Origin of the sequence: Acinetobacter sp. YH12235, assembly GCF_013417705.1 — a bacterium.
GTDB lineage: Bacteria > Pseudomonadota > Gammaproteobacteria > Pseudomonadales > Moraxellaceae > Acinetobacter.
Genome location: NZ_VPDL01000024.1, coordinates 1 through 55193, shown reverse-complemented (window position 1 = coordinate 55193; position 55193 = coordinate 1). Strand labels below are relative to the sequence as shown.

Below are 55193 nucleotides of genomic sequence, written 5' to 3'. Positions count from 1 at the left end.
GCTGAGTTTGGCTTGATAGCGGTAGCAGGTTTCACTAATGCCAAATGCTTTACAAGCCAAACGAATACTAATGGCATGCTGGGCAACTGCCTGTTGTGCCATCTTACGCCGGCAAGATGGCTTTACCCTTGCGCAGCAGTGCTGCTCATTGCCATCGCTTCCTGGATGATTTCGGCCTTTAATCGCTCTTCCGCATACATCTTTTTAAGTCTGGTATTTTCGGCTTCTAGCTCTTTCAGTCGAGCCATTAATGATGTATCCATACCACCATATTTGGCACGCCATTTATAAAAGGTAGCATTACTCATGCCGTGTTCACGGCAAAGGGTCGCTACAGGTGTGCCAGATTCTGCCTGTTTCAAGATGGACATGATCTGACTGTCAGTAAATTTAGATGTTTTCATGCAGAATCTCCTGCTCGTATCTTAAGAGAAAATTCTACTTTTAGATCCTATTATTTTTAGGGGGGATTACCAGCCTTCATCGTCAGTTACTTGTCTTTTTACATTGTAATCTGTTTTTCTAATTCAGCTATCCGTGCATTTGCATTAGTGAGTTGTGATTCCACATATTTGATCGAGCCTGATTTTTCGAGTAGCTGTTCATATTTGGCTTGCAAGGCGTTGTAGTCTTCTTTTGCCTTATCTGTACTAGCAAGAGCGACTTTCAGCTTGTCGGTGGTGTCATCAGTTTGTTTGACCTGTTCATCAAGTTTGATTTGCACCTGTTCCAGTTTTTCTGTGGTATCTGCAAGCTGCTTTTCCAGTTGTTGCACTGTTTCCGCATATCCGCCTTGTACTGCATCAATCCGTTCTTGCAATAGGGTTGCAATGACTTGTGACACGGTAACAAGTTCCGCATCTTTCAGAGTTTTTGCCGTAGTAACGGCTGCCGCCAGTTGCTCTTCAAGGATCTCTTTGCGGTATTTGTTGATAGTGGTCTTTGAGCCGCTACCAAGAACCGCAAGGATATTATCGTTAGTTGGGTTTGAGCCTTGTGCTGCAAGGGATTCGATGGCTTTTGCCACATCTGATTTAGTGATTGCCATGGGTTTACTTCCTATTGTGTACTGTACTTTATCGTATTTTAGTACATTACAGTACAGTACACAATCGATATTTTTTATGAATTATGACTAGCTAAAACTCACCCGTATATTCAAACCAATTCAGGTTGGGTCTATACCGCCTTTATTATTGATGTGTTCTCACGAGCAATTGTTGGATGGAAAGTATCAACACGTATGAATACAGACATGGTGCTCGATGCATTGGAGCAAGCATTGCATGACCGATGCATGCCAAAGAATGTGATTCATCATTCCGACAGAGGTGTGCAATATCTTTCCATTCGTTATACCAATCGTTTAGAAGCAGCAAATTTACGAGCATCAGTCGGTACGACTGGTGATTCATACGATAATGCTTTGGCTGAAACGGTGAATGGCTTATACAAAACAGAGGTGATTGAATATTTAAAAGCAGATTGGCAAGGTTTAGCAGATGTACAACTTGCGACACTAAACTGGGTAGATTGGTTCAATAAAGAACGTGTACATAGTGCACTGGGTTATGTATCACCTTTTGAGTTTGAAGCAATCTACTATGATAAGATTAATCCGTTAGGTCAGGTGGCCTAACTTAAATAAAAAGTCTCCGACAAACCCGGTACGGTTCAGAGTGCTAAATTTTTAAATACAGAGCTTCTGACATTGGGATAGATTTCCCAAAAGTAGTCATGGTGAGTACTCTGTATTGATTGCCTGTACTGATGTTTCAGTTTTTTCATTGTTCCTCCTAGGTAACATTACCTAGAAGGGATCCTCTGCAAAATAGTACATCGTCTTTAATCCTGTGAACTAAGAATTATCATTTAAAAATACCACAAAGTAGTATAAAATAAACTACTACAAGGTAGTATGAATGCAATCAATGTATACAATATGTGAGACTCCATTATTTACTAAATACTGTCTTGTTTATTGGACTCAGGAAGAATATGAGGAATTCAAAACATTCTTAGCATTAAATCCTGAAGCAGGAGATGTAGAGCCTAATGCAGGTGGTATTCGTAAGATTAGATGGACTAGCGGTGGTAGAGGTAAAAGTGGTGGTGTCAGAGTCATCTACTTTAATCGTTTAGCAAATGGAGAGATTTGGTTATTAACCTTGTACAGTAAAAAGCAAACTGTACAGCTTAGTAAGAAGACTCTTCAAGCATTAGTGGAGAAACTAAATGACTCGTTTAATGACTGAAAAAGAACTTGAGGCTTTTGAAGCAACTAGGGATATTGAAGCTGAAATATTACAAGGCATCGACGATATGCTTACTAGTAATGCAGCGAAAAGAACCGTAATCACTGAGACAGATGTAGCGTTAGCTCGTAGAAAGGCTCAACTAACACAAGATCAGTTTGCTAAGATTCTTGGCGTATCAAGACGTACTCTTGAATCATGGGAACAAGGTGCGAGAAGACCATCAGGAGCAGCAACATCCCTTATTCGATTATTTATTGTTGATCCAAAATTTGTAAAAGAGAGTCTGGCTTAATTTAGACAGCTCTCTACTATATTTATTTAAGGTTTTTTATGAAGCACTTAGGATTTGTGGGAAAAAGTACTGAATATTTAGGGTATACCCATATTGAAATTATCAATAGCTCATTACGCTTATCTTTCAATATTCCATCAACAAAAGATCTAGAAGAAACCTTTAAAAAGATAGTCGAAAATAGCTATGATTTACTCATGGAAACATCAGCAGAAATCGAGTTCGAATTAGAAAGTGAAACGCTAGCAAAGATAGAAACCATCATAAAAGAAAAAGGGATTGAACTTGATGAGTTTGTTCAAAATGCGCTGATTAAACTTATCAACCAAAATGAATTGGCTAAGACTGATTAGACCTTAAATGCAGACAATAAAAAACCCCGGCATCCTGCCGAGGTTTTTTATTGGAACTTTAGGTCTGTGCTGGCTTAGTGCTTGTCGTATCTGGCCCCATCCTGGTGCTCATTCTTTGTAATTCTAAGGAACTTCCTGTTCCTGACCAATTAATCATATGAAAATTCTACTATTCCGAATAGCCGCAAAGGACCGGAATTTACGTAAGCTAAAGCGTACAAAACAGCCTAAGTTTTATCCACAAGAAATGGGGATAATTTTGAACATTCACGCATTGATAAAATTTAAAAAATCTCAAAATCGACTACTTTTTAAACAAATTTATTGGCAAGAACTATCAAAACTGCTCATAAAAAAGCCGATTTGTTTCAAAATCGGTTTTTTGGGCATTTTTGGATTTTTCTTGTTTTATTAAGTATCTGATATTTATATTAATATACAAGTGTATTGCGTATAACCACCATTATGTTAAATAGAGGGAAAATCTATTTTTAAAGTGATAAAATTATTGTAGTTATTTTAAGAATAGCTGCTTTTGATACTTGATCATCTATCCTAATTAAAAACTGTTTTTTAATAATTTGGAATATAAATAAGATTTAGTTAAAATTAACATTATTCATATAAATTAACATTATGTATTACATTTACTAATAATTTAAAATAATTAGTAGAAAAAAATTATGTTTTAATTATTTCTTTGATTATATAAATTGAGAGTAAAAAATGATTAATACGAAATTTTCAGAGTGTATTTCTGCATGTACAAACTGTTCACTTATTTGTACTGAATGTGCAACTTCTTGTTTAAAAGAAAAAGATTTAGAGATGATGCGTGAATGTATTCAACGTTGTCTAGAATGTGCAGATATTTGTCAGTTATGTGTGCGTATGCAACAACATAACTCACCTTTCCTCAAAGAGATTTGTGAGCTTTGTGCTAAGATCTGTGAATATTGTGCGGAAGAGTGTGAAAAACATTCACATGATCATTGTAAAAAATGTGCTGAGGCTTGCCGTCAGTGTGCAGAAGAATGTCGAAAAATTGCCATGTAAAATACTTCAATAATGTTAATTATATGGCTCTAGACTAACATAATCATTCTGCTAGTCTTAGAGCCTTTCCTAAAATTAACATAATACACCTTATACGAAGCCAAAAATGGGAGCTTTAAGCTCCCATTTTTAGTCTTTAATTCGCTTTTTCGCTTCGTCATAAACTATGCTATCAGCTCGTTTTCCGACGGTAATGAGCAGGATAACTACCTGATCATCTTTAACTTGATAGACAAGTCGGACACCAGCTTTTAATAATTTGATTTTATAGCAACCTGCAAGATCGCCTCTAAGCATATTCTTTGGAATATGTGGCTGCTCTATGACTTTGGCTAGTTTCTTTTTAAATTGATCTCGTATAGCAACAGGGAGTTTTTCCCATTCTGCTGTAAAGTCCTTGTGACGTAAAAGCTTATAAGTCATCTAATGTGACTTCCTCAAACATCTCTTTAGGATCATTAATGCGCTTACGAACAAGAGCTAATAATTCTTCATCTTCTTCTGAAAGCAAAGCTTTTTTGACAGGCAGTTTCCCAGTCGTAGCAACATACTCAAGAATACTAGTGAAGAAATCCGTAGGTGCAATACCTTGCTCTTTAAGGATTGAATAAGATTTTTCTTTAAGGGCTTCATCGATCCTGAAGTTAACAGTAGCCATCATATTTCCCAAGTATTTAATGTACTAGGAATATTGTAATGCAAATTGCATTACAAGTCGACTTCGCATAACAGCCATTATGTTAAATGGAAGGAAGCAAAATAAGTTAACATTTTGCTTCCGGCCACATTAAGCTAGAGTTTTATTTAAATAAAGCTATTTAGTAATCATTAAATTAATTAAAATCTAAATCTAACACCAGCTCCATATAACCAACCTTTCTCAGAGTTTGATTCTATTTGCCACGACGTTTCATCATTACCTTTTGAATACTCATAGGCAATGTCGATATACGGCATGATCTTTTTACTGATTTCATAGCGAGTTTCAAACCCTGCGGTTGCACTGCTTAAACCAGTTTTTTTCGCATATTTAGAGTCATCACTAAAGATAGCATCCAACTCTAAATAAGGTTGAATAATCAACTTTTGCGTAATCAGAAAATCACGTTCCGTTTCTAGGCTAAAGCCCGCATAATTGTCTTCTCCCGCATAGAGATAAGCATCAGTTTCAAAGAAATATGGCGCCATACCATGTAAGCCAATCACCGCATCAACATTTTCTTCGGTGTCTTTGCGATGATCATTGAGTTCAACTTTTTCACTACGATAACGTGCACCAATCTGTGCATCCCAAAAGTCTGAAATCATACGGCTATATAAAAGTTTGGCATCATAATGTGCATCATGCGATTCTTCTTTATCGGCATGAATTTTAATAAAAACCTTATTTTCATCTGTGCCAATACGGGTTTCAAACTCTGACTTTAAATCACCTGTGCCATCTTCATTGACAAGCCACTTATTGTCCACTGTCGTAATCGCATAAATTTGCGCACCGTGTTCTGAGCGATGATCATAATGCGAACTCTGCTGAGCATTCGCATCTGGTACATGATGTAAATGATTAACCGTAGATGTTGCCTGATGTTGTGCCTGATTCATTTGAGAGCGATCCATTTGCATCGGCTGATTTTGACTAGAAGATGTAGCAACTGTCATTTTTTCAGGCGCACTATGATCTTCACCATTATGTGCCAAACTCACTGCACTGACCATCAACAAAGAGCTTGCTAAAACAGTTTTAGAAAAAAGATTAATGGTGCGCATGTTGATCTCCTTTCTGTACTTTTTGATCTTGCTGTTTCTCTGTTGATTTGTGATGCATTGGCTGATGACCTGCATGTTGATGGTTCATCGGTGCTGAATGTGCAGCATGATTCATTTTCCCCATCATCTGCATGTGTTGTGCATGCTCTTGTGGAGAATGCTGTGAATGATCCATCTCAGACATCGCTTGATGATTCATTGATGGTACATTTTTTCCATCAGTCTGAGCAGTTGAATGATGCCCTTCGTGCGCCAAACTTAAGCTTGTTAAACTCAATACCGCAACAGAAAAAAACGCTTTAAATACAAAATTAGTGATGTGCATGTCCAGCTCCTTTTTGCTCAGTTACTTGGTGAGTTTGAGTCGAATTTGTACCTTGAATTGGCGTTGTAGACACTTGTTCATCGCTAACATTTGCCACGATCAACTTGTTCATCATTCCTGCACTCATGTGATACAACAAATGACAATGGATTGCCCATTCGCCCAACTCATCCGCAGTTAATAAAGCAGTCACTGTTTTACCCGGTGGTACAATCAATGTGTGTTTATTCGGCATATCTACCGACTCTTGACCATTCTCCAACTGCATAAACATGCCATGTAAATGCATGGGGTGCGCCATCATACTGTCATTAATAAATTTGATACGGATACGCTCGCCATACTTCACTTTTAATGGCTCAGCATCGCTGAATTTTTTACCGTTAATCGTCCAAATATAACGCTCCATAGTACCGCCCAAACGCACTACTAATTCACTGCTAGCTTCACGAGTATCTTTTTGCGGTTCTAAAGATTTTAAATCACTATATTGCAAGGCTTTATTGCCCGCAGGTGTAGATGCATTTGCCCAACCATAAACCACTTGATCATTTTCTTGTGGTTTTGCTGTGCCATGCTGTGAATGATCCATTTTCGAGTGATCCATGCCTTGCATATCGCCATGGTTCATTTTTGAATGATCCATTTTCGAGTGATCCATGCCTTGCATATTGCCGTGGTTCATTTTCGAATGATCCATTCCTGCATGATCACCGTCACCATGTCCCATATCTTCCATGGTCAAAAGTGAGCGTGGACGTGGTGCAGGCATATGAATGCCATGTGTCATAGGATTTAGTTCATTGTGCAGTGTACCAATCGCATAACCTGAACGGTCAATTGACTCAGCTTCAATTTGATAATGTCCACCTTTTGGCTCCACAATCACATCATAAGTTTCAGCTGTGCCAATACGAAACTCATCCACAGCAACAGGTTTTACAGGCTGACCATCAGCACTGACCACAGTCATTTTCAAGTTAGGAATACGGACATCGTAGAAAGACATCGCAGATGCATTCACAAAACGTAGGCGAATTTTTTCATTCGGTTTAAACATTCCTGTCCAATTTTGTTCAGGTGTTTTGCCATTAATGAGGAAGGTATAACCTGTAACATCCGACATGTCGGTTTTTAGCATACGCATCTGATTCCACATTTTGCGGTCAGACCATGTCGCTTTTATGCCATCACGTTTAACCTGCTTCCAAACATCACCCAAGGTTTCACGCTGATCTTGATAATATTCAGCTGAAATTTTAAGATCTTTCTGAATTTGATCACTGGTTTTTTCATGAAAATCTGACAACATCACCACATAGTCACGTTCAGCTTTTTCATGTGCTGCCAATGGTGTTTTACCTTTTGGATAAATCACAAAAGAACCATATAAGCCGTCCTGTTCCTGTCCTTTAGAATGAGCGTGATACCAATAAGTCCCGCTTTGGCGAATCTTGAATTTATAAACATACTCGCTTTGAGGCTTAATACCGTTAAAACCATTAAATCCCGGTACACCATCCATAATGCCCGGCAACAACAGTCCGTGCCAATGAATAGAAGAATCTTGGTTTTTTAAATTATTTTTCACGCGAATGATGGCTTCATCACCCTCTTCAAACTCAAGCAAAGGCGCAGGAAATTGACCATTTACGGTAATGCGCTTTACAGGCTTTCCAGTTGGGCTGACCACTGCTTCATCAATAACAAGCTGATATTCACGCACTTCGGCAAAAACCAAAGGCGACGATGCAAAACAAATACCTGCTAATAGGTACGAACTAATTTTATGAGACATAACTTAACCTTAATTTTTGAAAAATAAATAAATTTTAAAAAAATTGGTTAAGTTTTAGGAGGACGTGAAATTTCTTGCCAATACCCATTTAGATATTGGTTGGGATAATAAAAATTAGGCTGATCTATAGAATAGAAGGTATCTAGGGGATCTAGCGAGCTTTGCAAAGAATGAAGACATGAGATCTGTGTCTGGCAGGATAAGCTAGAACATTCCTGACACTTTTTGTGATCTATATTCTGATTAAGAGCTAAATGATTATGGCAATCGGTATTCGTCTGTACTTCGTGATTAATACCATGTTGAGTGACTTGCTGTGCTTGATCTAAACAATGATCTTGGCTCATTTCAGTTTGCATATTGATATGCATTATCTTTACTGATGCAACAGACACACTACTCCATCCTATGGCAAAAACCATAAGAAAACAAAACCAAAGTTTTTTGGAGAGATGAGTCAACACGAATGCTATCTAGGAATAGAATTTAATCCAAAATATCTTAACGGAATTTCAAATATTTACAACTCAATATAATTGGCACTGTTGCAAATAGGCTGACATGATAAGCTAAATATCTTATTTATTTCGAGATACAGCAGATGAATCCCTTCCACGGTCGGCACTTTCAAGGTGAAATCATTCTTTGGGCTGTTCGTTGGTATTGTAAATATGGCATCAGCTATCGTGAACTTCAAGAAATGCTCGCTGAACGAGGCATAAATGTGGATCACAGTACAATTTATCGTTGGGTTCAGCGTTATGCTCCAGAAATGGAAAAACGGTTACGCTGGTATTGGCGTAATCCTACAGATTTACATTCATGGCATATGGATGAGACTTATATCAAAGTGAAGGGGCGATGGACTTACCTGTATCGTGCAGTTGATCAACGGGGTCATACGATTGACTTTTACCTTTCCGCTAGACGGAACAGTAAATCAGCCTATAGTTTTCTAGGAAAGATCTTCAATACGGTGAAAAAATGGCAAATTCCACGGGTCATCAATACAGATGAAGCAGCGACCTATGGCCATGCTTTATCACGGTTAAAGCGAGAAGGAAAATGTCCAGTAGATATTGAGCACAGGCAGATTAAGTATAAAAATAATGTCATTGAATGTGATCATGGTAAGTTAAAGCGGATCATCAGGGCCACATTAGGATTCAAATCTATGAAGACGGCTTATGCCACAATTAAAGGTATTGAAGTCATGCGTGCACTACGTAAAGGACAAGCATCGTCATTTTATTATGGTCAGCCTCAAGGTGAAGTGTGTCTAATCAACAGGGTTTTCGGTCTCTAAGCACTTTTAAAAAGGAACTTCATCGACTCAAATCTCTATTTGCAACAGTGCCTTTTTTTGACCTTTGCTTCAACTTTCATACAGTCGGTATGCATCATATCCTGGTTTTGAGATGCTTCCATTTGCATGGATTTCATCTGTTCAGATGGCATTAAACACCGCTTATGTACAGACGAAGCAGCAGCAGCCGATCCTACTAAAAGGATAGCAAACGATAAAAACAGCGATAGGCATGTTTTTAACCACTGCATAGAGATAAGACCAAAATTTAAGCTTTTTTAGTTTTACAGATTCGAAAGGAAATGACAACAATTTCATGAATAGTAGCCGAAGCTACCATTCATGATTCCAAGTCATATTATTTTAAAAAACTAATTCGATACCTGCACCATATTTCCATCCCTTTTCAGACTCTGTTGCCTCTTGCATAGAAGTGGCTTTCTGTCCTTTTTCATATTGGTAAGCAACATCAATGAAAGGTTTAATTCGCTTAGTAATCTCATATCGGGTTTTGATACCAGTTTTAAGTTCTGATAAACCTGATTTTGCAGCATAGTTAGAATCATCGCTAAATATTACATCTGCTTCGATATAAGGTTGAGTAATAAGTTTCTGAGTTAAAAGCAAATCACGTTCTAATTCAAAACTTGCTCCCCAAAAATTATTCTCACCGCCATAAAGATATGCTTGTGTTTCAAAGAAATAAGGAGCTAATCCTAATACACCAATAACACCATCAACTCGATCACTGTTGCTGCTATTTTTATCTTCGCTATATCTTACACCAGCTTGTATATCCCAAAATGGGGCTACGTTACGGCTATAAAGTGCTGATACAGCATATTTTGGATCATTACTTTCTGACTTTTCCGAATTGGCTTCAATAAATAGACGATTTTCATCTGTTCCAATCAAAGTTTCAAGCTTTGTTCCTAGGTTGCCCTTACCGTCTTCATCAACCATCCATGCATTTTCAAGTCTTGTTACTTGATAAATTTGTCCGCCATGTTCTTTAAGATGATCATCGTGAGATCCGTCTGATGTCTTTCTTGCAGTCAAAATAATATTATCTCCCCCATTTGCATTTTCCATTGAATAATATTCTGGATACAATTCTTGGGGGCTATATCTTAAGCCGCCAGACTCCTGTAATAAGACTCTCATACCATTTGTAATATTACTTTCTTGTTCCGAAGTGCTGCTATTAGCAAAAGTTAAGTTTGATATACTTATTAATGCAATTGATAAGACTGTTTTTGAGAAGAAATTCTTAGTGATTTGCATGTGGATTTACTCCCTTCTCATTTACTTGGGACTGAGGAACAGTCTTTGTAGAATTACCATCTTCCACTTGAGCTACAATGAGTTTATTCATCATTCCTGCACTCATATGGTAAAGCAGGTGACAATGAATAGCCCACTCACCTAACTCATCAGCTGTGAGTAGAGTGGTTATCGTTTTCCCAGGTGGAACAATTACCGTATGTTTGTTTGGCATATTGCTTGGATCCTGACCATTCTCAAGCTGCATAAACATGCCATGTAAGTGCATTGGGTGAGCCATCATACTGTCATTGACAAATTTTAAGCGAATACGTTCACCATACTTCACCACTAGTGGGTCGGCTTCATTAAATTTTTTACCATTTATTGTCCAAATATAACGCTCCATGTTTCCACCAAGACGGATCTCTATTTCACGTTCAGCTGCACGAGTGTCTTTTTGAGGATCTAACGATTGCAAATCACTATATTGCAATGCTTTATTACCTTCAGGTGTTGAAGCATTTGCCCATCCAAATACGGTATTATCATTCTTGTCTGAAGCCGCCTTAACAGTAGCGCTATTCATCGGCATATCATGATCCATACCTTTCATAGAAGACATATCATGATCCATACCTTTCATAGAAGACATATCGTGATTCATGCCTTTCATAGAAGACATATCGTGATTCATGCCTTTCATAGAAGACATATCATGATTCATATCTTTCATAGAAGACATATCATGATCCATACCTTTCATAGAAGACATATCGTGATTCATGCCTTTCATAGAAGACATATCATGATCCATACCTTTCATAGAAGACATATCGTGATCCATATCTTTCATAGATGACATATCATGATTCATTCCCATATCTTCCATAGTCAATAAAGAACGAGGACGAGGCTTAGGCATCTCAATTTGTTTGACTGCTGGGCTGCTTTCTTCATGTAATGTTCCCACTGAAAAACCGGTACGATCAATAGATTCAGCTTCAATTTGGTAATGTGCTTGTTTTGGTTCCACAATGACATCATAGGTTTCAGCAGTACCAATACGGAACTCATCTACAGGAACCGGCTTTACAGGTTGACCATCAGCACTGACTACAGTCATTTTTAGGTTTGGAATGCGTACATCAAAGAATGACATAGCGGAAGCATTAATAAAACGAAGGCGAACTTTTTCACCAGCTTTGAAGTTACCGGTCCAGTTTTGCTGAGGTGTTTTGCCATTCATTAAAAATGTATAACCAGTCACATCGGACATATCTGTTTTCAGCATTCGCATCTGATTCCACATAGAACGGTCTTGCCAAGTCGCTTTTAGCCCATCACGTTTAACTTGTTTTAATACATCGAATACTGTTTCGCGGCGGTTCTGATAGTAATCTGCTTCTTTTTTAATATTTTTCATAATTTGATCACTTGTCGAATTATGAAAATCAGAAAGCAAAACAACGTAATCTTTATCGGTTTTTTCAGCAGCTGTTAGTGGAGTTTTATCTTTAGGATAAATAACAAAAGCACCATATAAACCGTCTTGTTCTTGTCCTTTACTATGTGAATGATACCAATAAGTACCATTTTGGCGGACTTTAAACTTATATTCATAAGTTTTATTAGGGGCAATGCCATTAAATTTGTTAAATCCAGGTACACCATCCATAATTCCAGGTAATAATAAGCCATGCCAATGGATTGAAGAGTCCTGATTTTTTAACTTATTGTGAACACGGATAACGGCCTCATCACCTTCTTCAAATTCAAGAAGTGGTGCAACGAATTTACCATTTACAGTAATTCTCTCAACTGGTTTTCCTGTGATATTTACAGTTTGTTCAGCGATTGTTAAATCATATTCTTTAACTGCCGCCATTACCCAAGTTGATGAAAATAAACCAACTCCAATTAAGAGTATATGACTTAACTTTTTTGACATTCTATCTCACCTTTAGATTTTTTGACATTCTATCTCACCTTTAGAAAGGTCAAGGTTGAAGTAATAAAGCAAATATTTAGTATAAACTTTAATACTTCTTTCTCGCTATTTATAAAATTATTTATTGCTACTAGGCATATTCATCTTTGAATGATCCATTTTAGAATGGTCCATATTCATCATAGAATGATCCATTTTTGACATGTCAGATGAGTTAGGAGACTGATGTTGACTATGATCTTGCTGAGTCTTGTCATCTTTTTCCATTTTACAAGGTTTTGTACAAGGTTCCTGTGCTTTTACCGTTTTAGTGGCACTTGAGGTTGATACATCTTTTGCCCAAGATTGAGTACCAGCAATTAAAGTTCCAGCACACATTAAAATTGTTAGACTACGACGCACTACAGTTTTCATAAGTTTCTCTAAAAGTTAATTTCTTGCTACTACACTAAAGTGAAGCACTGAACATCTAAGTGACTTGAAAATGACATTTTTGTAATCTATCTCGATCAGATGTTTTATAACGTTATTATAGTTTTAATGAATAACTTAGGATTCTGAGATGAGAATACTATTAGTTGAAGATGAACAAAAAACTGGTGATTATCTCAAGCAAGGTTTATCCGAAGCTGGCTATATTACGGACTGGGTTACAGATGGGTTAACGGGTAAACATCAAGCTCTTTCTGAAGAGTATGACTTAATTATTTTAGACGTGATGTTACCTGGACTAAATGGTTGGAATATTATCAATGATATTCGTAGCAGCGGTAAAACAATGCCCATTCTTTTTCTTACCGCCCGAGATCAAATCGAAGATCGAGTAAAAGGATTAGAGCTAGGCGCTGATGATTATTTAGTTAAGCCTTTTGCTTTTGCAGAGCTTCTAGCTCGAATAAAAACGCTCCTTAGACGAGGGCAACAAAGAGAAGATAATAATATTATTAAGATTGCTGATTTAGAACTTGATTTGAGAAAACGTCGGGTAACACGAGCAGGTCAACGCATTGATCTGACGGCTAAAGAATTTGCGCTTATGGAGCTTTTTATGCGTAGAAGAGGTGAAATTCTACCAAGAGCACTTATTGCATCTCAAATTTGGGATATGAACTTTGATAGTGATACAAATGTAGTTGAAGTCGCTATTAAACGATTAAGAAATAAAGTAGATAGTAATTTTACCCCTAAGTTAATTCAGAATATTCGAGGAATGGGGTATGTATTAGAGGTAGAAGATGAATAATAAATTATTCAAATCTATCAGTTTTCGTATTGGTATTATTTTCTCATTATCGACTATATGCATTCTCATTATGATGGGGTTTTTCATCCATAAATTAGTGATGCATCATTTTGAAACGCAAGATCGTACCCAATTAGAAGGTAAAATCCAGCTTATTCAGAATCTTCTCCAACAGCATCCTAAAAATTCTCCAGAACTTGATCTATATTTGAAAGATGCTTTAGTTGGACACCATGATCTTATGGTCCAAATAGAACGACCGGCAGGTCAGATTTTATTTAGTTCAGCATCTTCAATCATTAATACTCAACAGTTAATCAAGTCAGCAAATAACCCTTGGATTAAATGGAAAATTAAGAATAAGACCTATCGTGGCATGATCTACAACACGGATATAAACAAAAATACTGAAATACAATCTGTACGCATTATTGTGGGGATAGATACATCTGAACATCTACATTTTTTAAATGATTTTAAGCGTCAACTTTTTTACATTGGTTTAGCCGGTACGATTTGTTTAATGTTTTTAGGTTGGTTTGCAACCTGGAGAGGTTTAAGACCCGTGCAAAAAATGGCTAAGGTCGCAGAAGGCATTTCTGCCCAACATCTTTCAGAACGTTTAGAAGTTGAGCACACACCAACAGAACTAAAATCATTAGCAATTGCCTTCAATGATATGCTCGACAGACTAGAATCAGCTTTAGAAAGGCTTTCCGATTTTTCATCTGATTTAGCGCATGAAATTAGAACACCGATTAATAACTTAATGACTCAAACTCAAGTATGTCTTGCCCGTAAACGAGATACCAGTACCTATCAAGAAGTACTATTTTCTAATTTAGAAGAATTAGAACGTTTGGCTCGAATGGTATCCGATATGCTTTTCTTGGCAAAAGCAGAACATGGCCTAAAATTACAGAACTTACAGAATATTGACCTGGTTAAAGAAGTTACAGCCTTATTTGATTTCTATGATGCGCTAGCTGCCGAAAAAAATATGACGCTTCAACAAACAGGATCTGGAAATGTCAAAGGTGATCCTGCTATGTTACGTCGAGCACTCAGCAATCTATTATCTAATGCAGTTAAATATGGAAATAAGAATTCTACAATACGCATAAAACTTCAACAGAATTTAGATAACACAATATTTTCAATTGAAAATGAAGGCCCTGAAATCTCTCCTGAACAACTATCCAGGTTATTTGATCGATTTTATCGAACAGATGCATCTAGACAAAGAACAGAAGAAGGAACCGGCTTAGGGCTCGCGATAACAAAATCTATTCTTGATATGCTTGGGGCGACCATCCAGGCTGAATCCCTCAATGGTCGAATCATTTTTACCATTGTTTTTCAAAGTGAATCCATGCAAGGGGAATCATTTTAACTCATTTTTTGAACATCTTCCATTTACCCGAGTTGACCTTACATAAAGCTCAAACTGAGAGCCAGAGCTACGCCAGCACCTATCATGGCAATTGTGTAGCCAAATATGATAGCTCGGCCAAACTGTGCCCCCCCTGTCATCCATGCAATTGTCGCTTTGCTTAACATGTTGCTCAGTGTGGCCAGCCCTAGCGCGACAGCAGCCACATTTGTTGTTAAGCCTTCAGTACTATGCAGGCGGGCAAGTGAGACTAAAATAGCATCTACGTCTGCTAGCCCAGAAATAGTCGATAATACGAAGATGCCGCTGGTGCCCAACCATTGTTTTGCTGCCGGGACCAAGACTGCCATGACAGCCAGGAAAGCAGCGAAGCTGAATGCTGTCCCAAGATCAAAAGGAGCCATTGCTTCTATTGTTCGATCGTTGTTTTCAGCGCTGGTAATTTGGCGTTGTCTCCACAATGCCATACCCAGCAGAAGGATTCCCGCAATCATCATTGCACCACCAAAAGTGCTTAGCAATGCTGGCTCAATGACGCCTATCAGCACAACCATACGAAAAAACATGATGCCACAGGCAGCCAATGTTCCAGAAATAGCAGCACTGACCATGACGGGGTGCTGGCGTGTATAGCGTGCCAGTGCGACAGTTGCAGCTGTAGAAGATGCCAAACCACCCAATAGACCTGTCCAGAATATGCCTCTTTCTGAACCGGTAAGCCGCATGGCAAAATGACCTGCCAGAGAGAGTCCGGCAATCAGGATCACTGCCCACCATAACTGGTAAGGATTTAATGCAGCAAAAGGTCCCAGACCCGTATTGGGTAAGTAGGGTAATATAACGACAGAAAGTACCAGCAACTGCAGGGATGCGGTTAATTCACGATGCTCTATCAAGCGTAGCCAACCGTGTAAGGTTGGCTTGAGATCCAAAAATACAGCGACGATTACAGCCGCGGTTAATGCTAAAGTAACATTACCATGGGATGCATATGCACCTAAAACTAATGTCAACAGCATCGCGATCGTCGTGGTAGCGCTTAGATTACCGGAAAGTTTTGCGGTACGCGCGTAGGACACTGTTAATAATAAGGAAAGCCCTAATACGGCCGCGACCAGCGGCCAAGGCCCGAAGTTTGGTTGTAAATGACCGAGCACTCCTCCGAGCAATCCTGTCAATGTGAAGGTACGTAGGCCTGCTACTCGGCTGCCCTCGGGCAATTCACGATCGTGCCATCCTCGTTCTAAACCAATGAGCAGGCCGATGGCAAGTGCTGCAATAAGACCTGGTACATCTGGTGGAAGAAAAGAACTCTCTATCATAACTTTTTATTTCGCAGGCGAAGGGCATTCGTGATGACTGAAGCTGAACTAAAACTCATCGCCAAGGCCGCAATCATGGGTGACAATAACCAACCGGTAAATGGATAGAGTACGCCAGCTGCGATTGGGATACCCAAGGCATTGTAAAGGAAAGCAAACATGAGGTTCTGTTTCATGTTGCCAACAGTAGCTTCCGAAAGGGAACGGGCAACCGCGATACCGCGTAAATCCCCCTTGACCAGCGTAACTTGAGCACTATTCATTGCGACATCAGTTCCGGTCCCCATAGCGATACCGACATCAGCCTTGGCTAGTGCTGGTGCATCATTGATTCCATCGCCGGCCATTGCCACGATGCGACCTTCCTTCTGCAATTTGCTGACCAGTTCTAGTTTATCTGCGGGTTTAACTTCACCATGTACCTCATCAATACCCAGACGTGCTGCGACTGAACGGGCAGTGGTGAGACCATCTCCTGTTGCCATCACGATACGTAGTCCAGCTTCCTTCAGGGTGGCAAGTGCTTCAGGGGTACTTTTTTTGATGGGATCGGATACTGCAAGCAGGCCGGCCAATTCACCATTGATGGCTAGATGCATCACACTTGCACCTTCTGAACGCAGCTCTTCGGCTTGCGGAATCAGAGATTGTACCGAGATACCTAATTGCTCCATCAGTGCTGTGTTGCCCAAAGCTAACTGACGATCGCCCACTTGACCTCGAACACCAATCCCTGAGCCTGATTCAAAATTATCTGGTGTTTCAAGAGACAGGCCACGTTCGTGTGCTGCATTTACAATCGCTTCGGCTAGCGGGTGTTCACTGCCTTGATCAAGACTGGCGGCTAAACGTAATACTTCAGATTCATCGAAACCTGATGCGGCAACCACACGATCGAATACAGGGCGTCCTTCGGTCAACGTACCTGTTTTATCGATGATTAGTGTGTCAATCTTGCGCAGATTCTCAATGGCTGCTGCATCGCGGAACAACACACCATGAGTAGCACCTTGACCCGTTGCAACCATGATAGACATTGGAGTTGCCAAGCCTAGTGCACAAGGACAGGCAATAATGAGTACTGCCACAGCATTGATTAATGCATAAACCCAGCTCGACTCTTCTGGGCCGAACAATCCCCATCCAAAGAAGGTAAGCAAGGCAATGGTCACTACAGCCATGACGAACCAACCTGCTACCTGATCAGCCATACGTTGCATTGGTGCTCTCGAGCGTTGAGCTTGTGCCACCATCTGTACGATCTGGGACAACATGGTACTTGAACCAATTTTCTCTGAACGCATGATCAATGAACCATTGGTATTCAGGGTAGCGCCAATGACTTTATCGCCGACACGTTTAGTGATTGGTAAAGGTTCGCCTGTCAGCATTGATTCATCTACTGAACTACTTCCTTCAGTGACTACACCATCCACAGGAACTTTTTCACCTGGGCGGATGCGAAGTAAATCTCCTACATGGACATGAGTCAGAGGAACGTCTTCCTCAGTTCCATCGGACAGAATTCGGCGAGCTGTTTTAGGAGCAAGTCCGAGTAGTGACTTAATTGCAGCAGAAGTTTGCGAACGTGCTTTTAATTCTAGTATTTGTCCCAGTAGGGTCAACGAAATAATGACCGCTGAAGCTTCAAAGTAAACAGCGACACGGCCCATGGAAATAAATGAGTCTGGAAAGATTTGTGGCGCTACAGTTGCAACCACACTGTAAATAAAAGCAGCCCCTGTACCTAGACCGATCAGGGTCCACATGTTCGGGCTGCGATTCACGACCGATTGCCAACCACGGGAAAAAAATGGCCAACCTGCCCACAGTACAATCGGGAGTGACAACACTAATTCAATCCAGCTCTGAACTGCCATGTCGAACAGGTTCAGTTGATGGCCAAACATTGCCAAAAAAGTCACGACTATGGTGAGTGGCAGTGTCCACCAGAAGCGTCGACGGAAATCACGTAACTCAGGATTCTCATCTTCCTCTAACTCGGGAATGAGTGGCTCCAGTGTCATTCCGCATTTAGGACAGTTTCCAGGATGATCCTGTCTAATTTCTGGATGCATTGGGCAAGTATAGATGGTCGTGCCTGTTGTGCTTGCATCATTAACGGATTGAGTAGTCTGATGATGCTGTGTATGTGCATCGGCAGTCGTCGTTGCGGGTTTAGCGATATATTGCACCGGGCTGCTATGAAACTTTGATTGACATTTATCACTGCAAAAAAAGTAAGTTTTCCCCTTAAATTCCTCATGGTATTTCGATTCTTCAGTGACGGTCATACCACAGACTGGGTCTTTCAGTACGTCTGTTGTAGCCTGTGCCATATGGTCCTGGTTATGATTTTTTTGATCTGACATAAATAATTCTCTTATGGAAAAGTGGTTTTATGGCCGAATTTTGGAATAAATCTCGGAGTCTGTTGAGCATAGCTGTCATAGACAGCGCCAAACTGTTTACTCATTTCAGCCTCTTCCTTAATTGCCAAGCGGCTGTACATTAAGAGTAAGATTGGAAACATAATCAGTGTCAGTAAAGTTGGCCATTGCAATAAAAACCCCAGCAAGATCAAGATAAAAGCCACGTATTGGGGGTGACGTATGCGCGCATAGGGTCCGGTTACTGCCAATTGGTGATGACGTTGTGCGTGGTACAACACGTTCCATGCTGATGACAGTAAATAGAAACCATAGCCCAAAAAAATATAACTCGCGATGTGCAGAATGCCAAAATGTGGATCACCCTTTTCACCCAGTAGCGTTGACCATAAGTGACCTGAGTTATGCGACAGCAAATCAAGTTCAGGAAAGCGAGTTTGTAGCCAGCCTGACAACAGGTAAATGGTTAAAGGGAAACCATACATCTCGACAAACAATGCAATGATGAAAGCAGAGAAAGCGCTAAAAGTACGCCAGTCTCGTGCTGTGGCGGGTTTAAAAAAACTGAAGGCAAACATAATGAAAATTGCCGAATTTATGATGACGAGCCACCACAGACCATAGGCCGATTCCGCATGATTCATGAGGGGTCTCCTGGTTCGCGTGATTTTTTATTATCTGATGTGTCTGGATTTTTCTGTTGATGATGGTGATGTCCATGACCACCATGCATAAAAATATGCATGAGTGGGCATGCTAAAAGGAGTAAAAAGGGTAAAACACCAACGACATGGGCCAAATGCTCGGTTAAGAGAAAATAGGCTGCCACACCACCAATCACGAATAGGCCGATGGCATAACGTGTAGACCAAAAGTTAGGTACTGAATTATGTTCTTGAGGTTGATGGTTCATGGTGCTTCCCTCTCTAATTCATGGGTAATTATTTAGTTGTGGAGGGAGGCATACAGTCCATCATCATCTGCATCATGGATTGCATCATGTCCATACGTTTTTCCATCATCTGCTGACGGTCAGCCATATTTGCATTCATGCTTTGGCCGCTCATCTGTTTCATCATGCTCATACCTCCTTGCATGAGTTTCATGTGCTCAGCCATAAGTTTTTGACGTTCTTGAGGGTTTTTTGCAGCCATCATCTTTGCATGCATGGCTTGCATTGCTTTCATGTGCTGGTCCATTGCAGCCATTTTATCTGTAGCAGTGGTGCTGGTAACTGTTTGCTTAATTGTTACTGCAGATGGTGCTGTTTTTTCAGGATGGTGATCTTTGTGTTCATCGGATTGCTGTGCAAATGTATTCAATGACGCGGCTGCGATACATAAGCCCAAAAAAATGTTTTTGAATTTCATCATAATTTTTTCCTTTAAATAATTTGGAAGTAAAAGCTATGTTTTAGTACTGAACAGAGTCTAGGAATTTGACTACTAAACTGATGAAATTTTTGGTTATTCTCTGTCTCTCTTAAAAATTTTAGCACTATTAATTAATTATTTTTAAAAATGACAAAAATGTAATTTTGAGATCTTCTCGAAATATATAGTCTATGCTGAGATGACAAAAATTTTATTTAATATTAATCTTTTAAAACTATTAAAGTTGTTATGATTTTATGTGCTTAAAAAAAATAAAAATGAAATGATTAGATGACTCCAAGGCTAGTTAGAGACACATTCTTAATGTAATTTACACTGTTATTCCTTTAAAGAAAAAATACAGTTGATCAAAATAGTTTTTTATAGAAAAAAGGGTGGATAATTTAATTATTAAACTTATTGGTATATTTATTAGATAGAAGGTAAAGAAGATTATTTTTAATATTAGGGTTTATAATCCAAATTTCAGAGTAAGGAATCTACTACTTATATAATAGAGACTCTATCTCCAAAACAGTACTACTGTATGAATGAGTTGTATTCAATGCAGGGAAGAATGTAGATCCTTAATACTAACGGAAAATTATTTTACTGAATTTTCATGTAAAGACTCATTTAATTGATCAATCACTGTCGTCCATTCACCATCAGAGTGTAGTTTTTCTTCTAAAAAATGACGTTGAGCATCAGTCCAAAAAATTGCTTGTGTTAAAAAAACATCTCCAGCTAGCTGATGGCTCTCTATGAATTTTGCAATTGCTTCTTCAGTAGAAGCTAAACCAAGCTGTTCAAATAATTTGGTCATTCTTGGACGTGTTTGAGTCATGTGCTTAGCCCACAAATTTATATTAGATCAAATTAAACATAACATGTTTATATTTAAACTAAAATATAAAAAATTAAATAGCTACTATTTTCTTAGACAAAATGATTACTACATTTCATAAATCAACCACCTACATAATTTGTTTGTTAAATGATCATTATTTTTCAATAAGATTATTTTAATAGTTAAAGATTTTAAATTTTAAAAATGACAAAAATGTAATTTTGAAGTCATCGCTATGTTTCTGTCTCTCACTAATAATTGAAATATAAGAGGAGATGATGTGGTCTCATTAAATATAGATTTTATAAAGTCATCTCTAATGAACTAACGAATCAAGAGGAAACGTAAATGAAATTATTTCAAAATAAAATGACTGCTATACGTAATGTTGTAGTAGCTGCAACGATGATTGTGGCTACTACAACTACGTTCGCTCATGTGAGTTTAGTGAGTGCGATTCCTGCGGAAAATGCATCTATCCTTAGTCAACCAAAGAACTTGACCCTTAACTTTGGTGCAGAGGTTATGTTGATGAATATTAAGTTACTGGATGCTCAGCGAAGAGATGTTCCTTTAAAATATAAAGTTACTCATGACTTAAAGAAATCCTTTGATGTCGCTCTTCCGAAACTGAAAAAAGGTAAATATACCGTTGTCTGGACAACAATGGGGAAAGATGGTCACAACATGAATGGTGAATATAGTTTCACTATCAAATCAACTAAATAAGAATTGATTACCTTTCAACATGTCAGTGAGGTGCTGGCATGTTGTTCTAGAATGGACAAAAATAATGATTTCTGAATATTGGATGTGGGCCACTTGGTTAACTAAGGTTATTTTATATTTAAGTGTAGCTTTTGTCGTTGGTGGAGCCTTTTGCTATTTTTTACTTAGACAATATCTTGAACTAAAAGAATCGATTCTTAAATATATTACAATTGGCGCTGGATTAGGCCTAATTTCCAGTACCTTGGGATTTTTTATTCTGATTGGTAGTTTTGCCAATACTGGTATTACAGGGATGGTGGACCCCACGTATATTAATATATTGGTTAATACTCCGACGGGGTATATATACGTTCTTCGTTCTATTAGTTTTGCTCTTTTACTTCTTCTCATGGTGGTTAAACTTAACAGGAACAAAGGTCATTTTTCTATAATTGAAAGTTCAATATTTTGTATTTTACTTATCCCGATTATTTTTAGTTTTTCCCAGCTCGGACATGTCGCTAATTTAACCTTACTTGCTCAAATTTTATTATCAATCCATATTCTAGTTATGTCGTTATGGATGGGGTCTTTATATCCGTTATGGAAAACCAGCCGGGAAATAAGTGGTTTACCTTTAAAAGATCGCATGCATGTATTTGGACGTATTGCTGCTTTCATTGTTGGGATATTAATCGCCTGTGGCGCTAGTGTAGCTCTTCTTTTAATTAAAGATTTTAATACCTTAATCAATACTGCATATGGCTATGGTTTCATGGTTAAAATGTTTTTTGTTATAGGTATTCTACTTTTAGCTGCCTTCAACAAATGGTATTTCACCCCGCATCTTCAACATCCTAAATTTGCTAAACACCTTAGTCATGCCATTTTATTTGAGATGTTATTAGGTCTATCAATTCTATTAACAACAGGCTATATAACCACTGTCGTGGGTATTGAATAAGAGAATTTCAAAATAAGGTTATTGAGGAAATTTAACATTAGTACTTTTATCTTTTGTAGCTGAGCAATAAAGTTTCTACTGGACTGCCAGCTTACGACAATCAGAACAGTAAAATCGCATCATAAGGCATTTATATATTAAAGGTAGTCACCGGTTTTTAGCTTCAATCCATAAGAGTCTCATCTATTCAGTTCACTACTATTGATTGAAATAACTATCTTATAAATTTCAAAGTGATCGTAGATGACAAAAATTTCATTTTTAAGTCACGTTAATGTTGGTTAAGTACTTTTACTGTAGTCATTAGAACGCTATGCTTTAGAATACTCTGATGAAAACTATGGATGTAAACAGACCAAGTTACAGCAAGAAACTGATTCAGAGAAAGGCTGGTTGTATGGTGAAAGTTTAGAGTTACTGTTCTAATGGTTTAAACAAATATTTTGTTAAAAAGGAGCAACATATGAAATTTCACATCGCTAATATGACTTGTGGTGGTTGTGCACGAGGCATTACTACTGCAATTAAAGAGCTCGACTCGAATGCATCACTCGATATTGATTTACAAAACCGTATCGTTGAAATCAACACAACGGTTAGTCAGGATAAAGTCATTGCCACTCTCGGTGATCGTGGATTTACAGCTGAGCCTGCTTAATCTCTGTTAGAGTAAAGTGGTAATCCCTTATCACTTTACTTACTCTTGTTTTTCTCATCGTACAGATAAAATCTGTACTTGCTTGCAATAAAAGTGCTGCCTGAATTCCCAATTATCTTGGTTCGAGCTGATCTTCGCATATAGAACTCAGCATATCTAAATGATAGAGATCGTATATGAGTACCAAAATGACTGATACGCCACACTACAGTGAAACATTAGAGATTGAGGGGATGACATGTGCTTCTTGTGTAGGCCGTGTGGAAAAAGCTTTAAAATCTGTTGAGGGTGTTGAATCGGCTCATGTAAATCTGGCTACCGAAAAAGCAGTCATTTATACGCATCAACCACTTGATCGCGCTACTTTAATTAAAGCCGTAGAAAAAGCAGGCTACGAAGTGGAAGTATTGCAACCGATAGAGCTTACGATAGAGGGTATGTCATGTGCTTCTTGTGTAGGTCGAGTAGAAAAGGCTTTAAAATCTGTTGAAGGAGTTGAGTCGGCTCATGTAAATCTGGCTACTGAAAAAGCGACTATTCAGGCAAGCTCATCTGTCACTCGTGACTCGTTAATTCAGGCTGTCACCAAAGCAGGGTTTGAAGCAAAGTCAGTTCATCAAACTACGGAAAGCTTTCAAGATAAAAAGAATATTGAATTAGAAAAACTTAAAAAAGATTTAATTTTGTCAGTCTTATTGACTCTACCCGTTTTTATTTTAGAAATGGGATCACACCTGATTCCCGCCTTTCATACGTTTATGATGGATAACATTGGCCAACAAAATAGCTGGTTAATGCAATTTTTCTTGACCACAGTAGCATTAATTTTTCCAGGCCGACGCTTCTTCAAAAAGGGCATCCCAAGTTTATTCCGCTTAGCACCAGACATGAATTCCTTGGTGGCTGTAGGAACATTGGCTGCTTATCTTTATTCAGTGGTTGCTACTTTCTTTCCAAGTGTCCTGCCACAAGGCACGGTCAATGTTTATTATGAAGCTGCAGCGGTTATTATCACTTTAATTCTATTAGGTAGATTTTTTGAAGCCAAGGCAAAAGGCCGAACGTCTTTAGCAATTCAACATCTAGTTGGAATGCAGCCTAAAGTTGCCAGAATACAGCTCAATAATCAGGTGATAGAAGTTCCGATTGCCGAAGTTCAAACAGGAACGATTGTAGAGATTAGACCAGGTGAGCGTATCCCTGTCGATGGTGAAGTTATTCACGGCCAAAGTTTTATTGATGAATCCATGATTACTGGCGAGCCTATGCCCGTTGAAAAAACGATAGGCTCTACTGTGGTAGGAGGAACAATTAACCAAAGTGGCAGCTTAAATATCAAAGCCACCTCTGTTGGTAGTTCATCAGTGCTTTCTCAAATCATCCGAATGGTTGAACAGGCACAGGGTTCCAAGCTGCCTATTCAGGCATTGGTTGATAAAATTACCATGTGGTTTGTACCTGTAGTAATGGGTCTCTCTCTTTTAACTTTTCTTACGTGGTTTATCCTCGGCCCTGAACCAGCCCTAACTTTTAGTTTAGTGAACGCGGTTGCTGTACTCATTATTGCATGTCCTTGTGCGATGGGACTTGCAACGCCTACATCAATCATGGTGGGAACTGGGCGGGGTGCTGAAATGGGGGTTTTATTTCGTAAAGGTGAAGCTTTACAGCTGCTCAAAGAAACTAAAGTGGTTGCAGTTGATAAAACAGGGACTCTGACTGAAGGGAAACCAATTTTAACCGATCTGCATGTCTTAGAAGGTTTTGAATACAATACCGTACTTTCACTGATGGCAGCCGTTGAATCAAAGTCTGAGCACCCTATTGCTCGAGCAATTGTACAAGCCGCTATAGATAAGGAATTAATCCTGTCTCCTGTTGCTGATTTTAAATCAGTGACCGGCTACGGAATAGAAGCGAAGGTTTCTGAGCATTTGGTTCATATTGGTGCAGATCGATATATGGAAAAACTAGGTTTGAATCCTACTGTTTTTTCTCAATTTTCGGATCGTTTGGGAGAAGAAGGAAAAACCCCTCTCTATGTTGCGATTGACCAGAAACTTGCTGCCATTATTGCTGTAGCAGATCCAATTAAAGAATCAACATTTGCTGCAATTGAAGCGTTACATCAGTTAGGTTTAAAGGTTGCCATGATTACAGGTGATAACCGTCATACAGCTCAAGCGATTGCAAAAAAACTAGGTATTGATGAGGTTATTGCAGAAGTCTTACCAGAAGGTAAAATAGAGGCCGTTAAAAAATTAAAAAATCAATATGGTAAACTCGCATATGTTGGAGATGGCATTAATGATGCCCCTGCACTTGCAGAAGCAGATATTGGTTTAGCAATAGGTACAGGTACAGACGTAGCTATTGAAGCTGCTGATGTGGTTTTGATGTCTGGCAACCTGAAAGGAGTGCCAAATGCTATCGCTTTAAGCAAAGCGACTATAACCAATATTCGTGAAAATTTATTTTGGGCATTTGTTTACAATGCAGCTCTGATTCCTATTGCAGCAGGTGTACTTTATCCGCAATTTGGACTGCTACTTTCTCCTGTATTTGCTGCTGGTGCAATGGCTCTCTCGTCAATATTTGTACTAGGAAATGCTTTACGATTAAAACGTTTTAAAGCCCCCCTTGCAATTATTTAACCATTTTTTATATACATTTAAAGTTTTGTTGGCTTTACTTTATATATTTGGAAATAGTCTAAGCCATGTTAGCTTTTATTAAATATCATACAGTTGATATTCTAATTATTTGAGAGGGATTAAGATGAAAAGAATTTTATTAATATGCTTTATAGGCATGTCATTTACCTATGCGAATGCTCATTCTGGGGGAACGAACTCACAGGGTTGTCATACCAACAGTAAAACTGGTGATTACCACTGTCATTAATAGGTGCGCACACAGTTTTTTATTTAAAAGACTGTGCTTTAAAGTTATAAGTAGCGTTTAACTAAAGCTAAAAATTCATTTAGTTCTTTTTCCTTTATTTTCTCAGTATCACCGAGTACATGTTCTCTAAGATGAAGTTCTATTAACTCATTCATTAAGCCATTTATCGCACCTTTAATTGCTGCAACTTGCTGTAATACCTCAATACAAGAATTTTCAGAATTTAAAATATTCTGTTCAAGGGCATTAGTTTGACCTTGAATTCGTCTAATCCGATTTAAAATTTTTTTGTTCTGATTTAAGTGAGATATACTATTCAACCTCAAGAACATATACTATGGGGGAGTATTAATTGTGGTGCAATAAAATGTAATATCTAAATAATGTTAAAAGTGACCATTCGCATCAATTTGACGAAGGAAATCCTTTAGCACAAAAGAAAATTTTAATCGCAACCATCCTCACTGGTGTAATGATGGTGTTTGAAATTTTTGGAGGATGGTTCTTTAATTCCATGGCTTTATTGGCTGATGGATGGCATATGAGTTCTCATATGTTGGCATTGGGCTTAGCTTATTTTGCCTATAAAATGGCTCGAAAATATGCTCGTGATCAGAGATTCTGTTTCGGTACATGGAAGATAGAAATCTTAGCTGGATATTCGAGTGCCATTTTATTGATGGTTGTTGCTGTATTCATGGGTGTTCAATCGATAGAACGTTTATTCAATCCTGTGAATATTCACTACAACGAGGCAATTTCAATTGCGATTGTTGGCTTGATCGTTAATTTTATTTGTGCCTGGTTACTACGTGAAAATGGTCACCACCACGATCATCATCACTCTCATGATGACCATGACTTAAACCAGAAAGCCGCTTTTCTTCATGTAGTAGCAGATGCAGTAACTTCTGTATTAGCGATTATTGCACTTTTCGCAGGGAAGTATTTTGGATGGGATTTTTTAGATGCAATTCTAGGGATCGTAGGTGCAGTGCTTGTAGCACAATGGTCTTGGGGATTGATTAGAGAAACAGGTAAAACATTGCTTGATGCAGAGATGGAACATCCTGTAGTAAAGGAGATTCAGGAAGTTGTAGAGGAATTAGATAACCAAATTACGATTACTGATCTGCATGTCTGGAAAGTAGGTAGAAGTAAATTTTCATGTATTTTATCCCTAAATACAGTTAATGACTCCTTAACAGCAGAGGTAGTTCGTAAAGCTTTGTCAATTCATGAAGAGATTGTTCATATTTCTGTTGAAATTAACAAGAATTTCCATGTTGTTTAAATTAATATTTATTCCTTTTAAACTTTATCAGTCTATTTATGTAAATCTTAGATTAGAATTTGTTTGTTGTAGAGCGTCGGGGCGCCTCGGCAATTCTGCGTGTTGAAATAGAAAGGAAAATTCATTACTTTAAAGCGCAAAGCGTGTTGCAGATGCAGCTCTTATTCCGAGGAATTTTACACTGGTATCGCCCGCCGATAGAAACACCAGATCCGGCAGTCAGGACGTAAATAACCATTCCTCCAGTTTAAATAAAAAAACCTGCAGATTCGATGCAGGTTTTTTTTAGAGATAATCAATCGCGTCTTATTTGGCTTTACGCTCTTTCTCGATCAGGTAATTCACCACCTGAATGACTTTGGCATCATTACCCTGCACAATATATTTACCATTCACGGTCACTGCCGGAACACCACTTAACTGATACTGAGCAGCCAGATTTTTGGCTTGGGCAATTTTCGAAGTGATCGGGAAAGATTTATAAGTGCTGTTAAATTTCGCTTCAGGAATACCATAGCGGGTATAGAACTTGGCCAATTGCGCCTGTTCTAAAATTGGACGTTGCTTATCATGAATATCATGGAATAATTGTAAATGTGCTTTTTGACGCACACCCAATGCTTCAGACACATAATAAGCACGCGCTGCCTGCTCCCAGAGTGGATTCATTGCAGCCGGCGTACGTACAAAACGTACATCTTTTGGTAATTTTTTCAACCAGCCCTGCATATGTGGTTCAAGCGCGAAACAGTGACCACAGCCGTACCAGAAGAATTCACGTACCTCAATTCTGCCCGGTTTTTCGACTTTGACTGGTTTTGCAACCACCTGATAGTCCTGACCTGCCACAAAATTGGCCATAGCATTGCCTGAAAAGGCCAAAACAGATGCGGCAACAGCTCCTAAAAGGAATTTTTTCATTCGGATTATCGTCCTCTAAATCATTATGCTTAGTGTATGGGTTCACTATAAATCAATTATGCCGGTTCCGTTTTCATGCTGCGAACTTTTGTGCTATCAGAACCGATACATTAAAGTATGCGACTGATTTTAAGTCAGTTAATATGGCCATTCGACCGCTATGTGTTTTTAGATAATCACAAAAGTTAAACTTTGAGTAATAAAAACGGTTATAATTTCTACGATTAAAACGTAGTGGTCAAACCTACAGTAAATATTAGCTTCTTACTATTCTCTTCAGTAACAGCCGCGTGGCTATGATAATTGCTGGAATTTACAACATAGAACTGAGCAAAAAATGATTTATGAAAGGTTTATTAAATTAAATAAATTATTTATATAGTTAAAATTCACCTGATAAATCACTTTTTAATTTAAATTACTATGTTAATTATTTGTTAATTATTTCTAAATTTTTCTCTAAGAAACGGAGTCCCCCATCAGCAAAACTACTGGTTGAAAAAACTATAGTAAAAATAACTAAAATAATCTTCATGTACATATTATTGAATCTGATCATATCTTGGACCAAAAAAATCTTTACTTATAATAATGAGTAAATATATACATCCGAATGACGACAAAATTACAAACTTGTAATTTTGTTAAGGTTTGTTCTCAAAAAAATAAATTAATACTATTTTAAAAAAGATAAATCGTTGCTGAAAAAGCTAGATTGCAATCGAGTTAATTAATTATAAATCAAAAACTTATATTGTATAAAATTAGTAACTCTTTGCTTTCTGCACTTATTATTTAATCAACGTTTCACGATTTTCATAAGATAAATAATTATAGTCGCCAATTTCAACTGAGTTCCTCTCCGGCTTTTAAATAGCGGTATACCGCTTGGCGGCTAATTCCAAATGCCTGGCCTAATGCCATTTTTGAAGGATACTGCCCTTCCTTCCATGCTTGTCGCAAAGCTTCAGCTTTATCAGGCTTCAATTTATGTACCCGGCCTTTGTACTTCCCTTGAACAGAGGCGAGTTTAATTCCTTCCTTTTGCCTTTCCAGAATGATTTCACGTTCAAATTGCGCAAAAGCACCCATCAGTTGCAGCATCAAATTATCCATCGGCGTGGATTGGGCAGTAAAAGTAATATTCTCTTTTACAAACTGGATAGCGATCCCTCTTTTGACCAGTTTATCTACTTCAGTGACCAAATCTTTTAGACTTCGTGCAAAACGATCCATGGAATGTACAATCACCCTGTCCCCTTCCCGGACATAGTTCAACATTTCTTGAAATTTCGGTCGGTCGGTATTTTTACCCGAAGCACGGTCAACAAAAATCCGGTCGACTTCAATTCCCTCAAGTTGACGCCCTGTATTTTGCTCGACCGAACTCACTCGCACATAACCTACTTTTTGGCCTTTCACTCTTTCACGCCCCAATTAGATAAAAATGAACAATTTCGTAAATTATAAATCTTAAATATCAAAGTTACATGTTATATATGGTTAAAAATCATTTAAATGTTACATAGTTTTAAGAACTTTTATATTGTTACTTTAGGGTATACTTTAAAGTTACACAAAACATCTATATGAAGACTAAAGTCCAAATTAGTGTTTATGTTGGTTCAATGTATTACATTTCGTATTTTCTATTTGTAACGTAATTTCAGTAATATTATGATTATGTTTTAGAACTTCTAAGGCCTTTTGATAGAGTTGATCTGTATTGCTATTCGGAGCAACCAAATGAGCAGTTAAATGAATATTTCTTGAGGATATAGCCCAGACTTTCAACTGATGAATCCCTTCAACGCCCTCTAGCTTCAATAAATCATTTCTTAACGACTCAATATCAATCTCATCAGGAACTCCTTCAAGCAGAATATGAATACTTTGTTTTAATAAAATCCAAGTTCGAGGTAAGACCCAGAAGCCAATTAACACAGCGATTACGGTATCAACCCACATCCACTGGGTAAAATAAATAACTATTCCTCCGATAATCACGCCTATCGATCCTAGAGCATCACTAAGAACTTCTAAATATGCACCTTTTATATTTAGACTTCCTTCAGCACTAGCAGAAAGGATTTTCATTGAAATCAAATTTATGACCAAACCAATGACCGCGACAATCATCATTCCAACACTTTGAATTTCAGCAGGATTCGTAAAACGTTGATAAGCTTCATATACAATATATATTGCTACCACAAAAAGCATCACCGCATTAAACAGAGCCGCTAAAATTTCAAATCGCTGATAGCCAAAAGTTCTTTTATCATCTGCGGCTTTTTTACCAATTTTGATAGCGGCAAGAGCAATAGCTAAAGCGGCTACATCAGTAAACATATGAGCTGCATCAGATAACAAAGCCAAACTTTGGGTAATAAAAGCAGCGACAACTTCTACTATTAAAAAAGTAGTCGTTAAACCTAAGGCAACCATTAACTTCTTACTATTTTCTTCAGTAACAACCGCATGGCTATGATCATGATGTTCTGACATAAAATATTTTCCTTATTCTATTTATGATGAGCAGAGATATTGGATAACAGCCAATATCTCTGCTGTAAATCGACTAATCTATTGGATTAAGAAACTTTCTTTTCATTTATCCAACGATAAAGCACGGGTAACAGCACCAAAGTTAGTAATGTTGAAGAGATAATCCCGCCAATCACTACGGTTGCCAGTGGCCGTTGAACCTCAGCCCCTGTTCCGGTTGCCAGCGCCATTGGTACAAAACCCAGTGAAGCCACACAAGCTGTCATCAACACTGGTCTTAAGCGCAAAATAGCCCCTTGCCACACGGCTTTATGCACTGGATATTTGTCCCTTAATTCCTTAATAAAGGTCAGCATTACCAGTCCATTGAGGACTGCAACACCAGATAAGGCAATAAAGCCAATTCCAGCTGACATCGATAATGGAATATCCCTTAGCCAAAGGAACAGCACACCACCGGTCAAGGCAAAGGGTACCCCGGTAAAGACCAATAGACTTTCTTTGACATTGTGAAAGACCGCCATCAGTAAAATAAAGATAGTGATTAAAGCCAGTGGAATCACGATTTGCATCCGTGCTTTGGCTGAAGCCAAATTTTCAAACTGACCGCCATATTCTATCCAATAACCACTTGGCAAAGTGTATGCTTTGAGCTGTGTCTGTACATCAGAAACAAAAGACCCTAAATCACGCCCTTCAACATTCGTTGTAACCACAACTCGGCGTTTACCATTTTCTCGACTGACTTGGTTGATTCCTTCAATGGTCGAGACTTGCGCGACATCCGACAATAAAATACTGCCACCATTTGGAAGCTGAATAGGTAACTGGGAAACAGATGCGACACTACGGTCTTGCTCTCCAAGACGGATAACAAAATCAAAACGACGATCGCCTTCTAAAATCTCTCCCACGCTTTGTCCACCAATACTGGTTGCCACAAGGTCTTGAATTGAACGCACACTCAAACCATATTGTGCAGCCAAAGTTTTATTTACCTCGACATTCAGTAATGGCAAACCTGAGGTCTGCTCAACTTTCACGGCACTGCTACCCGATATTTGCTGAATGATTTTGGAGATTTTAGTCGCCTCAGTATTGAGGACATTCATATCATCACCGAAGATTTTCACACCAACATCACTACGCACACCTGAGATCAATTCATTAAATCGGAGTTCAATCGGTTGTGAAAATTCACTATTATTGCCTGGAATCGTGGCTAAATACGTCACCATACGGCCACGTAATTCATCTAAACTTTCTTTAGGATTTGGCCATTCTGAACGAGGCTTTAACATGATATAGCCATCTGAAATATTGGGTGGCATGACATCTGTTGCAACCTCGGCTGTACCCGTTCTGGCAAATACTGCCTTAATTTCAGGGAAACTCTTTAAAAGAAGTTTTTCAGTATTCTCCTGAATACGTAAAGACTCTACTAAGCCTGTACTTGGTGAACGTAACTGTTGTACCGCAAAGTCTCCTTCACTGAGCTGTGGTGCAAATTCACTGCCGAGTTTGGTACTGATAAATCCCGTAATCACTAATACACACAGTGCAAAAGTCAGCACAACTGCTTTGTATTGATACGAAATATCAAGAGTTTGCTGATATTTAGCTTTTAGCCATAACATCCAACGACTTTCTTTTTCTTGAATATCGCCTTTGACCCACAATGCCACAGCAGCAGGCACAAAGGTGATCGATAAAATAATGGCTGCAACAAGGGCGAGTACCACTGTCAATGCCATCGGATGGAACATTTTTGCTTCCACACCACTTAAAGCAAAAATCGGCAAATACACCACCAAAATAATAAGCTGACCAAAAATAAGAGGACGACGTGCTTGGCGGGCAGCCAGAAAAACTTCCTTAAAGCGTTCACTTTGTGTGAGAGGTCGTTTTAACAGTTGCTGTGTATGGGCTAAACGCCGGATACAGTTTTCGACAATCACCACAGCACCATCGACAATGATGCCGAAATCGAGTGCACCTAAACTCATCAGATTGGCACTGATATTTTTCTGTGCCATCCCGGTTAAGGTAAACAGCATAGAGAGTGGAATGACACAGGCAGTAATCAAGGCAGCACGGATATTCCCTAAAAACAGGAACAGAATGATGATGACCAGGATTGCTCCCTCTACCAAGTTTTTCTGAACGGTTTTAATCGCCTTCTCAACCAAGGTAGTACGGTCGTACACCGTTTCAATCACTACCCCTTTAGGCAAACTATTCTGAATATCTTGAAGCTTGGCATCCACAGCTTTAGAAACAGTCCGGCTATTTCCACCCATCGCCATCATGGCAACCCCTAAAACGGTTTCTTTGCCGTTATAGGTTGCCCCACCGGTTCTTAAATCATGCCCAATAGAGACTTGCGCAATATCACCAACCCGAATTGGGCTGCCATTTGGGCTACCCAGCATGGTGTTCTCAATATCAGAAAGCCCATTGAATGCACCCGGTACACGTACCGTCAGTTGCTGACCATTGTCTTCAATATAACCTGCACCTCGGTTCTCATTATTTTGCGCTAAAGCCTGTTGCAGTTGTTCTAATGAGATATTCAGTTGCTGCATCCGGTTTAAATCGGGAGAGACCACATAGGTTTTTTCAAAACCACCAATACTGTTGACCTCTGCAACTCCCTTAACACGTTGCAGTTGAGGACGCACAATCCAGTCCTGAATCTCACGCAAATCCATCGGCGTGTATGCAGTTCCATCCGGCTTTTTCGCATTCGGATCTGCCTTCAGTACCCATTGATAAATCTCACCGAGACCCGTAGAAACGGGGGACATCGTCGGTGCGATTTGTGCAGGCAACTCAGATTGCGCCTCCTGTATCCGTTGGTTAATCTGCTGACGGGCCCAATAAATATCAGTCCCATCTTTAAAGACAATGGTGACTTGAGAGAGTCCATAACGGGATATGGAACGGGTAAGCTCCAGATCCGGAATGCCAGCCATGGCATTTTCAATGGGATAGGTAATCCGCTGTTCGACTTCAAGCGCAGTAAAACCCTTGGCTTGAGTATTAATCTGGACTTGGGTATTGGTAATATCGGGTACAGCATCAATCGGGAGTTTCTGATAGCTATACACCCCGACCGCAATCCAGGTACAGACAAAGAGCAACACCCAAATCGCATTTTGTATGGAAAACTGAATGATTCGTTCGAATAAACCTTCTGGTTTTGGCAGATCAGAATTAATGTTCATGGCCTGCCTCGTCTTTTTCTAATTCAGATTTCAACAAGAAACTGCCTTGAGCGATATACTTCTGCCCTTCAGTCAGCCCAGAAATCACTTCAAGCCATTGTCCATCACTTGAAGCCTGCCCCAATTGCACTTTCTGTGCTTTTAAGTGGACTTGACCTTTTTGTTCTGAATCTACGATGAAAATACTGTCTTCACCTTCAATACTTTGCAGCGCAGACTTTTGAATCCGAAGGGCTGATTTTGCTGTAGCTTCCGGAATCAACACTCTCACTAGCACATTAGAACGCAACTCAGTAGCTTGCGCATCGAGTTTTGCGCGCACCACCAGACGCCCTGTTTGTACATCTGCCTGAGAGGTTAAGCTTTGTACAGTAGCTTTATAGATTTGATCTGAATCATTCACTTTAAAGTCAATTTTTTGCCCGGCTTGCAGTTGACCTGAGAATTGATTCGGCAAATTAAACTCAAGCCATAAATCTTTCAGCTGTTCAATGACAAAGAGCTGATTAGCCAGTTGCACATTTTCACCGACCACAATATCTTTTTGACTGATCACCCCAGAGATCGGTGCTTTAATCAGAAAACGCCCATTGTTATTGCCACTTGCACCTAATGCATTTAAACGTGCTTGTGAGGACTGGACAGTAATCTGCGCTTGACGGTAGGCATTTTCGGCACGCTGGTAATCCTGTTTGGCAGAAATCCCCTGTGACCAGAGTTGCTGTTCGCGCTGGTAATCTTTACGGGCCAAATCCAGATTCACCTGTGCCATACGCAGATTTGCCTGTTGGTCGATCAGTTCAGGCACGATTAGTACAGCCAGCGTTTGTCCTTTTTGCACGCTCTGTCCTAAAGCCACATTGACCTGCTCGACATGACCACTAAAATTAGGCGATATATGCGCTTGTTGATCGGTATTCACCACCAATTTACCTGGCAGGGTTGTCAGCTTTTCAACCAATCCTGTGGATGCAACAGCAACTTTTAAACCTTGTTCAACCATTTGTTGGCTGGTCAGTTGTATTTCGCCTTCTTCAGCATGTCCTTCTTCAGAACTATCTTCATCAGAATGTTCGGCATTTCCCTCATCATGACCATGCCCCTCAGATTCAGTTTTTTTTGAACTTAACCAAATAACCAGACTGACCAAGACCGTAATCAGAATCAAAATTGCAATCATGAGAGACTGGGATATTTTTCCGTTTTGCTTGGCGTTCATTTTATCGTGCTCCCCCATTGATTAAATTTTGCGATGCTTCGACTGCCTTTTTATTCAGTTGTGTATAGGCATCCGAACGGCTAATTTCTTCATAACTTGTGCCAATACTGAGTGCCTCAGCTGCGAGGGCAGTTTGCCAAGCTTGACGTAGAATTTGTAATTGACCCAATCGAAGATTCTGCAGTTGGGTGGTTGCTTGCTGAACGTCGGTAATGGACAGTTTCCCTGCCTGAAACCCTTGTAAAGTACGGCTCTGAACTTTGGTCGCCAAAGTAACTTGTGCTGTTGTGGCATCGAACTGGCTACGTAAACCTTTGAGCTGATGCATGCTGTTGGCAATATTGAGTATTTGTTGCTTCAGCTCACGCTGCTGCTGTTGGTTCAGCAATATTTGCTGTTGCTGGACCATCGGGATCGCATATTGCTGGCGGTTGAAAATATTCAGTGGAATAGCCACGCCGATTGCCAAAGTCGTATCGTTGCTTTCATTAGGGGTTTTGCTACGTTTCATGCCTACATTTAAAGTCGGATTGGGACGTGCCTGAATTCTTAAATTTTCAATTTGATGATCCGATTGCTGAATGTTCAAGGCATAGAATTTTTCTAGCCACCCTTCAGCAATATACCGTTGCACAGTTTGGAGACTTTGCTCTGGCCAAGGGATAGCGGTTTTATTCAATTGAAGATGTGAAGATGTTTCTCCCCCCCACAAATTAGACAGCTGACGACCGGCAGCTTGTTTATTCAGCATCGCTTGCTGATAAAGTCGTTGGATTTCTAGCGCTTCAATTTGGGTACGCTCAAAATCAACCAGGGCAATACTGCCTGCCTGATAGCGTTTCTGGGCACTGTCCAGATTGGCTTTACTTGTTTTTAACTGTACTGAATAAGCAGACTGCTCAACCTCAGCAAGTGCAAATTGCGACCATGCAAATTTAACAATCAGTTGGCTTTGTGCCTTCCATAATTGCTGTTGCAATTGGATTTGTTGATTCGAGGTATTGGCAATCACCCGGTTCAGCTTACGCTGACCAAATAGATCTAGAGGTTGACTAACGCCAACATTGAATTCCTGTTCTTGACCTGAGCCAAAGCCAGACTGTTCTAAACTTATACTTGGATTCTGCCATAACCGACTTTGCTGAATATTCAATTCAGATATTTGCTGAACTTGTTGCCACAGCTTGTCTTGAGTCTGGTAACTTTGTACTTTTGCTAAAGCGGATTCAAAGCTGGTAACGTTTTCAGCATAGCTATATTGCATAGCCGCTGCACATATACAAGCAACCAAGCTATGACGCAAGAGTATAATTGATTGTGAAGACATGATTTTTCCCACTTATTTAAATAATAAAAGTGGTGGGAATGTTTTAGGCTACCCCACCATGAGCGGGGAAAATTTGGGAGGTGGGCTTTGTTGAAACAGGTCAGGAGCCTGATAGCTGTTTTTCCAATGAAATTGTGGATTCACTTTAACTTCAGAGCTTGGATGAAACACATCTACTTTTTCATTTTGTACAATCAAATGCGTCATCGATGGTAGATGATCTTGATGATCTTCACCGATTTCTAAATCGCTACTGAATGTTTTTATGTTTTCTGACTGTCCATTATGATCGTGTTGACGACTATCGCTGGCACACAAGGTATTTTGGTGATGACCAAAATGATAACTCTGCTGTGATTGAGGCTGTTGTTCATGGACACAAAAGGCCGCCGCCACATTCCAAAAGCTTTGGAACATGAACAATCCAACCAAGACTGTAATCCATGTAGTAGAACGCATCATCATAACAATCGAAAAATTTGTACCAAGTATAAGGCTTAGAGCCACTCCAAGGTCAAGCTTAATAAATTAAATTAAACATTCAATGAACACTGAATAGCCGGCACTTTTGCAAATTTACCTTGTCTCTATAAGCTCACATCAATTTCAGGTAAGAATAACAATAGATAGTGAACCGTACCGGGTTTGTCGGAGACTTTTTATTTAAGTTAGGCCACCTGACCTAACGGGTTAATCTTATCATTGTACATTGCTTCAAACTCAAAAGGCGATACATTGTCAACGGCATTCTAAAATTGACCCCTTTTACCTTACAAATGGCAAAGTAAAATTGCCCCCTGAAATCAGAGAAAGAGCGGTTCAATTACTAATTGAATCTGAAAAAGATTATCCTTCTACTTGGGCAGCAATCACAGCTATTGATCCTAAAATCGGTTGTACTCCTGAAACATTGCGTGTTTGGTATCAAAAATATTTAGATCAACAAAATCCTGTCAAAGTACAACAGATATCTGATCAAGAAAAAATGAAGGGTAATCCCCCCTAAAATACTAGCTCTTTAAAAGAGGCAGTATTATGCTTTTACAACATGGTGTTTAACTTGAGAAACTGAATTTAAAACAATCTACTGTAACTCTTCCAGACAGATATGAAATTAATCCACCCCTAGCCCCTTAAACACAGCATCTACCGGATCTGCATAAAAGCTGGTCTGGAACTTGGTAAACAGTTCCACAGGAATCGTTGGGATATCTGCCGCACTACTCATTGGCAAAGCAACCTTCTTGGCACCCGCATCAAAAGCAACTTGCAGACATTCGGCAATACTTTCCACCGGTGTCACTGAACCACCCAAGCTCATATCACCCAGTACCACCATCTGACTTTGAACCGATCGTCCTAAGAGGCCAGAAGCGAAAGCCACTAAACTTGGCAGAGCAAGATGGCTGAGCGGGCCGGTATTCTGTAATTCCACCACATGTAAATGGAAATCATGTTCCAGCACCTTACTCCCCCCCGAGATCCGGGATGCATTGGCCTTGAAGTAATCAAAAGCAATCTTGACCTGTTCTTTGGCACTACTTGAATTCCATAAGCCAGATGTCGCCAATTTTCCTGAACCTTTAGTGACTTGAAGTTCTAAGCGGTATAAGCCTGGCATGCCCTTATTACTGAGGCCAATGGTATACAGGAAGCCTGGTTTAGCAGGACCTTCGGGAATAAGTCCACCTCCACCCTGCTCTTTTACCGAAACAAAATGCTCTTCTAGGGTGTCATTGTCGATATAGCTAAAATGCACATCATAGAATTCCATCCCCCCAATTTTTTTCAGCTGTTCTTTGACCCGACGGCGCACCTGCAGCGCATATTCCAGGCATTGCCGTACATCTTCTTTGTTAAATTGACCATGTGGGTAGAGCAGCTTCATCAATCCAGAAACCGTCTTGCGAACGGCAATCACATCACGCTGATTCAGGTTATTCCCTAGCTTAAAGTACTTCTCAATGGCATCCGCAAAACTACGCTTACGCATTTCCCGGAAGAATTCAGCCAGATAATCAACGATTAGACCATAACGGTTAGTAAAGAATTCCGGACGCATTTTTGGAATTTCCCAACCCGGGATATAGGCATGAAAGCGATCAAAGAATGCTGAATCGATCATTGCTTCAGGAAAAGGAGCCAATAAGTGGCTAGTCTTCACCAAGGATTCCACACTTTGGTTGATATTACCCACAAAAACCATCGAAGCTGAGGCTTCCATCTGTTCACGACCACGGGCAAAAGATCCTGAGGCCATATAGTCTTTCATGATCTGAACGCCATCTTTGTCCTTAAAGGAAATACCGGCAACTTCATCAAAGGCCACCACATCCCACAACCCCACCAGACCAATACGGCGGCTACTCATGTTATAGAACAGATTGGCGACAGTGGTTTGCCCACCTGAAACTAGAATACTATTCGGTGAACACTCTTTGTAAATATGGCTTTTCCCGGTACCGCGTGGTCCAAGTTCACAGACGTTATAGTTATTTTCAACGAACGGAACCATACGCGCTAATAGGTGCCATTGTACATCCTCTTTTAACGAAGCCGGTTCCATGCCGATCGAACGGATTAAACTCTCGCGCCACTGATCAGTGCTTAATGCTGCTCTGCCACTGAAAAGTTCATCCATATTCATATTCGGCATTTGAATCGGCTTGAGTAAACTCACCCCAAATGGAGAACTAGTCTGTCCTTCTTCAAAATAATAACTGAGCGTAGCAATGACCCAGATACCACCAACAAGTAATTTTTCATACTCTTTGACGATGCCTGCCGAGATTTCGGCATCTTTGATGCCCAGATTACTAAATGATGCTTCGTATTTGTCTTTACGCTCATTCAGTTTTACAGTCACCCGATCAATGACCTTATAACTGCCCCGTTCACGGACCAGGGATTTCACCTTCTCGGCTTCATCCGGTCGGACGTAGTTCTCAGCCAGTACGGTCTTTACGTTACGTAGTCCCTGTTCAATGATCTCTGGATCATCCGAGGCACAGTACATCCCCAGCAGGTATTCGAGTACATAGACAGGGACATTTGCCCCTTCTTTGATCAGTTTAGTCAGATCCTTACGTACCACCCGCCCAGCAAAGTGTTCATTCAGCAGCTGATCCAGTTCTTTATCGTTAGCAGATTCCATGTAGGCTACGCTCTATCGTTAATTCGTTATCAGGAGAAGTCATCGGTAAATGCCAGATCAATGGTGACCTTATAGCGTTGCATTTCGATATTCAGGTCTTTGTCCTTCAGCACTAGGAAGTAATCCTTCTTACGGTCAAAATCAGTACCGGATAATGACAGTCTGACCTGTTTGACCCGATCGGCAACAGAGTCGGTACTGCTATCAAAAGTCAAGGTTTCTTCACTGGAAACTTTAAGATCCCCATCATAAATGGCAATGGATAAAGTCACTGGCATGACCAGCTCACTGACAGCTTCGGTTTGCATCAAATCAAACTTCTGGATGTTATTGACCATCTTCAGCGTGGATTTGGTAGAAATGACCTCAACTTTACGCTTGGTCCGCTGTCCAGCCTTTTCACCACGCAGCTGTTTTACTGTCAGTACAGGCACTACGATTTCCTGAGGCATGATTCCGCCATGTACGAAACGTGAGCCTCCCACAAAATGGAAACGGTTCGCCCCTTTTGGAATCCAGAAATCAGTCGCAGATAGTGTGCCTGCCGTAGCTTGGGTTGAGCCTTTCCATGCTTCCTTGCTCTCTGGTAAACCATGCCCAATCACATAGCGTTTTTTGCTTTTCAATGCATTGGTCGGTTTTTCAGTCAAGCTTGAACGATCCGCAGATTCCAGTTTACTTTGCTGGAACAAGAAGCCATGGTCGGCTGTGATCAACAGGGTAGAAATATTGAAATGCATCAAGATTTTGCGGCTAAGTTCAGTCAGCTCTTCAATGGCATGTTCCACCGCCATAAAGGTTTCTGATTCTGTAGAGGCACTGTCTCCCCGAGCATCAATCACGTTGTGATAAACGTAAATCAAATCATGGTCTTTAAGTGCTTCACGGCCTTCATCACGCGACCAACCTTTTACCGTTTCAGCGGTAACCGCCAATCCATTATAGGCAGCCAGAATTTTGGATCGTGCTGCAGTCCCTTTGCTGGACTGCCCATCTACTAAAACATCATCCCCTGCGGCCTCTTTGTACTCCAAAGTCTGATGCGGCAACAACGAGGCCATGCCAAGTGTGGTGTAACTTGGGACAACGCCCAGCTGTGAAGACAAGGTCGCTTCAGAATAACGCTTTTCATTGATTCGATCACGCAGCTCTACTGCAGCTTCATAGCGGAAAGCATCACTGATAATTACCACAATACGGCGTTTCGTTGCAGAATTGAGTAAGGGTCTGACGTGGGTATCGTAGAAGTTCTGCTGATTTGGGATATCTGCCACTTTCCAGACATTCAAGCGTTGCTCAGCTTCAACCCGCTCTCCCCAGTTTCGTGCCAAGTGGTCAATAAACCAGTAGGAATAGCAATTTTCGACTTCTTCATCAAGTTTTTTCAGGATATCGACATGAGCGCGTTGAGAAGCAGCACTGTAGTGGCGATAGGCCATATCAAAGCGATACAACTCCTGCTCGTAGGCTTTATACAAGGCTTCACTAGAGTCGAAATAGAACCCAGAATCAAACTGCAATCGCAGACTGAACAGCTCAATCGCTGCCTGCAACGCTGTATAGACGGTACGGTATTTACGGCGGGTTGCATCGTCCTTATGTTTGGAAGCCCAATAACCATCCAGACGGGTAGAAATAATCGTTCTGAAATGTTCCAGTTCAGCTTTGGTTGCTGCAGGGATATGACTGGCCAAATCAACAATGATCTTTTGTTCAATCACTTCAAAGGTCATGACATCCAGCAGCTGCCCCAGATCAAAGGCCCCGACCCTCTCCTGGATCCGCAGTGCATTCGCCACGGTCTGGGAAAGCGTATCGAAGGTTGGGTAGTATTTAGAACTGTCTCTCCAGCGCGACAAGAAGGCTCTAGCCGTCGCACGTGAACTGACAGATGACATCACCAGTTCCTGAGCCCATAGCGGTATATCGCCCAGGCTTTCACAAAAACCTGTGCTCATCAAACGGATAAAGAACGTACCGAGCTTGAATGGTACTTCCCCATTCAATTCTTCAACCGATGCTGGATAACCAATTTCGGCCTGTAATGCGGTGACTAAAGCTGGCACCAGTTGGAATTTTTCCAGTTCAGCAAAGGAGTCTGGATTCACTTCCAAATCCAGATTCTGCTGTACCATTTCATCTGCCAACGCCAGGACAATATGCATAAGTTCGGCACTGTCAGCCTTGACCACAGCTGCAATCATGGCCATATCCAGATCCTGTGCATCTGCATCAGGCTGGATATGGCGTTTCAATGTACTCAGACGGGCTTTGGCTTTAAGGAATTCTTCACGTTTGCCCAGATGTTCTCTTAGACTCTGCTGCTGTAAACCCAGCTCATTAAAAATAATCGAGAAACGATCGGCATAGAAGCTGCGTGAATACAGCTTGATGTCCAGTAACCAGTCTTTTTCAGTTTCAGGCTCAGCACTTGGGAAATACAGCAAGTATTTACCCTGCTGATCCTCAAGTTCCAGTTTAAGCTTAATCGCAAGGCTGGATTCTTCTGCCATATTCAGAATCTGGACATCATTTAGCTCTAGGGCTTTGATTTCTTCAGTAAATGACTGTTCTGCATCATACCAAAAGACAATTCGGTGCTGTTCAGTATAAAAGGCTTGTTCTAGGCCTTGCTGAAGTTGATTTAAGTTCATGCAAACACCTCTGCATGATCTCGTTCGCAAGAAAAGCTATTCATCACTTTTCCCCCGTCACAGCTTTCACTTCAGCCAACAAGTCCCCAAACTTGCCATAGTTCACTTTCACCCCATCATCTAGATCCAGTGATATACGCTGATCCGCATAGTGGCGCAGTTTTTCCTCAAAGCTACTCAGTTCAGCCTGTTGTTTATGCAAGTTTTGCAATTCTTTCTCTTTTCGTTTGATTTCAGCAGCAGAATCACTGTTTTCGATTTCACTTTCCAAAGAATTGGCCATAGCGGACATTTTGGAAATCAGCGGCATCACGTATTCAGTACGCATACGTGCCAAAGTACTTTCGTTATAGCGGTGCAAGTACACCAACGCCTGGAAAGCCCCCTGTTTACCACTGCTAAATAACCAGTAGATCGGACGCTTTTTATAGGTTTGCATGTGGTCTTTATAGAATTTGCTGGCTAAGTAACGGCGAATGGTATCTTCAGCTGTTTCACTAGCTTTTTTATCCAAGCTTTCTGCTAGCCACAACATATTGGCATCCAGTGTATCTTTACCCCACACTGCAGTTAAGAACTCTTGGATACGGTGTGTAGCATCATCTTCAAACCAGTGCATTTCGGTCAATGGAATAATGCCATCAGCATCGGCTGGGAATTTCTGGTAACGGCTGGCATCAAAGTCTTGATTGCCTGCATGGGCATAGATCAGACCTGGTTCATCCAGGCTATAACGTCCCATCATGCAGCCAAGTGCATAGGAGACTAACCGCTGGCTGTCTTTTTCACGGTCGGCACGGGTTAGAGTAATTTGCTCATCAGGTACATCTGGGGTGAGTTCATCCTGTAAACCGTAAGCGTCAATAAACAGCTTATTGTTTTCTTCTTCTAGACGTTTCATTTCAGCCACGGCGTCAGCATTTTGTTGTTGCCATGTATTAAAGGCTTGTTCTAAGTTTTGCTGTTTAGTACGAATAATTGGATTTTGAGTAAAGTCCCATGAGGCTTCGTATGAATCCCAATCTGTTTTTGATAATTTAGTTAATTTAGTTACTTCCCCAACTACTGTTTCCTGATCGAATTGGGCAATAGGTAAATTATTTAAATTAGTGATCCTAAAATCTAATGTAGGGCTCATTACAGAAAGTAGATGATTCACTACTTTAGAATTTAAAAAACCACCAAGTGCCAGTGAGTTAATTGTTCTACAGAAAATTGATGGCGCTGTTGAGTCATATGTGAAACCATGTGGATAATAACGTAATGCAAAACTTCCTGAACTTATACGACTCCAAGAAATTGACTCTTTAAAAAATCCGGCTTTCCCTCTTACTGGAGCACCATTGTAGTCTAATGGAACATTGTGGTAATCATGTATTTCTTGCCCATTAGCGTACCAATTCATAACATATTCTTGGTTCCCATACCAACGTCTAAAAGATCCGCCTTTATTATGAGGTGCCCACTTATAGTAGAATTCATCTAAGATATTATTTTTGAATCCAATATTTTGTAATTCGACTTCCCACCATCTACGTAAGAAACGCTCATTATCACCCGTATTAATTCCTTCTCTTATTCGTGAAACATCAGATATTTTTTTATTTTCTTCAAAACAATTCCACGTCCTATCATTTACCCAATATGAAATAGGACTCCCAGGAATTTTATTAAACTTATCCGCCTTAGCATCATAGAACCAACCGCACTTTCTGTTGTTAATTGCCTCTAATGTCTTTGGTTCTTGATTTTCTGAACCTTTAAAATCAGATAGCCTTATATATGAACCTATGAAATTTTTGATATGCGATTTAGCCAAGGTAAATGTACAAATAGGTACCGTTGCTCCATCAAAACCAGAATATTCAAGCTGAATTAAAGTCGTAATAGTTGCATTATCAATAAAATGTGTACGCAAATTTTCATAGGATGAAATAAACATCCAAACGAAAGGTGACATAAAACCAAGCTGTCCACTTTCTTTGGTCAGCTCTAAATTCCTCATCATAAAAGCTGAAAATAAATCTTTTTCATAACCTTGATAATTCTTTTTTAGATAGGTTTTAAGATTTGGATTTAAGTACTTGTTGCCCATATATGGTGGGTTAGCAATCACAGCATCATATTGCTTGGTGAGTAATTTAGCCTGTAGCACTAAAGGTAACATCTCTTGTGCTGACTGCTGACTAAAAATATCGCCTGACGCTAATGCTGTATTCAGCTTGGTTTCTAAATTAGGTAGTTTCTTCGCAAATGCTTGAGGGATTTGAATCAAAGAACCAAAGGTTGAAGCATGTTCAAATAAATCCAGAAGTTCTTTTAAATCTGTCTGTGCAATATTGGCACTAGCTAAATCTTGGCTAAATGCTTCTAAACGTTTAGGCTGACTATCTTGCAACGCAATAATATTCAGCTTCGGTGGATTGCTAAATAAACGGCGGTCATCTTCACGTGCTTTCATCAGCAGTGCAAAACTGGCCAACTGTGCTGCACGGGTATCAATATCAATGCCGTAGAGGTTGTTTTCCAGAATCAAACGCGGAATATCTCGGCTACGGTAGCCACGCTCTAAGTAAATCGCTTTCAGGCAATCATAGGCTTCCACCAGAATATGCCCCGAACCACAGGCAGGATCGAGCACCGTAATACTTTCAGGGTTTAAAGTATCGCCATCTTCACTGATCCGCACATCAATCAGCTGTTTTAACTGGGCATTGACCTCATCGGTCTGTTCCGCTGGCTGAATATAGTATTCCCACTCACTGGCCAGCGTACTTTCTGGATGCGCCATCATCCATAAACGACCGACACTATTCTGCACCAGATATTTCACAATCCAGTTTGGAGTGAAGAGTTGCGTCGCTGCAGGAATGTCTTCACTCTTGACGACTTTACCAATCACTTGATCTTTCTTTTCAGAAATATAGAATTGATACAACCAGCCAATAATTTGCACATCCGACCAGTCTTCTTCCGGAATGCTGCTCACTAAATCACGGATCAACGAATCGGTTTTGGTAAGATTATCCGGTAACAGTAGTTCAGACTCATCAGAAACCTGTTCAAACAGGAGTGGCATCACCTGATTCAACGCATGACACTGAGCCAGTAACAGCTCACGATACAGCTCTTCGTCTTTATTGCCATCCAGCTTTAACTCAGCCACACGGCTGGCATCTAAACCCGGTAGGTCAATATCCAGACATTCTTCCAGAATCTGTGGCAAGCCTGCACTACCATCGGCACTACTGAGTACACGGCGACCATGATCCAGTAAGCCTTTGCATTCCATGTAGCGAATCGCACAGAGACGGTTAAACCAGCTATAAGCGATATAATCAATCGTCTGCTCAAAACTGCTGGTTTGAATGCGCTTGATCAGCTTGTCACGTGGTTTCATGACGGATAGCGGAAAAACCTGATCGCCAATCAGCAGCAAGTCGCCTTTCTGTTCAGCCGGTAAAATGCTGTCTGCGGTGATGCCGTATTTGGCGGCCTGTTTGCGCATCGCTGCGATAAAATCATTTCGTGCTTGCGGTGCGTATTTTTTAATATTACTGGTATTCATCTTTAAACCCTTAATCAATGACTGATGCCGATATCCCTAACCCAAGTTAGCGAATACGCACACGCTTTTTATCACTCACGATTTTTTTCAATTCAGCTTTGAGTGCGTCTACAAATTGATCCACTGATTCTTCTGTTTCCAGATAGACACTGCTTGAGCTTTTGCTGTAAATGCTAGCGACATCAACTTCTACCACTGGTTTCGGTGGCACTACGGCTATCGCAGGCTGTACCGGACTCGCAGCAGGTGTTGATGTAGCTGGGCTGGAGGTGGTTGCAGTGTTAGTTACACTCTCGGCTTTGCTCTGAGCCAGTTGTGCCGCTTTGGCCTGACGCTGGATTTCCGTCTGAACTTCGCTTTCCAACTCATACAAGGCTTCATCAAAACGCTCCACGGCGGTTTGGGTTTGCAGCATATAGATGGTGGACAGGCTAGTTTCCACTTCAATATCCGCTTTGAACAATTGTAGTGGGCGTAATAGCTTGTTACTCAGCTCAGCGGTAGCGATGCCACTGTTTTTAATCTCGGCTTCTAACTGCTTGATCTTGTCATCAATGTGTTCTATCGCCTGATTGCGCTTCTCACTCAACAGTCGCTCATTGACGCTTTCCACAGTGCGAACCAAATCAGCGATTTTATTGAGTAAACCATATGGTGATTCAAGGGTCGAAATACGGTGTAATTCGGAGAGGGCTTTTTTTGCCACCTCATCACTGCCCAGCGCCTGTTTGTTCTTCTCAAAATGACGTAAGGCCTGTTGCAGTTGCTGCCAGCTCGGCATCTGGTTACTAAAGAATTCATGAATGTCACGATAATCTTCTTCCAGATCAAGATAGTCGTCCTTGTTCTCAACCACGGCCTTAAAGAAATCGAAGCTGTCGCTATTCGCCAGCAGACGTTCCAAAGTCAGAATCGACTTTTCAATCACTTTCTTGCCTGGGAACTGCCCGACATCAGTTTTACTCTTATAAGACTTAAAGTTGGCTAACCAGTTTTTAAAATGTTGGGTATAGAATTCAAATAGCTCTTTTTCTGTCGCTGGTCCCATAGCCGAGAATAGGTCTTGGGTGAGTTGGCGTGCCTGTTTCAACACCTGATCATCAGTCTGGCGTTTTTTAATGATCGACACATCACGGCGACGGCGGCTGTTTTGTAAAGGCTCAAAGGCATCTTTTAACTGTAAGCTGCCGCCATTTAACTGCAGAGAAATCCGCCCCATCGCAGCCAGCTGACCCACCAATAGTAAAATCTCGGCATCCGGCCAGCCATAAGGACGTTTGGCAAAACGATCCACCACATCTGAGACTAGAATACGCTCTGTACCAGTGGCGCGTAGTGCAATGTACTGCTCCACTTCCTGTAGGGCTTTCGGATTGCTTTGACCGCCATCCAGAGACAATCCGAGTTGCGCCATATCATCAACAGTCAAGACGGCGTTCAGTTCACGCCAGGCATCCTGCTGATAGACATGCAAATAGCTCAGTTTGGTATAAGTGTTTTCCAGCAGATAACGACAAGCCTCATCCAGCTTGGTGGTTGGACTTGAAGATGAAAGTTGTAGATGTTGACCCAAGGCATAACTTTCCGCGTCCAGCAACATTTCTTCGACCCGGGCACGCAGACGTTTTTTACGCTCCTGATTCTCACGGCCACGGTCTGCCAGAATACGGGTGATATCGGATTGGGTACCATCATCATTTAAGCGGATGAATTTATTGGTTTTCAGCCAGGTGCGCAGTTCATTAAAGAACTGTTTATCGTCTGCCAGTTTAAACAGTACCTGCCCTTCGGCCTCGGCGCTCTTACCAATACAGAAAGCTTCTGTGTAGAGGTTATATTCCGTATCCAGTGGAGAAATGATTTCAACTTTCAAATCGCTCTCATACTTGCCATCCAGGCTATGACCATCCAGAAAACGACCAATCTGATAGTCCATCTTGTTGGCTTGATGGCGGTATTTGTTCTGATCCCTCAGTAAATCTTTAAAGATTAGATTAGCTAACTCTTTATTTTCTTCTGAAGCCGCTAAGTCTGTGGCTTTAATTTTACGGGTGATATCGCGTTCTTCATTGGTCAGGAACAGGAACTCATCACCATTCCTAGTAATCAGGCTCTCTTTTTCCAGACGCAGTAGGCTTTCTTCAATCCGCTTGCGTAATGCCAGCTTATCTTCATCAATTTTCTCAATCGACAAAGTCACCAGGTTATCCAAGGTACCTTTGATGATATCGACATAGCGGATCATGAACAGGGTACGCAGCATCTGCACATCAAAACCATCCAGGGTCTTATTCTGCCCTGCCTGGTCGATGGTACGCTTCACTGCAGTATCCAGAAATCCTTCCACTGAAGTATAGAAGCGGTGGAAAGGAACCAGGGCACCGACTTCATCTGTAGCAATCGCATTCGCGGCCATCTGGAACGCATCCAACATGGACCGTTCACCATAGGCCAGGTGTGCACCGGTCGCACCGACCTTACGGATTTCTTCAAATACTTTTTGCACCAGCTGGAAATGGTACGGCGCAAAAGGATAGTTATTGATAAAGCTGTCTGGACCCTCATAGTTCTTGAGTGTTGGGCCTGAACGGTCAAAGGTGATCTGGTTTTTTAAGATATCGCCCTTTTGCTCAAACACCGATCTGAGCAATGCTTCTGCTTCTGGGGTTTTACGTAATAAACGTTTCTGGATGACTTCATCGGTATTGGAACTGGACAGTGATAACCGGGTTTTAAAACGACCAGCAATCTTGGAGAAGTCATTGGCTTTGGAAGAAGACATCTCACCTAAAACAGCATCGATGTCTGCCTGTGAGGTGACAATAATCCAAGCGCGGCCTTTACAGATCGTACCTAGGTTTTCAGTAATGGTTTGCAATGTCAGCATCAAGCGAGTATCGCTGCCAATAAACTGCCCCACTTCATCGACCAAGAACAACATGCGTTGCTGGGGTCCTTTACTGTCCAGGTATTCTTTCACCCACTGACAGAAGTTTTCCACCGAAACACTAAAGGTCTGCTCAGAATCCTCAAACCACTTGTGTGCAGCTTCAGCGGATAGGTTGAGGGCTTGGGAAATCGCGGTTTCAACATCATCCTGATAGAACTGATAGCCGTCACGCTCCTCTAGCCAGGACATGCCGCTAGATTCCTCAAACGCCTGTTTAAAGCGTTCGTAGACACCTTTCTGGCTCAGGTGACGTTCCATATGGGCAATATGTGGATGGTCAGCACTAAAACCCTGATACTCGTTAAACACACGTAAAAACACATTCAGGATTGGATTGCCATCATCATTGGAGCTGGCTTTACTGTCGATGTTAAACAGGATGACATCGGCATGATGGCTGACGGCCTTACCAATATCGGCACGGATAAACGCATCACGAATTTTGCTTTCATCAAAGAATTCTGCGGCGCTACGCTCGTTACCTTGCGCATCACGTACCACTTTATTGGCCAGAATATACGACAAGGTTTTCAGGAAATGTGATTTACCTGAACCAAAGAAGCCTGAAATCCATACGCCGACACGGTTGGCAATCGAAGGATCGCTCAGGTCTGTGCCATAAGACTGGAAAAAGTCCCGAAAATGCTTTTCCAGTTCATTGGTGACCACATACTCATCGAGTTCCTGATAAACCGTAGTATTGTCATTCTGGTCTGCTTTTACGACCCCGTTAATCGCACGATCTAATGGCTTATAAAAAAGTTCTTTAATGTTCATCTCAATCAATTCCCCCGAATTCTTATTTCTATTTGCCGTGTTAAGGCACTAATCTGAATGCTCTGTAGTAATTATTGCTTGGAATTTTTCCAAATAAACTCATCGCTTGACCGTCGTAATAACCTGGGTAAAACAGCACCACTGGCTTATGCCCCAGTAACGAATGCAAACTGTTTAATAAGTGATGGGCACGTAACAGTGGCCAAACCGACCCTACCCCAGTCATCAACACAATATCTTGCGCATTGGTGGCATATTTACTCACCAGATAGGGCGCGAACTTATCCATATGCAGTGGGCCTTTCAGCGCTTTGAGCAGCGCCTCATCGCCTTTGGCTTTTTGCATTTGAATGGCTTTATCGATGAAGTTACGTTCAGCCAGATAATCCACCACGGCTTGCAGCAGGTTGATATTCACCACCTTCAGCTGACTGTGTTTTTTCTCCAGCATCCCGTCTAGAAAATGCAGATATTCGCGCACTTTCAACTCATCTTCAGGTGCATAATCAAAAATCCAGAAGCCAATTTCATTGCCCAACCCTTGACCGGTGAGAAACTCGGTTGAAAGTATTCGCTCTGGAATCTGGTTCAGACGCTCATGTATTGTTTGACTCATTGCTGCCCCTCTACAACTACCGCGTCCATAGCGACACTTCCATAGATCTTTTAATGCGTTGTTTATAATGTTCTTCCAACAGGCTACGCAGCTCTGCTCTGACGATCACGCGCTGTAACTCCAGCTTACTGGTACTTTTTAAGTAACCGGCTTCTGCCAGCATGCGAAACACCACCTGCCCCATTTTTTTCTTGCTGGACTCTTTCCAATCACAGATATCCGGATCGCGTTGTGAGCGCTCATCCAGAAAGTCTGACCAGATATAACTGTCCAAGTATTGCGCCTGGGAGATATAGGCATCCCTCATCACCGTTTCCATAAACTCAAGCAGCAACAGGTTGCGTTCCAGTGCCCCACAAAAAGCCACCTGGGTCGCCAGCTCATCATCCCCATCACGCAAAGCTTTCCAGAAATCAGGCTCTAAGCGCTCCAGACGCTTACGAATAGCGGTGGCATTGCGTTGAGCTGAAGCAGGCGTTCTTTTTTGCAGAATATTGTCAATCTGAATTGCCTGATGCCATTGTTCTGGAGTCGCTTCTCGTAATAACAGATCCGCGATAAGCCGACTTTCACGCACCATCAGGGAGCCACCAATCAGGTCACTGTCATAATGAAATTGCTCTAACATGGCCAATCTCCTTATGACGCCTGATCAAACAGGTAAGACGACAGCTTTTCGATATCTGAACCTTTTAACACTAAGGGATATTTCAAGGCATCTTCCGCCTCAGCCAGCGTGATTGCGGCCTGATATCGCTGTAAGGTATAGTGAGCCAGGGCTTTTTTCACCGGAATCTGTAATCTGCCATCGGGCATGCCGAAGTCTTTTTCGACCAGCGCTTGTTGTGATGAGTTCAATTTTGGATTAGGGATCAGCGTCAGTACAATTTCTTCATGCCATTGCTGATCCTGAGCAGGGTCTACTGACTCAATCGCCACCACAACAGGTGTGCGATCAATTCTGGAGAGTAAAAAGTCCTTAAACTGCTTGCTCTGATGGCAATAGGCACGGACATGCCAGCGAAAACCGGTATACACCAGGGTGTGTGGGGAAATGATGCGTTCATGCCACTGCGGATTCTGCATCGAGGCATAAATCATTTTTAAAGTACTTTGGTTGCGGCAGGCACGCAAAACTTCCCGAATCACTTCAGGACGTACACTGCGATCAGGTAATTGAACTGCTGCAAGATTCGGTTCTGGCATCGCAATCAGGGCATGCGATTCACTGACCAAGCCCGAGAGCATATTGAGATATTCATTGATATGCGCTGTAGTCAGTACAGGCTGGAAGCTGGCTTTAGGCACATAGCCTTTTACGGAGGGGTCATGAATCAAGGCATCGGGGTTATACAGCGTATTGTAACGCTTGATATCCGCAGAAGCCTGCTGTCGACTCAGCCCAAACCAGCTCATCAAACGATTGGTAACCAAACGACCTTCCCAGTATGCAAGGAGTTCAATGGCTCTCATTCTGAGAAGGACTTCATGCTTATCTGTCGTCATATACCAATCAGTCAATAAATAGCAGTTTTAAGATTACCCTACAGCAAATATACAGTAAACATTTTTGACGGTATTTAAAGGTAGTATTGCAATCACCAGATAAAAAATATACTAGTATCCTGATGATAGCCGTCAAAGTACGATCTCTAGCAGATCATGGATCCTGGTATAGCGCGTGAATTGAGCTAAGTTTTAGAATGAGAGCAATATGGGTTTTAGATTTCGTAAAAGTATTAAATTATTCCCGGGTTTTAAAATTAATCTGACCCATAAAGGCATCAGCAGTGCCAGCATTGGCAAACCTGGTGCTTCTCTAAATATTGGAAAAAAAGGTACGCGAACCAGTGTCGGTATTCCAGGTACGGGACTATCTTACTCTAAACACCAGCCTTACTCTAAAAAGACCCGTGTTCCACAACCGACATCGCTAGAACACACGGAATATAATCCTCAGAATTTAGAACAACCGAAGACAAAGATCTGGCCTTGGATTATTTTTGGAATATTGTGTTTTATGGTGGGTGCCGTCATTTTTTAGCAAGAACAGCACTGTATTTTGATCAAAAAAAATGCCCAGATGGATGAATGGGCAAACTAAGGAATTAATTTCCTTCAGAAACTCCAGCGCAATTCTCGCTACTTTCAGTAAGCGACTCTGGCTCAATCATGATAGTCTGACTCAATCGAATCGAGGTAAATCGATCCATCACAATTGGAGCAGAAATTATGCTTGAATACATTCTTGAATGATGCTGAAAAGTCTTTGAGTTTTAATTAATAAATAAGAGTATCCATGTCTACCCTCAACTTTACTTATTTTCAGATAGCAACCAATCGAGAGCACTCATTTTTACAATACCATTATAATTCGCTTCAGTCCCTATCGTGTCTAAGGTAAGCAAATACTTGGGATACGAATCAGAAATTTTCTGTAATGGACGTAACTCTCGGCTGAGTGTCTCCTCATTGAGCGTTTCTAATGCCACCTGATAATAAGTTAAATTCTGTAAAGTATCGACAGCAACAAAATCAATTTCATATTCATCAACCCGCCCTACATAGACCGTATAACCTCGTCTGACAAGCTCAAGATAAATCACATTTTCTAAGATATGACCTTGATCAGCATTAGCATCAGGCAACATAATCCGGCGCAATCCGACATCAACTAAATAGTATTTTTCAGAGGATTGTAATAACTCACGCCCGCGTACTTTAAATTGTGCGGCACTATAAAATAACAAACTGTCCTGTAAGCCCTGAATATAGCGTTTTACTGTTTCAAATGAAATCTTAACCCCACTTGAAACAAAGGTATTTTTAATTTTATTGATGGAAATGGGTGAGCCTGTCACGCTTGCTAAATATCTTGCGACACGCTCGAGAGAGTTAATATCGGCCGTATTCAAACGGGGAATAACATCTTTAAACATTACACTGGCATAGACCGCTTGCAAGTAATCATAAGTTTCCTGCTGGCTAGTCATGGCAAGCGTATAAGGGAAACTACTGCGCGTATACATGGCATACAAATCACGATTGGATAATTGTTGGATGATCGGATTATTTTCAATATGCCACTGTTTAAATTCTTGGAATGACAGAGGTAGAACGTGTTGCTCGATATAGCGTCCTGTAAGTAAAGTCGCAAGTTCTCCACTTAGAAAGAATGCATTTGAGCCTGTAATATATAAATCGATATAATCCCGAACATATAAGGAGTCGACTACTTTCTCAAAATTGGTAACATGTTGTATTTCATCTAAAAAAACATAGTTTTTTTTGCTTTTATCAACTTTAGACAGTACATAATCATGTAGTTTACGGTAATCTGTGAGTTCTTCAAATTCCATAAATTCGAAATTGATAGCAATGATGTTTTCGGCTTGTACACCCTGTGCTTTTAGGTCTTGTTGAAACATCGCTAACAAGGTGGATTTTCCAGAGCGACGTACACCCGAAAGCACTTTAATGACATCACGGTCTTGCCATGTATTCAGAAATTTTAAGTAGCCATCACGTCGAATATTAGCGCTTCTCATTATTTACACTTAGAATCTAAAGTTTTAATAAATTCTATCAAATTTTAGAATGTATATGTAAATATATTTAGTTTTAAGAAAAGTTTAAAGGTTAAGTGAAACATTCAAAGCTGCTGTAGAAGCATGTAAACATGCAGATCTGATCAAAATCCAAATTCTGTCTTTTTGATTATTTTCCATGTCATGTTATGTCATTTATGCTACGAGTTAACTGCTATATAAATTAAGTGAAAAGTAAATGGAACTAAGTTGTTAACTAGAGTGGAACTCATTTTTGTTGTGCTGATGGTCTCAGCCTTAATCCTAATTGCTTATGAAATGCTAAAAGGTTTATTTTAGAGCATCTATACAATTTTTGATCAAAAAAAGCCCACAGAGGGAATCTATGGGCGAAACTAAGGACCTTGACGGTCATTCAGAAACTACAGCTAGTTTCTGGTTGTGATTCTGGACTGAATTAAAAATAACCATATTGGCTGAATGTATCAAAAGTTAAATCATGTGATTAATCATTGATACTTCTGCAAAAATGAGCTCATCGCTCTGTTGATTAATACAGTAATTCACCAAACAAATCCGCTCTAATCTCTTCCAGGCTCAGATCTGATTTCATCCTATTACAGATGGGATGAACCAGCAGACCATTCTCTAGAACACCTTGCCCACCTACGGCTTTGGCAATCCGATGATCCGATTCAGTAGAATCAAGATAGATCAATCCATCACAAATGAGGCAAAAGTTATGATTACCCACCAGAAAATTGTGCTTAAGCAGACTCTTGGTTAATGCCGAAAAGGCCTTGGGCTTTGACCGAGAAATTGGACTAATCGACTCCACATATCCCACTCTATTGTAAACAAGACATTTTTATCTTTTATATTCAATGGCTTATTTTCCTGCTAATTGGTAATACCATGAAAAATACCATGCTCAGAAAAGGCTTAACAATATTTTGAAAAATTGCCTACTGAGCGCTGCCGCACAGCTCCATAGGCCGCTTTCCTGGCTTTGCTTCCAGATGTATGCTATTCTGCTCCTGCAGCTAATGGATCACCGCAAACAGGTTACTCGCCTGGGGATTCCCTTTCGACCCGAGCATCCGTATGAGACTCATGCTCGATTATTATTATTATAGAAGCCCCCATGAATAAATCGCTCATCATTTTCGGCATCGTCAACATAACCTCGGACAGTTTCTCCGATGGAGGCCGGTATCTGGCGCCAGACGCAGCCATTGCGCAGGCGCGTAAGC

44 protein-coding genes and 9 pseudogenes are annotated in these 55193 nt (G+C 40.5%); 18 read left to right on the top strand and 35 right to left on the bottom strand.

Annotation, left to right across the window (positions count from 1 at the left end; translation table 11 throughout):
- Nucleotides 1–404 (bottom strand): annotated as a pseudogene (locus FTV13_RS12320) (transposase); the annotation flags it as partial.
- 98 nt (nucleotides 405–502) lie between these two features.
- Nucleotides 503–1048 (bottom strand): DNA-binding protein, encoded by a 546-nt coding sequence (locus tag FTV13_RS12315; protein WP_127800924.1) that lies wholly within the window; start codon nucleotides 1046–1048, stop codon nucleotides 503–505.
- 105 nt (nucleotides 1049–1153) lie between these two features.
- On the opposite strand from FTV13_RS12315, the pseudogene FTV13_RS12310 reads away from it, so the two are divergent.
- The 5 genes and pseudogenes from FTV13_RS12310 to FTV13_RS12290 form a co-directional block, all read left to right on the top strand.
- A pseudogene (locus FTV13_RS12310) lies at nucleotides 1154–1639 on the top strand (IS3 family transposase); the annotation flags it as partial.
- 292 nt (nucleotides 1640–1931) lie between these two features.
- Entirely contained in the window at nucleotides 1932–2255 is a 324-nt protein-coding gene (locus FTV13_RS12305) for a transcriptional regulator (protein WP_104505828.1), read from the top strand.
- Nucleotides 2236–2550 carry a DNA-binding transcriptional regulator gene (locus FTV13_RS12300; protein WP_104505827.1) on the top strand — a complete coding sequence of 105 codons (315 nt, stop codon included), beginning with the start codon at nucleotides 2236–2238 and terminating at the stop codon, nucleotides 2548–2550. The genes FTV13_RS12305 and FTV13_RS12300 overlap by 20 nt, the downstream gene beginning before the upstream one ends.
- A 38-nt stretch (nucleotides 2551–2588) precedes the next feature.
- Nucleotides 2589–2903: a hypothetical protein gene (locus tag FTV13_RS12295; RefSeq protein WP_180012159.1), complete on the top strand. Its 315-nt coding sequence runs from the start codon at nucleotides 2589–2591 to the stop codon at nucleotides 2901–2903.
- Between the two features lie 726 nt (nucleotides 2904–3629).
- The gene (locus tag FTV13_RS12290; RefSeq protein WP_004733205.1) at nucleotides 3630–3959 is read left to right on the top strand and encodes a four-helix bundle copper-binding protein; all 330 of its coding nucleotides are present in this window, start codon (nucleotides 3630–3632) and stop codon (nucleotides 3957–3959) included.
- A gap of 129 nt (nucleotides 3960–4088) precedes the next feature.
- Here the strand turns inward: FTV13_RS12290 and FTV13_RS12285 are convergent, their stop codons facing one another.
- The 5 genes from FTV13_RS12285 to FTV13_RS12265 all read right to left on the bottom strand — a co-directional run bounded on the left by FTV13_RS12285 (nucleotide 4089) and on the right by FTV13_RS12265 (nucleotide 7849).
- Nucleotides 4089–4382: a type II toxin-antitoxin system RelE/ParE family toxin gene (locus FTV13_RS12285; RefSeq protein WP_000221358.1), complete on the bottom strand. Its 294-nt coding sequence runs from the start codon at nucleotides 4380–4382 to the stop codon at nucleotides 4089–4091.
- Nucleotides 4372–4617 carry a type II toxin-antitoxin system RelB/DinJ family antitoxin gene (locus FTV13_RS12280; RefSeq protein WP_000246755.1) on the bottom strand — a complete coding sequence of 82 codons (246 nt, stop codon included), beginning with the start codon at nucleotides 4615–4617 and terminating at the stop codon, nucleotides 4372–4374. The genes FTV13_RS12285 and FTV13_RS12280 overlap by 11 nt, the downstream gene beginning before the upstream one ends.
- 179 nt (nucleotides 4618–4796) lie before the next feature.
- Entirely contained in the window at nucleotides 4797–5726 is a 930-nt protein-coding gene (locus FTV13_RS12275; RefSeq protein WP_159153668.1) for a copper resistance protein B, read from the bottom strand.
- Entirely contained in the window at nucleotides 5713–6051 is a 339-nt protein-coding gene (locus FTV13_RS12270; RefSeq protein WP_004897649.1) for a hypothetical protein, read from the bottom strand. Before FTV13_RS12270 ends, FTV13_RS12275 begins: the two co-directional genes overlap by 14 nt.
- On the bottom strand, nucleotides 6038–7849 hold the full coding sequence (locus FTV13_RS12265) for a copper resistance system multicopper oxidase (RefSeq protein WP_004733211.1): 1812 nt from the start codon (nucleotides 7847–7849) through the stop codon (nucleotides 6038–6040). The genes FTV13_RS12270 and FTV13_RS12265 overlap by 14 nt, the downstream gene beginning before the upstream one ends.
- 601 nt (nucleotides 7850–8450) lie before the next feature.
- Here FTV13_RS12265 and FTV13_RS12260 point away from each other — a divergent pair.
- Nucleotides 8451–9155 (top strand): IS6-like element IS1008 family transposase, encoded by a 705-nt coding sequence (locus tag FTV13_RS12260; RefSeq protein WP_023278713.1) that lies wholly within the window; start codon nucleotides 8451–8453, stop codon nucleotides 9153–9155.
- A 53-nt stretch (nucleotides 9156–9208) separates the two neighbouring features.
- Here the strand turns inward: FTV13_RS12260 and FTV13_RS12255 are convergent.
- The 4 genes and pseudogenes from FTV13_RS12255 to FTV13_RS12240 form a co-directional block, all read right to left on the bottom strand.
- A pseudogene (locus tag FTV13_RS12255) lies at nucleotides 9209–9406 on the bottom strand (hypothetical protein); the annotation flags it as partial.
- 112 nt (nucleotides 9407–9518) lie between these two features.
- Nucleotides 9519–10439, bottom strand: a complete 921-nt coding sequence (locus tag FTV13_RS12250; RefSeq protein WP_004733213.1) for a copper resistance protein B — start codon at nucleotides 10437–10439, stop codon at nucleotides 9519–9521.
- Complete coding sequence (locus FTV13_RS12245; protein ID WP_180012157.1) at nucleotides 10426–12369, bottom strand: multicopper oxidase domain-containing protein; 1944 nt, start codon at nucleotides 12367–12369, stop codon at nucleotides 10426–10428. The genes FTV13_RS12250 and FTV13_RS12245 overlap by 14 nt, the downstream gene beginning before the upstream one ends.
- A gap of 117 nt (nucleotides 12370–12486) precedes the next feature.
- Nucleotides 12487–12783 carry a hypothetical protein gene (locus FTV13_RS12240; RefSeq protein WP_004281865.1) on the bottom strand — a complete coding sequence of 99 codons (297 nt, stop codon included), beginning with the start codon at nucleotides 12781–12783 and terminating at the stop codon, nucleotides 12487–12489.
- 148 nt (nucleotides 12784–12931) lie between these two features.
- On the opposite strand from FTV13_RS12240, the gene FTV13_RS12235 reads away from it, so the two are divergent.
- Together FTV13_RS12235 and FTV13_RS12230 are read left to right on the top strand one after the other, a co-directional pair.
- Nucleotides 12932–13612, top strand: coding sequence for a heavy metal response regulator transcription factor (locus FTV13_RS12235; protein ID WP_004679347.1), 681 nt, complete (start codon nucleotides 12932–12934; stop codon nucleotides 13610–13612).
- On the top strand, nucleotides 13605–15005 hold the full coding sequence (locus FTV13_RS12230) for a heavy metal sensor histidine kinase (RefSeq protein WP_005105857.1): 1401 nt from the start codon (nucleotides 13605–13607) through the stop codon (nucleotides 15003–15005). The genes FTV13_RS12235 and FTV13_RS12230 overlap by 8 nt, the downstream gene beginning before the upstream one ends.
- Nucleotides 15006–15043: 38 nt before the next feature.
- On the opposite strand, the gene FTV13_RS12225 is transcribed toward FTV13_RS12230, so the two are convergent.
- The 6 genes from FTV13_RS12225 to FTV13_RS12200 all read right to left on the bottom strand — a co-directional run bounded on the left by FTV13_RS12225 (nucleotide 15044) and on the right by FTV13_RS12200 (nucleotide 20937).
- Nucleotides 15044–16327 (bottom strand): MgtC/SapB family protein, encoded by a 1284-nt coding sequence (locus FTV13_RS12225; protein ID WP_004663995.1) that lies wholly within the window; start codon nucleotides 16325–16327, stop codon nucleotides 15044–15046.
- Nucleotides 16324–18699, bottom strand: a complete 2376-nt coding sequence (locus FTV13_RS12220) for a heavy metal translocating P-type ATPase (RefSeq protein ID WP_063454658.1) — start codon at nucleotides 18697–18699, stop codon at nucleotides 16324–16326. The genes FTV13_RS12225 and FTV13_RS12220 overlap by 4 nt, the downstream gene beginning before the upstream one ends.
- An 11-nt stretch (nucleotides 18700–18710) precedes the next feature.
- Nucleotides 18711–19361, bottom strand: coding sequence for an isoprenylcysteine carboxylmethyltransferase family protein (locus tag FTV13_RS12215; protein WP_004681447.1), 651 nt, complete (start codon nucleotides 19359–19361; stop codon nucleotides 18711–18713).
- Nucleotides 19358–19630: a DUF2933 domain-containing protein gene (locus FTV13_RS12210; protein ID WP_004755892.1), complete on the bottom strand. Its 273-nt coding sequence runs from the start codon at nucleotides 19628–19630 to the stop codon at nucleotides 19358–19360. Before FTV13_RS12210 ends, FTV13_RS12215 begins: the two co-directional genes overlap by 4 nt.
- A 28-nt stretch (nucleotides 19631–19658) precedes the next feature.
- On the bottom strand, nucleotides 19659–20090 hold the full coding sequence (locus FTV13_RS12205; RefSeq protein WP_004681444.1) for a hypothetical protein: 432 nt from the start codon (nucleotides 20088–20090) through the stop codon (nucleotides 19659–19661).
- Between the two features lie 604 nt (nucleotides 20091–20694).
- A complete protein-coding gene (locus tag FTV13_RS12200; RefSeq protein ID WP_004281876.1) occupies nucleotides 20695–20937 on the bottom strand; it encodes a DUF2789 family protein in 243 nt (80 codons plus the stop codon).
- A gap of 351 nt (nucleotides 20938–21288) precedes the next feature.
- On the opposite strand from FTV13_RS12200, the gene FTV13_RS12195 reads away from it, so the two are divergent.
- The 5 genes from FTV13_RS12195 (at nucleotide 21289) to FTV13_RS15895 (ending at nucleotide 26177) form a co-directional block, all read left to right on the top strand.
- Nucleotides 21289–21669, top strand: coding sequence for a copper resistance protein CopC (locus FTV13_RS12195; RefSeq protein WP_151825640.1), 381 nt, complete (start codon nucleotides 21289–21291; stop codon nucleotides 21667–21669).
- Nucleotides 21670–21733: 64 nt separating this feature from the next.
- A complete protein-coding gene (locus FTV13_RS12190; RefSeq protein WP_046206362.1) occupies nucleotides 21734–22615 on the top strand; it encodes a CopD family protein in 882 nt (293 codons plus the stop codon).
- 463 nt (nucleotides 22616–23078) lie between these two features.
- Nucleotides 23079–23273, top strand: a complete 195-nt coding sequence (locus FTV13_RS12185) for a heavy-metal-associated domain-containing protein (protein WP_004679365.1) — start codon at nucleotides 23079–23081, stop codon at nucleotides 23271–23273.
- Between the two features lie 176 nt (nucleotides 23274–23449).
- Nucleotides 23450–25927 (top strand): heavy metal translocating P-type ATPase, encoded by a 2478-nt coding sequence (locus FTV13_RS12180; protein ID WP_159153670.1) that lies wholly within the window; start codon nucleotides 23450–23452, stop codon nucleotides 25925–25927.
- A 124-nt stretch (nucleotides 25928–26051) separates the two neighbouring features.
- Nucleotides 26052–26177, top strand: coding sequence for a YHYH domain-containing protein (locus FTV13_RS15895; RefSeq protein ID WP_094148905.1), 126 nt, complete (start codon nucleotides 26052–26054; stop codon nucleotides 26175–26177).
- Between the two features lie 44 nt (nucleotides 26178–26221).
- Here FTV13_RS15895 and FTV13_RS12170 read toward each other — a convergent pair whose 3' ends face one another.
- Nucleotides 26222–26488 carry a metal/formaldehyde-sensitive transcriptional repressor gene (locus FTV13_RS12170; RefSeq protein WP_005006352.1) on the bottom strand — a complete coding sequence of 89 codons (267 nt, stop codon included), beginning with the start codon at nucleotides 26486–26488 and terminating at the stop codon, nucleotides 26222–26224.
- Between the two features lie 80 nt (nucleotides 26489–26568).
- On the opposite strand from FTV13_RS12170, the pseudogene dmeF reads away from it, so the two are divergent.
- Together dmeF and FTV13_RS15890 are read left to right on the top strand one after the other, a co-directional pair.
- Nucleotides 26569–27471 (top strand): annotated as a pseudogene (gene dmeF, locus FTV13_RS12165) (CDF family Co(II)/Ni(II) efflux transporter DmeF); the annotation flags it as partial.
- Between the two features lie 128 nt (nucleotides 27472–27599).
- Nucleotides 27600–27701 (top strand): annotated as a pseudogene (locus FTV13_RS15890) (TetR family transcriptional regulator); the annotation flags it as partial.
- Between the two features lie 76 nt (nucleotides 27702–27777).
- Here FTV13_RS15890 and FTV13_RS12160 read toward each other — a convergent pair.
- The 8 genes and pseudogenes from FTV13_RS12160 to FTV13_RS12130 all read right to left on the bottom strand — a co-directional run bounded on the left by FTV13_RS12160 (nucleotide 27778) and on the right by FTV13_RS12130 (nucleotide 37132).
- The gene (locus FTV13_RS12160; RefSeq protein ID WP_004281236.1) at nucleotides 27778–28392 is read right to left on the bottom strand and encodes a thiol:disulfide interchange protein DsbA/DsbL; all 615 of its coding nucleotides are present in this window, start codon (nucleotides 28390–28392) and stop codon (nucleotides 27778–27780) included.
- Nucleotides 28393–28569: 177 nt separating this feature from the next.
- Nucleotides 28570–28691: pseudogene (locus tag FTV13_RS15885) on the bottom strand (cation transporter); the annotation flags it as partial.
- A gap of 547 nt (nucleotides 28692–29238) precedes the next feature.
- On the bottom strand, nucleotides 29239–29814 hold the full coding sequence (locus FTV13_RS12155; RefSeq protein WP_075316580.1) for a recombinase family protein: 576 nt from the start codon (nucleotides 29812–29814) through the stop codon (nucleotides 29239–29241).
- Nucleotides 29815–30000: 186 nt separating this feature from the next.
- Nucleotides 30001–30900, bottom strand: a complete 900-nt coding sequence (locus tag FTV13_RS12150) for a cation diffusion facilitator family transporter (RefSeq protein ID WP_005028603.1) — start codon at nucleotides 30898–30900, stop codon at nucleotides 30001–30003.
- A gap of 86 nt (nucleotides 30901–30986) precedes the next feature.
- Nucleotides 30987–34127 carry an efflux RND transporter permease subunit gene (locus tag FTV13_RS12145; RefSeq protein ID WP_178319486.1) on the bottom strand — a complete coding sequence of 1047 codons (3141 nt, stop codon included), beginning with the start codon at nucleotides 34125–34127 and terminating at the stop codon, nucleotides 30987–30989.
- Nucleotides 34117–35346, bottom strand: coding sequence for an efflux RND transporter periplasmic adaptor subunit (locus FTV13_RS12140; RefSeq protein WP_016658777.1), 1230 nt, complete (start codon nucleotides 35344–35346; stop codon nucleotides 34117–34119). The genes FTV13_RS12145 and FTV13_RS12140 overlap by 11 nt, the downstream gene beginning before the upstream one ends.
- Before the next feature lies 1 nt (nucleotide 35347).
- Nucleotides 35348–36673: a TolC family protein gene (locus tag FTV13_RS12135; protein ID WP_035269736.1), complete on the bottom strand. Its 1326-nt coding sequence runs from the start codon at nucleotides 36671–36673 to the stop codon at nucleotides 35348–35350.
- A gap of 48 nt (nucleotides 36674–36721) precedes the next feature.
- On the bottom strand, nucleotides 36722–37132 hold the full coding sequence (locus tag FTV13_RS12130; RefSeq protein WP_211100789.1) for a cation efflux protein, CzcI-like: 411 nt from the start codon (nucleotides 37130–37132) through the stop codon (nucleotides 36722–36724).
- A gap of 295 nt (nucleotides 37133–37427) precedes the next feature.
- Here FTV13_RS12130 and FTV13_RS12125 point away from each other — a divergent pair.
- Nucleotides 37428–37664 (top strand): annotated as a pseudogene (locus tag FTV13_RS12125) (hypothetical protein); the annotation flags it as partial.
- 123 nt (nucleotides 37665–37787) lie between these two features.
- On the opposite strand, the gene brxL reads toward FTV13_RS12125, so the two are convergent.
- Genes brxL through FTV13_RS12090 form a run of 7 tightly spaced genes read right to left on the bottom strand, consistent with a single transcriptional unit; the run spans nucleotide 37788 to nucleotide 51898 of the window.
- A complete protein-coding gene (gene brxL, locus FTV13_RS12120) occupies nucleotides 37788–39827 on the bottom strand; it encodes a protease Lon-related BREX system protein BrxL (protein ID WP_005021615.1) in 2040 nt (679 codons plus the stop codon).
- Nucleotides 39828–39856: 29 nt separating this feature from the next.
- The gene (gene pglZ, locus FTV13_RS12115; protein WP_180012155.1) at nucleotides 39857–42481 is read right to left on the bottom strand and encodes a BREX-1 system phosphatase PglZ type A; all 2625 of its coding nucleotides are present in this window, start codon (nucleotides 42479–42481) and stop codon (nucleotides 39857–39859) included.
- Between the two features lie 43 nt (nucleotides 42482–42524).
- On the bottom strand, nucleotides 42525–46049 hold the full coding sequence (pglX, locus tag FTV13_RS12110) for a BREX-1 system adenine-specific DNA-methyltransferase PglX (protein ID WP_180012153.1): 3525 nt from the start codon (nucleotides 46047–46049) through the stop codon (nucleotides 42525–42527).
- A gap of 46 nt (nucleotides 46050–46095) precedes the next feature.
- The gene (brxC, locus tag FTV13_RS12105; RefSeq protein ID WP_180012151.1) at nucleotides 46096–49776 is read right to left on the bottom strand and encodes a BREX system P-loop protein BrxC; all 3681 of its coding nucleotides are present in this window, start codon (nucleotides 49774–49776) and stop codon (nucleotides 46096–46098) included.
- A gap of 40 nt (nucleotides 49777–49816) precedes the next feature.
- Nucleotides 49817–50392 (bottom strand): DUF1788 domain-containing protein, encoded by a 576-nt coding sequence (locus FTV13_RS12100; protein ID WP_002010699.1) that lies wholly within the window; start codon nucleotides 50390–50392, stop codon nucleotides 49817–49819.
- A gap of 16 nt (nucleotides 50393–50408) precedes the next feature.
- Nucleotides 50409–51020, bottom strand: coding sequence for a DUF1819 family protein (locus tag FTV13_RS12095; protein ID WP_180012149.1), 612 nt, complete (start codon nucleotides 51018–51020; stop codon nucleotides 50409–50411).
- Between the two features lie 11 nt (nucleotides 51021–51031).
- On the bottom strand, nucleotides 51032–51898 hold the full coding sequence (locus tag FTV13_RS12090; protein ID WP_159153678.1) for a WYL domain-containing protein: 867 nt from the start codon (nucleotides 51896–51898) through the stop codon (nucleotides 51032–51034).
- Between the two features lie 208 nt (nucleotides 51899–52106).
- On the opposite strand from FTV13_RS12090, the gene FTV13_RS12085 reads away from it, so the two are divergent.
- On the top strand, nucleotides 52107–52436 hold the full coding sequence (locus FTV13_RS12085) for a DUF4236 domain-containing protein (RefSeq protein ID WP_000506885.1): 330 nt from the start codon (nucleotides 52107–52109) through the stop codon (nucleotides 52434–52436).
- Nucleotides 52437–52707: 271 nt separating this feature from the next.
- On the opposite strand, the gene FTV13_RS12080 is transcribed toward FTV13_RS12085, so the two are convergent.
- Both FTV13_RS12080 and FTV13_RS12075 read right to left on the bottom strand, forming a co-directional pair.
- A complete protein-coding gene (locus FTV13_RS12080; RefSeq protein ID WP_001255534.1) occupies nucleotides 52708–53940 on the bottom strand; it encodes an ATP-binding protein in 1233 nt (410 codons plus the stop codon).
- 550 nt (nucleotides 53941–54490) lie between these two features.
- A pseudogene (locus FTV13_RS12075) lies at nucleotides 54491–54802 on the bottom strand (HNH endonuclease signature motif containing protein); the annotation flags it as partial.
- Nucleotides 54803–55084: 282 nt separating this feature from the next.
- Between FTV13_RS12075 and FTV13_RS12070 the strand changes: the two are divergent.
- Nucleotides 55085–55193, top strand: a pseudogene (locus FTV13_RS12070) (dihydropteroate synthase); the annotation flags it as partial.

Coding starts and splice junctions, on each gene's coding strand:
- FTV13_RS12315 (WP_127800924.1), bottom strand. CDS start 1,048: ATGGCAATCACTAAATCAGATGTGGCAAAAGCCATCGAATCCCTTGCA.
- FTV13_RS12305 (WP_104505828.1), top strand. CDS start 1,932: ATGTATACAATATGTGAGACTCCATTATTTACTAAATACTGTCTTGTT.
- FTV13_RS12300 (WP_104505827.1), top strand. CDS start 2,236: ATGACTCGTTTAATGACTGAAAAAGAACTTGAGGCTTTTGAAGCAACT.
- FTV13_RS12295 (WP_180012159.1), top strand. CDS start 2,589: ATGAAGCACTTAGGATTTGTGGGAAAAAGTACTGAATATTTAGGGTAT.
- FTV13_RS12290 (WP_004733205.1), top strand. CDS start 3,630: ATGATTAATACGAAATTTTCAGAGTGTATTTCTGCATGTACAAACTGT.
- FTV13_RS12285 (WP_000221358.1), bottom strand. CDS start 4,382: ATGACTTATAAGCTTTTACGTCACAAGGACTTTACAGCAGAATGGGAA.
- FTV13_RS12280 (WP_000246755.1), bottom strand. CDS start 4,617: ATGGCTACTGTTAACTTCAGGATCGATGAAGCCCTTAAAGAAAAATCT.
- FTV13_RS12275 (WP_159153668.1), bottom strand. CDS start 5,726: ATGCGCACCATTAATCTTTTTTCTAAAACTGTTTTAGCAAGCTCTTTG.
- FTV13_RS12270 (WP_004897649.1), bottom strand. CDS start 6,051: ATGCACATCACTAATTTTGTATTTAAAGCGTTTTTTTCTGTTGCGGTA.
- FTV13_RS12265 (WP_004733211.1), bottom strand. CDS start 7,849: ATGTCTCATAAAATTAGTTCGTACCTATTAGCAGGTATTTGTTTTGCA.
- FTV13_RS12260 (WP_023278713.1), top strand. CDS start 8,451: ATGAATCCCTTCCACGGTCGGCACTTTCAAGGTGAAATCATTCTTTGG.
- FTV13_RS12250 (WP_004733213.1), bottom strand. CDS start 10,439: ATGCAAATCACTAAGAATTTCTTCTCAAAAACAGTCTTATCAATTGCA.
- FTV13_RS12245 (WP_180012157.1), bottom strand. CDS start 12,369: ATGTCAAAAAAGTTAAGTCATATACTCTTAATTGGAGTTGGTTTATTT.
- FTV13_RS12240 (WP_004281865.1), bottom strand. CDS start 12,783: ATGAAAACTGTAGTGCGTCGTAGTCTAACAATTTTAATGTGTGCTGGA.
- FTV13_RS12235 (WP_004679347.1), top strand. CDS start 12,932: ATGAGAATACTATTAGTTGAAGATGAACAAAAAACTGGTGATTATCTC.
- FTV13_RS12230 (WP_005105857.1), top strand. CDS start 13,605: ATGAATAATAAATTATTCAAATCTATCAGTTTTCGTATTGGTATTATT.
- FTV13_RS12225 (WP_004663995.1), bottom strand. CDS start 16,327: ATGATAGAGAGTTCTTTTCTTCCACCAGATGTACCAGGTCTTATTGCA.
- FTV13_RS12220 (WP_063454658.1), bottom strand. CDS start 18,699: ATGTCAGATCAAAAAAATCATAACCAGGACCATATGGCACAGGCTACA.
- FTV13_RS12215 (WP_004681447.1), bottom strand. CDS start 19,361: ATGAATCATGCGGAATCGGCCTATGGTCTGTGGTGGCTCGTCATCATA.
- FTV13_RS12210 (WP_004755892.1), bottom strand. CDS start 19,630: ATGAACCATCAACCTCAAGAACATAATTCAGTACCTAACTTTTGGTCT.
- FTV13_RS12205 (WP_004681444.1), bottom strand. CDS start 20,090: ATGATGAAATTCAAAAACATTTTTTTGGGCTTATGTATCGCAGCCGCG.
- FTV13_RS12200 (WP_004281876.1), bottom strand. CDS start 20,937: ATGACTCAAACACGTCCAAGAATGACCAAATTATTTGAACAGCTTGGT.
- FTV13_RS12195 (WP_151825640.1), top strand. CDS start 21,289: ATGAAATTATTTCAAAATAAAATGACTGCTATACGTAATGTTGTAGTA.
- FTV13_RS12190 (WP_046206362.1), top strand. CDS start 21,734: ATGATTTCTGAATATTGGATGTGGGCCACTTGGTTAACTAAGGTTATT.
- FTV13_RS12185 (WP_004679365.1), top strand. CDS start 23,079: ATGAAATTTCACATCGCTAATATGACTTGTGGTGGTTGTGCACGAGGC.
- FTV13_RS12180 (WP_159153670.1), top strand. CDS start 23,450: ATGAGTACCAAAATGACTGATACGCCACACTACAGTGAAACATTAGAG.
- FTV13_RS15895 (WP_094148905.1), top strand. CDS start 26,052: ATGAAAAGAATTTTATTAATATGCTTTATAGGCATGTCATTTACCTAT.
- FTV13_RS12160 (WP_004281236.1), bottom strand. CDS start 28,392: ATGAAAAAATTCCTTTTAGGAGCTGTTGCCGCATCTGTTTTGGCCTTT.
- FTV13_RS12150 (WP_005028603.1), bottom strand. CDS start 30,900: ATGTCAGAACATCATGATCATAGCCATGCGGTTGTTACTGAAGAAAAT.
- FTV13_RS12145 (WP_178319486.1), bottom strand. CDS start 34,127: ATGAACATTAATTCTGATCTGCCAAAACCAGAAGGTTTATTCGAACGA.
- FTV13_RS12140 (WP_016658777.1), bottom strand. CDS start 35,346: ATGAACGCCAAGCAAAACGGAAAAATATCCCAGTCTCTCATGATTGCA.
- FTV13_RS12135 (WP_035269736.1), bottom strand. CDS start 36,673: ATGTCTTCACAATCAATTATACTCTTGCGTCATAGCTTGGTTGCTTGT.
- FTV13_RS12130 (WP_211100789.1), bottom strand. CDS start 37,132: ATGCGTTCTACTACATGGATTACAGTCTTGGTTGGATTGTTCATGTTC.
- brxL (WP_005021615.1), bottom strand. CDS start 39,827: ATGGAATCTGCTAACGATAAAGAACTGGATCAGCTGCTGAATGAACAC.
- pglZ (WP_180012155.1), bottom strand. CDS start 42,481: ATGAACTTAAATCAACTTCAGCAAGGCCTAGAACAAGCCTTTTATACT.
- pglX (WP_180012153.1), bottom strand. CDS start 46,049: ATGAATACCAGTAATATTAAAAAATACGCACCGCAAGCACGAAATGAT.
- brxC (WP_180012151.1), bottom strand. CDS start 49,776: ATGAACATTAAAGAACTTTTTTATAAGCCATTAGATCGTGCGATTAAC.
- FTV13_RS12100 (WP_002010699.1), bottom strand. CDS start 50,392: ATGAGTCAAACAATACATGAGCGTCTGAACCAGATTCCAGAGCGAATA.
- FTV13_RS12095 (WP_180012149.1), bottom strand. CDS start 51,020: ATGTTAGAGCAATTTCATTATGACAGTGACCTGATTGGTGGCTCCCTG.
- FTV13_RS12090 (WP_159153678.1), bottom strand. CDS start 51,898: ATGACGACAGATAAGCATGAAGTCCTTCTCAGAATGAGAGCCATTGAA.
- FTV13_RS12085 (WP_000506885.1), top strand. CDS start 52,107: ATGGGTTTTAGATTTCGTAAAAGTATTAAATTATTCCCGGGTTTTAAA.
- FTV13_RS12080 (WP_001255534.1), bottom strand. CDS start 53,940: ATGAGAAGCGCTAATATTCGACGTGATGGCTACTTAAAATTTCTGAAT.